We start from the raw sequence: 56,257 nt of genomic DNA on the forward strand, positions 1-56,257 counted from the left end.
ATACCATCGTACCTGACTGACTCTCTATTCGTACAGCATAACACGGTACGGGATGGGTTGTTTTTAAAAATGTGATTGAAAATGGACCAATTTCGAGCGCCTGGTCAGGATTGTAAGCTTCACTGCTCATCTGGTCTTTATAATGAAGCATATCAAAGCCTGATATATCTTCAGTGTGTCCATAAGCTTTTACATGAATGTCTTTATTTTGCAAAAAGTGCTGTATGAGCAGCGCATGATGCAGTACGCCGATATCAGCTGTATGATCCGCATGATAATGTGTGATCAGCATTGCATCAAGTTCTTCTGGTGCAATATAGCGCTGAAGCTGTGCTAGTACACCACTTCCACAATCAAGTAACAGCTTAAAATTATCTTCTTCAATTAAATAACCAGTACTTGCTTCACCTTTAGCGGGGTAGCCTCCCCAAAATCCAACAACGGTCACTTGCATGAAAAAAGCCTCCTCCAGTAGGTTTTCTACCTATTACTATACGTCAAAAAAAATTTCTTTTCACTTATCTTCTTTTTTTCAGAATATTCCTTGACTTTCAATCGTCTGTTATAATACAATACATATAACAACAACTTAGTACTAGTACAAAACATAAAAGAGAGGCTGATGAACATGCTTGAAAACGTAATGGAATTCTTCAGAAACCTGCCGCCTAAGAAATGTGCATCTTGTGGAGAACATATGGAAGAGCAAGCTGAAGCTTACACAACTGTATGTAACAAATGTGCAGGAACGCAATAAAAAAAGCGCCGATTGGCGCTTTTTTTTATTGTTCTATAAAGTTCAGGGCTTTATACGCTGCCGCTTCACCCTGGTCAATACAATCAGGCAGGCCGATCCCATCATAAGATGCACCTGCCAGATATACGCCCGGGTAGCTTTTCTCAAGTTCAGCTCTCACTTCAGCCATTCTGTCTTGGTGGCCAACCGTATACTGAGGCATCGCCTTTTTCCAGCGGGTTACGATTGTAAAGTCCGGCTTGCTATTTACTTGAATAATTTTATTCAAATCATCGAGTACAATTTTTTCGACCTGATCATCTGATAGATCGACAACCGTTTCGTCCCCTGCACGTCCTACATAACATCTGAGCAGCACTTTCCCATCAGGTACGGTATGCGGCCATTTTCTGTGCGTCCACGTACAGGCAGTGATTGTATAATCACTGTTTCTTGAAACAACGAACCCTGTTCCATCCAGAATGTCCTCCACCTGATCCTGATCAAAAGCCATTGCTACAGTTGCAACTGAAGTGGCCGGGATTTCTTCAATTTTATTTAACAGTCCGGATTCCGAGAAAACATCGCCCGCTGTAAAGTGAGGCACAGTAAAAATCACCGAATCTGCTTCAATTTCAGCACCACTGTTTAATGAAAGTGTATACTTTTCTCCCCGGCTGATCGATTCTACTTTTGTTCCTTTAAGAATGTCACAATCTGATAAAAGTGATTCCAGTTTTTCAACAAGTGATTCAAGACCCGTGGACAGTGTCAAAAACATGCTTTGTTTTTTATCACCGGGCTTTCTTTTTGCTGCAGGCGAAGTCTTTTTCATGCCGGCGATCAGACTTCTGTGGTCCTGTTCAAGCTTCCCGTACTGAGGAAATGTCGACTGCAGACTGATCTGGTCAATATCTCCTGCATAAATACCTGAAAGCAGTGGTTCAATCAGATTTTCAACGACCTCATTTCCAAGCCGTCTTCTGAAGAATGTCCCAAGAGACTGATCCTGCTGATGGTCTGATTTAGGCAATACAAAGTCTCCGGCAGCTCTCAGCTTACCAGTCATTGAAATCAGATCCGTGATTAAAAAGGGCTTAATTTGTGTTGGAATGCCCATGATTGCGCCACCAGGCATCGGGTGTAATTTATCATTCACCAGAATAAATGCCTGTCCAGTGGCATTTGGAACCAGCTTATCATCAAGACCAACATCTTTGATCAGCCGCCCCATACTTTTCTTGCGCTCAAGAAACGAGTCAGGTCCCCGCTCAATAACAAATCCATCTTTTACTACAGTCTGGATTTTGCCACCGAGACGATGGTTTGCTTCAATGATGGTAATATCTGCTTCGAGCTGTTCTTTATTTATTTTTTCCTGTGCCCGGTATGCAGCGGCAAGACCAGTGATCCCGCCGCCGACAATGACAATTTTCCGTTTTGACTGTGTCACAGTAATCATCACTTTCTGTAAACTGGATTTTCTTTATAAAAGTTAAAAATTAACCTAATGTCTTCATTACTTTATCGACCATTGCATCAATAAATAATGGCTGTGTGTTCGGCATTTCAGGACGGAAGTAATCAGCGCCGATTTCATCTGTCACAACTTTACACTCATAATCATTATCATAAAGCACTTCTAAGTGGTCAGATACGAATCCTACCGGTGTATAGACAAATGCAGTATAGCCGTGCTCTTCATGAAGGTCCTTTGTCAGATCTTGAACGTCCGGTCCGATCCACGGATCAGGTGTGTTTCCTTCACTCTGCCAGCCGATTTCATAGTTTTTCACGCCAGCCTGCTGTGCAATCAGGTCTGCAGTTTCTTTCAACTGGTCTGGATAAGGATCTCCGCCTGCAAGAATCTTTTCAGGTAAGCTGTGCGCTGACACGATTAATACTGCTTTGTCACGCTGCTCATCTGTCATGCTATCAAATGTGTCTTTTACTTTTTCAGACCAGTACTGGATGAATTTTGGCTCATCGTACCAGCTTTCAATAGAAGTAATAGATGGTCCGCCGATTTCTTCTGCGCGATCCTTTGCACGCTTGTTATATGATTTTACGCTGTATGATGAAAAGTGTGGTGCAAGAACGATTGATACCGCTTCTTCAATGCCATCTTTTTTCATTTCATCAACCGCATCTTCTACAAACGGTTCAATATGTTTCAGACCAAGATACATCACAAATTCAATGTCATCCTGCACTTCATTTAAACGTGCAGTCAGTGCATTTGCCTGTTCTTCTGTAATACGCGCAAGCGGTGAAATACCACCGATTGCATTGTAACGGTCTCTTAAGTCTTCAAGTAGTTCTTCAGAAGGCTTTCTCCCTCTTCTGATATGTGTGTAATAACGTTCAAGATCGTCTTCTGAATATGGCGTACCGTAAGCCATCACTAGCAGTCCCATTTTTTTCTTTGACATCTCTATTCCACCTCATTAGCTAAATTTGTGCTTCTCTATTGTTGTAGCAAACAAACCCTCAGACTTCCATTGATCTGCTTTTTAAATGTGTCAACGGGCAGTATATTCCTGTACAAATGCTGTCAGCTTTTTCAATGTATCAGGCTGCACTTCAGGGAATACACCGTGACCTAAATTGAATATGTGACCCGGATGCTTCATCCCTGCATCAAGAATTGGTTTTACGTGCTTTTCGATCATGTGCCAATCGCAGAGTAACAGTGATGGATCCAGGTTACCCTGTACCGTTTTATTTACACCTTTTTCACGTGCTTCTTCTATTGATAGTCTCCAGTCTAGACCCACTACATCAAGCGGCAGGTCATTCCAGTCCTTAGCCAGATGTCCTGCGCCAACGCCATGCATGATAAGAGGAATATTTAGCTCTTTTAATGCTGCAAAAATCTTCTCCATGTGCGGCTTAATGTATGCGCGGTAGTCCTGAACATTTAACGTCCCTACCCATGAATCAAACAGCTGAATTGTACCCGCTCCTGCTTTCACCTGTGCAGTTGTATAACGGATTGTCATTTCTGCAAGCTTGTCCATCAATGCGTGCCAGGCAGCTGGTTCCTGGTACATAAATGCTTTTGTCTTATGATAATTTTTTGAAGGTCCCCCTTCGATCATGTAACTCGCCAGTGTAAATGGTGCTCCGCCAAAGCCAATAAGCGGCACATTCAATTGTTCAGTTGTCAGTAATTTAATCGTATCAAGTACATAAGAAACGTCTTCTTCCGGCTCAATCATGCCAAGCTTTTCAATATCCTGAACAGATTTAATCGGGTTATGAATGACAGGACCAATGCCTGATTTGATCTCCACATCTACACCGATTGCAGGAAGCGGCGTCATAATGTCTTTATATAGCACCGCTGCATCCACACCGTAGTTTTCTACCGGAAGTCTTGTTACATATGCGCATAGCTCCGGCTGATGGGTAATTTCAAATAAAGAATATTTTTCTTTAATTGCGCGGTATTCAGGCTGGGAACGGCCCGCCTGTCTCATGTACCAGATAGGTGTGTGTGTGACTTCCTGTCCTCTTGCTGCACGTAAAAACGTATCGTTAAATGTACTCATAATGGATATGATCCACCTTTCAAATATACTGTCTTAAAAGCATGATTCCAATCACGGAAATCTGCTGATTTTTCTTCGGTCATGTTATCCGTTTTTAACTATAGTCCTTTTCTATATCAGTGTATACCAGACACCGGTAAATGTCATAAAATCTCCTCTTTTCACCTGATAGAAAAGCGTTTTGAGTGGTTAACAGTATTGAAAGAGGGTATAAATAGTATTGTAGCCAGCGCACTTTAAAATAGAAGATCAATTAAATAAGGATGTCAGAGGAGGAATTGTGATGAAAAAGATTTATATGACTTTTGGAACGCCTGAGTTTTTACATAAGTTCCAGGAGGAGAACCCCGATGAAACGATGGTTCAGATGCTCGGAGAAGATACTGCACTGCTCGTTCACGAAACAGAAAACGAAACGCTTTTTAATCAGCCCAGAAAATACGAAGTCTTTAGTGAGTCAGGACAGCTGACTGAAAACGGCTTTTTTGTATTTAATAATATCCCTGTATCAGATGAAGGCAGACCGGTGTTTGAGCACCGATTCAAAAACCGTGCCGGACTGATTGAAGAAGAGCCCGGCTTCATTGCGATCCGCGTATTAAGACCGGTTGATTCAGATACGTACGTTGTATTAACTCAATGGGACGATGAACAGTCATTTAAAGACTGGCAAAACTCCCAGTCTTATAATAAAGCCCATGAAAAGCGCGGAACATCAGAAGGCATTGATCACCAGAAATCCATGTTCCCACGTTCATCATTTGTAACGAAATATGTTGGGCAGACAGAACAATGATATAGAAAAGCGGAAGGCGCTCGTTCAGCTCCGATAGGCATAAGACGCGGAGCGGCAAACGGGGGCACTTTCCCGTTTGCCGATGCGTGGCTTATGACCCGAGGAGCTAGCGCCTGAAGCTGGACAAAGTAGAAAAGCGGAAGCAGGCGTTCAGGTCCGACAAGCATAAGATGTGATGAGAGAGATGGGTGACCTTTCCCATTTTCTCATCGCAGTTTATGACTCGAGGATCTGCCTGCTGGAGCTGGACAAAAAACCGACAGACAAAAAAGTCTGCCGGTTTTTATTTATGCCTCAACAACCCCTTACGATTCGCATAAATCGCTGCCTGGGTGCGGTCGCTCAATTCGAGCTTACTCAATACATTGCTCACATGCGTCTTTACTGTTTTAATTCCTATGTATAATTCATCTGCAATTTCCTGATTTGTCAGCCCGTCCCCGAGACACTTCAGCACATCCATCTCTCTTTCAGTCAGGTCTTCATGAAGCACACGCTCTTTTGTTCTGAAACGGTTCATGAGCTTGCTTGCAACCTGCTGCTCAATGACTGACTCTCCCCTGGCTGCTTTATAGACAGTATCTAAGATCTGGGAAGCGGAAGAGGTTTTCAGAATATAGCTATGGGCGCCTGCTTCGAGCGCAGGGAATACCTGTTCATCATCATAATAGCTTGTCAGAATGATGATCTTTGTATCAGGCAGAAAAGATAAAATATCCCGCGTTGCATCAATCCCGGTACCTCCTTCCATCAGGAGATCCATCAAAATCACATGGGGCTGTGTTTTTTCAGCGAGCACTGCACCCTCTTTTCCATTCACGGCTTCTCCAACAAATTCGATTCCCGGCTCAGTCAATAAATAGGATTTGATGCCGAGCCTGACCATCTCATGATCATCGACAATCATCACTTTTACTTTCGTCACGTTACTCTCCCCCTTCTATAATCGGAATTCTGATTTTAATATATGTACCTTCACCTGCTTTTGAACGCAATTCAAACTGACCGCCAATTTCCTCACAGCGTTCTTTCATGGTCTGTAATCCATATGACGTCCATTTTTTATCCGTCACGTCAAAACCGTCACCATTGTCCCCAACAAAAAGATAGAAGGAGGTTCCTTTGACTTCTGTTCTGATCGTAATGTCTGTGGCATTCGCATGTCTGAGAATGTTAGACACAGCTTCCTGTACCACTCTGAAAAGATGTTCATCTGCGCTTTCCGGAATCTTTTCCATCTGATCAAGCTGCAATGAAAATGTGATAGGCGTTTTCTGTTCAAGCTCTGATGCCAGCTTCTCTAGTCCAGTTGATAATGATTCCCCTTTCAGGTCAACAGGTCTCAGATGCAACAGTAATGCCCTCATTTCCCCCTGTGCTTTTTCAGCAATTTCCGCAGCCTGACTGACAAGCTTGCCTGCTTCCTCTTGATTCGTATCAAGCATCCTGACTGAAGCTGATGACAGCATATTTAATGCAAACAGCTGCTGGCTGACAGAATCGTGAAGGTCCCTTGCAAGCCGCTGACGTTCTTCAATAATGGCCGCCTGCTGTGCCTGTTTTTCAAGATTGAGCCTTTCACTTGAGATTCTTTGCAATGATTTGGTTTGTTCATTTATATTAACTGACAGCTCATTCAATGCTTCTTCAAGTACAGAGATATCATCAGTTTCAAAAATTTTCATGGTTTCACCTGACTTTCCTGATGAAAGCCTGTCTACAAATGCAGTCATTTCGTGGATGCGCTGCCTCATGAGGTTACCTGAACGGATTCCGATATAGATGGACATTGCAAAAAACACAGCTGTCGTCACCCCGACGACGCCAAGTGATGCAGCAGTATTGAGAAAAGGTGCTGGAGATAGAAAAATATATAATTGCAAAATCGTAAACAGTAGAATAGCACCGTATAATGTGAATCTGAGATATTGCAAAATGAACCAGTGATTAAGACTCGCTACTCTGATCATGGCTCCTCCTTAAATCCTGTCTATTCTAACAGATCCGACATTAACATCCAGAATGATCTTTACCTTCTTAGGTGCTGTATCATAATCATCAGATCTGTATCTGAGTGTTCTTGCATGGGCTCCGTCAGTCCGGTCGTCAAACAGCACATTTTCACCGACCGCTACATTTGAAGTAATCTCAACGCTCAGTTCCTCAGGGACAGTCATTTTGATATTGCCAATTCTGACGGATACATCAAGCATGGTTTCCCCTTCAGAAATATACGCCTTTTTCAGATTAAATACATAGTTTCCGACAGACTTATTCAGCTTCATATTTTCAAGTGCCCAGTTTTCTGATGTGAATGCTTCATTGCCGATACTCATCGCATGCTTGATCTGTGCTTTATGTTCATAGCCATACGTTTTTTCATGACGATTTCTATTCTGACCAACTTCTTTTCTTCCGCTCATTCTTGATTCACCATAGCTGAATTGAATCGAACTTCTTTTTGTAATCAGTGAAATGGCAAATCCGATGAGTAAAAGCGGCCATAGACGCCAAATGTCACCATAGCCGAATGAAATATCTTCTGAAAAGAACGCTGCCGTTAGAAGTCCGCCGTATACAGAAAAAATTAAACCGCTTAATATCCCTTTACTTCTCGTAAAGAACTTAATCAGCTGCGCAATCCCGATGATACACAAAATGACAGGGAGGATCAGTCCGGCAGCTGAACCTTCAAGCTGTAGTAAACCCAGATTAATCATTAATAGCAGCAGTCCGACCACAAGCAGAAAACTGGCGCACCCCCACTGCTTTTTATTAACTCCTTCCATTCCATCTCAACCTTTCTGTCAGGCACTTTTTTATTATTTTAAAGATCCTGCCTGCTCTGATGAAGCATCAGAGGAAGGAGCTTTCCTCAGTCCTCAGACGGATGTCCGCCTCTTCATTAAATATTCATAGACAAACAGACAAAGAATGGCGTACGTATAACCTAGCAGCCAGCCCCCGATCACATCTGTAAAATAATGTGCATCGTCCGGCAGTCTGCTGAGTCCTGCTAGTATAGAAATCAGAATACCTACTGCAAACATCAGCGCCTGTCCGGCAGCATCCCCTGACTTTTCTGTAATCAGGTAAATAATGACGATGGCTGCAATCATGCTGACCATCGCGTGGCCGCTAGGAAAACTGAATCCTTCGTCCAATCCATCAGGACGCGGACGTTCAGTTAATGTTTTGATCAGCTTATTCAGGTAGTTACCGCCCCCTACCGCCAGCAGAACGATCAGCATCCCGAGGTAATGATTACGTCTGAACCATAGATATAGCACAGCGGCAATACTGAGGGTTGCCAAAAACCATTCCCCTCCGAGAAACCCAAAAAATAATAAAAAGTCCAGTCTGCTAAAGAATTCGGAACCGATTTGATCAATACCGCTCAGCTCATTATCCAGATTAATCACTAATAGAACGACTGCTGCAAACGTCACAGCTGCAAGTGGATAAAACCATTTTTTCACGCCATTTCCCTCCTTTCTTTCTGCTTACATTATATAGCATGGGACCATTCGTCAAAAGAGTGAAAAAATTCGGGTCCCGTGATATACTGAGTCATCATTAAATGGTTTTATTATGAAAGGAGCATACATATGAATGAAAAACTTTTTTCACTATTAGATTCCTATTACGACGATATGGTTGCCCTGCGCCGCCACCTTCATCAGCACCCTGAGCTTTCTTTTGAAGAAAAAGAAACGCCTGCATTGATTGAGGCCTTTTACAAAGACCTTGGGGTTGAGGTGAAAACAGGTGTTGGAGGAAATGGTGTAACAGCCGTGATTCAAGGTGGAAAGCCGGGTAAAACGGTCGCTTTACGCGCTGATTTTGACGCACTGCCAATCGAGGATGAAAAAGATGTTCCTTATAAGTCTAAAATTTCAGGTAAGATGCACGCCTGTGGACATGATGGACATACAGCGACTTTACTTCATTTAGCAAAGGCACTCCACCAGATAAAAGATGAGCTGCCAGGTACGTATGTGATGATCCATCAGCATGCGGAAGAATATGCACCAGGCGGGGCAATCAGTATGATTGAAGACGGCTGTCTCGATGGCGTGGATGCTGTGTTTGGTACACACCTCTGGGTGACCGGTGAGCTTGGCGATATTGAATACCGTACAGGTCCGATTATGGCTGCTGCAGACCGTTTTGAAATTAAGATCCAGGGCGCGGGCGGTCATGGTGCACAGCCACATAAAACAAAAGATGCGGTAGTTGCCGGGTCACAGCTCGTTACATCACTTCAGCAGATTGCATCAAGACGCGTGAACCCTGTGGAATCAGCTGTCGTTTCAGTCGGATCCTTTGTTGCTGAAAATGCATTTAATGTCATTGCAGATTCCGCAAAGCTGATTGGAACAGCAAGAACATTTGCACCGGAAATCCGTGATCTTGTTGAAAAAGAAATTGGCAGAATTACAGAAGGTACATGCATTTCAACTGACTGCTCATATGAATATAATTACATCAGAGGATATCCGGCGGTTGTAAATCACGAGAAGGAAACAGACTTTCTTGTCCGGGTTGTAAATGACCTGCCGGACGTTAAAGCTGTCGAAAGTGAGATGCAAATGGGCGGTGAAGATTTCGCTTATTACCTTGAACACAGACCAGGTACATTCTTCTTTACAGGTGCGAAGCCTGAAGGTGTGGATGTTCCCTACCCACACCACCATCCAAAGTTTGATTTGAACGAAAAAGCCATGCTTGTCGCAGCGAAGACGCTTGGCAGCGCAGCGATTCAGTATCATGACGAAAATTAACGTATTAAAAAGCTGCTCCTGAAAATTCGGGAGCAGCTTTTTCTATCTAATATGGTGTTTTTTTATCTGAGCGGGTACATACATGGACACAAATAAAATGACAAATGCAAGTGAAGCAGCTGCAGTTATACCTGCGCTGTATAAATCAAGCTTTACAAGATTAATCACTGTAAAAACCATCGCCTGTACAATCAGAATTCTCATCAGCAGCTTCTTAAAGGACTCATGACGGACAGCTGCATTTACCGGATAAAGATCCGGCCATATTTTCAGCTCATGCTTTTTAAGCAGTGGGATCAGCTGGAATCCGGTCAGGTAAATAAACAGAAGTGCTGTCACCACCTTCAGCCACAGGTTATCCGCACCACCAATAATGACGCCTGCAATAATTGTAAGTCTTATCCACAGTCCAAAATACTCGTCTGAGCGTAAAAACGTTCTTGTATAAAGGTAACTGAATGTACCAGCGGGATTCAGTTCAGGTGTCTTCAGGAATGGATCCATCCATTTTCTACGCTTAGCCTGTCCTTTTAAATGCGGAACATCCGTGAACAGGTTGGCAAACCGGTAAAAGCGGTGTAGCCTCGCATTTTCAAGGTCAATCAGCAGTTCCCACTTTAACGTTTTTTCTCTCGTCAGCATCATAAATGCAGTCAAATAGCCTGCAATGAGCACACCAATCAATATTGAAAGAAAGACCGGTACGTCAGCAAACACAGACCATAAAAAAGCGATATTCAGGATCCCTCTGACGCCAAGGTCAATATAGTGATTAGAAGGCTCCTGATACCTTAACATGATCCATCTCATGATCAGGTTCCATACTTTAAGAGCAAGGATTATACCAAGCAGCCAGACGAAATCCGAAAACTCTGCGCCTGTTGTCTGCACGTACAAAGGCATTGCAGCAGCCAGCAGCACAAGCACAATATAGGACTGAAATAAGAAGCTTGAAACAAGCGCATTGATAAAATATCGCTTCATCTGTCCCTCAAGCGGCGTCAGATACACCTTATCAGGCTCCTGTAAATACGTATAAACTGGACTCATCGTTACGGCAAGCCCGATCACTGAGGCAATCAGAATACTAGAAGGAAATGTTTCATCAAGCGTACTGACCCAGTTGCTGTAAACATAGCCGCCTCCTCCGACTGCAAAGATCAACACAAACATCAAATGCCCATTGAAGATATAGCGCATATACTTCTGCAGTTCTTTTTGATAGTCAGACAGTCTTGAAGCCCACAGATCATGAATGTGTTTCATTTGACTCTTCCTTTGTCAGCTGAATATAGATATCATCGAGTGTCGCATCAGGCATACTGAATTCATGTCTGAGTGTATCGAGTGTTCCGCGCGCACGGATCTCCCCTTCATGCAGGATAATAAATGAGTCACAATAACGCTCAGCAGTGGCAAGAATATGAGTAGACATCAATATACCTGCTCCCCCTGCTTTCATCTCCTCCATTAAGTCAAGAAGTGACTGGATTGCAAGCGGATCAAGTCCGACAAAAGGTTCGTCAATGATATACAGGCTGGGATTAATTAGAAAAGCGCACATAATCATGACCTTCTGTTTCATCCCTTTTGAAAAGTGTGCAGGGAACCACTTCATCTTTCCTTCCATCCGGAATTTTTTGAGCAGATCAGGCACCCTCTGCTCATATTCTTTTTCCGGGATGCCATATGCCATGGCTGTCATTCTCAGATGCTCTTCAAGCGTCAGCTCATCATACAGAATCGGTGCTTCAGGAATGTAGGAAAACTGCTTTCTGTATTCATCGGCATTTTGCTTGAGCTGCAGCCCATTAATTGCAACAGTCCCTTTGTGCGGCTCCATCAGACCAATAATATGTTTGATCGTTGTACTTTTACCGGCTCCGTTCAAACCGATTAACCCGACAATTTTGCCGGGTTCCATTTCAAGGCTGATCTCTTTCAACACCGGTCGCCTTGTATACCCGCCGGTCAGATCCTTTATTTCTAATAATGACATGAATTTCTTCCTTTCCGCTGCTCGGATATTTGCGCACTTAACGAAGGCGTCTGATCTCCGTTCCAGGCGGACGCTTTCCGCGGCCGGGCGGTGAGCCAGCAGGCTTCGCCATAAGCCTCACCTGTCCCTTCCTGCGAGCCGCCGCCTTCCACTGCGATCAACGCTGTGCATAATACTTTGATGTTTTTTATTAGTAAATCATAAGTAGTTGATCGATCTACCATTAACTATATAATGACAGCATTGTAGCATACAACTGTACCTGCTATGGTAAAATAAACTTAATTTACTGATGAAAGGATGAAGAATATGAGCGACTGCATTTTCTGTAAAATCATTGATGGCGAAATTCCATCGGCAAAAGTATATGAGGATGAGCATGTGTATGCTTTTCTTGATATCAGCCAGGTGACAAAAGGTCATACATTAGTCATTCCAAAAACACATAAAAAAGATCTTCATGAGCTGACACCTGAAATTGCTGCCAATCTGTTTTCTGTTGTGCCTAAAATTGCGAACGCAATGAAAGACACTTACGATCTCAAGGGTGTAAATCTGCTGAATAATAATGGTGAATTCGCAGGACAAACCGTATTCCACTATCACCTTCACATTCTCCCGCGTCATGGTGAGCAGGATGGCTTCAAACCGGAATGGCAAGTACATACAGACAATTATTCAAATGAAGAACGCAGCGAGATGGCAGCTGCCATTGCTGCAAAAATTAATTAGTAGGAAATAAGATTCAGCCGTGTTATAATTATGCTAATTTTCGCTGGCAGTCACGAGGACATGTCAGGAAAAAATCAGTTTAGCTTAGGAGAGATGAGTTATGAACACAAGAACACTAGTAGCACTCGCACTTTTTGCAGGGATGGGTACAGCATTACACCTGCTGATTCCAGGGACACTGACAATGAAGCCTGATATGTCATTACTAATGATGTTTCTAGGTATTCTATTATTCCCAGGCGTCAAAAATGTCTTGCTGATTGGTCTTGCAACAGGTATTCTATCAGGTCTAACAACAACATTCCCAGGTGGATTCCTGCCGAATGTCATTGATAAACCGATTACGGCTTTTGCTTTTTACGGCATCATTCTGCTTGCAGGAAAATTTGCACGTAAGCCTGCTGGCGCCGGTGCACTTGCTGCAGTTGGCACATTGATCTCAGGGACAATTTTTCTTGGATCAGCTGCTCTGCTTGTAGGTCTGCCGGGTCCAATTATGGCTCTTGCACTTTCAGCTGTCGTACCTGCAATTGTCGTAAATGGCCTGTTAATGGCTGTTATGTACCCAGTTGCACAGGCAATTATGAAACGATCAAACCTGATTGAATCTGCTGCCTGAATCTGCCAAGCTGCTCCCTTTCTATGAAGGGGAGCAGCTTTTTTGATGCTGACCCCCTAAATGAGCACAAAGCATATATTCAAGCATGTTTATGTCCAGACTAAATAGGTTAAAATACATAATATACTTGTGCTGATGCCTGCTACAAGTACTCTTCGAAGCATGATTCTTCTCGGTGGATATAACGTTCTTTTCAATGCTTTGACGATACATATGATCAATACCACTGAGGAAATCAGCGAACATAAGGTTAGGGTGATCTTCAAATACTCCACGAAAAGATTCCTCCTGTACATGAATACTTTGGACAGTTTATGAATTACTATATACAATAAGAATACAAATACAAAAAGGGATGTGGTTGGGATGAATTTCAAACAATTTTCACTTGGCTTGGTTGCCGGATTCGCGGCGGGAGCAGCAGCATCACTTATATCGGCTCCTCAATCAGGTGAAGAACTGCGTGATACGATCAAAAATACAAAAGATAACTGGCGGGAGCATATGCTTGAACTGCAAATGAACTTGCAAATTGTAAAAGAATCTATTGCAGACGCTTCTAAAGAAAGCAAAGAATCACTCCGTGTGGTGGCAGCAGAACTGAAAGATTCTATTCAGGCCTGGAAACGCGAGGCAGACCCTGCAATTAATAATCTTCAGGAAGAACTTGCGGCCATTCAGGCTACAATGGAAGAACTGGAAAAAACAATTAACCAGGACAACAAAGAACCTCAGACAAGCTCTTAAAAAACAGCCTCCGGGCTGTTTTTCTTTTTCACTGTAACTTTTTTACATACCCATATATTGATTACCTTCCGATTCCACCCTGAAGTAAAGCCATAGCTTCTTTTATTAGAAAATTTAATTTATTCATCTCTTTCATTCTTTTTACTTTATTGCTATAATGTTTGAAACTGAACTAATATTCCTATTACTCTAAAATCTTTTAGGAAAGAAGGTGTAACAATGGATGATAAATTATACTCGATGAAAGAGGCGATGATTTTCAGCCAGCGGATGGCACAGCTGAGCAAAGCGTTGTGGAAAGCAATCGAGAAGGACTGGCAGAACTGGATTAAGCCTTATGACCTGAATATCAATGAACACCATATTCTGTGGATCGCCTACCATTTGAAAGGCGCTTCCATTTCAGATGTTGCTAAATTCGGCGTCATGCATGTATCCACCGCCTTTAACTTTTCCAAAAAGCTTGAGGAAAGAGGCTATCTCGAATTCTCAAAGCGCGAGAATGATAAGCGGAATACTTATATTAAACTGACTGCAGAAGGTGATGCTTTATTGCTTGAGTTAATGGAGAATTATTCGCCTGAAACCCATTCGGTTTTTGAAGGTGCAGCCCCATTAAGAGAAATTTACGGTAAGTTTCCTGAGATGATGGATGTCATGGCGATTGTTAAAAATATCTATGGTGATGATTTTATGAAGATTTTTGAAACCTCATTCAATAATATTGAAACTGAGTTTTCCGAATCGGATGGCAAGATTAAAAAAAGCCGTACTGCTGATCCGGTCAAACAAATCGCATCACAGTGAATGTTAAACCCTGTAAGGAAAAAAAGGATCCTTCGTCCCTTTTTTTCCTTACAGGGTTTTATTTTAGTAAAGAAAACATTAATTTTTTCATTTTCCTATTGCAAGTTTCTGCAGATGAGAGTAAAGTACATCTCGTAGCTTTTTAAAAATATCGTCATGAACGGAGGCGATCATCTTGCATTGCTGGAAATCAATCAATGTAAAAAAACAGTATGGATTTTACCGTATCTTTTTTCTGTCTGCGATACTGGTCCTGACTGTTTTTTCATTTTTACACGTATCTATACAACTCATTTCCGACCAACCAATGTATGATCAGTATTTTTTATGGTTTGCAATCGGATTTCTATTAATATATCCGCTTCATAAAGTGTTCCATACACTTCCGCTAGCGGGGTTCTTAAGTCTGATCCAACTGAAGACCAGATTTCAATTTTTTTGTGTGCCAATCATGTCGGTCAGAGTAAATAAGCCGATTCCAAAATTATTCTTCATACTGGCACTTGTGTCACCTTTTGTATTTATCAATGGGATTCTGCTCTATGGCGCGACAATGTTCCAGGGGTATGCACATTATTTTACAATTCTAATTGCATATCACTCAGGCATTTGTCTCGTAGACTTTTTATACGCCAGATCATTATTCAAATCACCTAAAGGTGCTTATATTGAAGAAGATGATGATGGCTATGAAATTCTCATTCCTGTAAAAGAAACGCAGTATCCCGGCATCTAAAAGCTGATTACTCAGACATATTTAACAGCTGAGTCTGTTATTTATGTCTGTTTTTTGTTATTGTAGTACTTAGAGACGAGGAGGGGGAACATGGTTTCCGTAATTGGATTATTTATCGCATTCACTGTATTTATTATTTACGCCATTAATCGAATGACTAATAGACTTTGTGAGCAGAAGGAAATTCCGAACGAACGGCAGCCAAAAGTCTTCCGTACGATCAATATTCTGATCCTGATTTTACTTCTGTCTTCTTACGTGGAGATTTTGTATACGTAATAATGAACTTAAATATGTAAACTGATAAAGGTGCCTGTGATGGCATCTTTTTTGTTTATTAAAAGAGAGGCTGAAATATGTTGTTTCAGCCCTAGTAATCGTTTCGCTACGCTTCAGGGGGACGCTTTCCGGACGGTGGTTGCTGAGCCTCCTCGCCTTCGCCTGCGGTGTCTCAGCTTCCCACTAATCGTCCCGGAGTCGCCCCCTTCCACTTCGCTACACTAAGATTTCATTAAAAAGATGGGTGATTATTTAAATTCATCTCAGCTTTTCATAATAATACAAACGCCTGCCTACGCTTTTCTTAGAACCATGCGCTGCCGATGATGATGAGGAGGATGAATAATACGACCAGTAGAGCAAATCCTCCGTTGTAACCTTTGTCGTGTCCGTGAGACATATTGATGTCCCCCTTTCTTTTTAAAATTTTTAATACAGCCAGGCTGCGCCTACAATGACAAGGAGGATAAACAGGACGACGATTAACGCGAACCCTCCGCCTTTACCACATGACATGGAGACCCCTCCTTTCTTATGTATGGTATTCAATTACGTTTTCAGTTGGTTGGGCGTGACGCTTATCTTTTTTAAAAATGGAATGATTGTGAAAACAATACTAAGGTTTGGGGAATTATGTTATAGTATGCAGTGGAGATTTTTACACCATAGAGAGATCGTGAGGAGAGGAAGTATATGAAAAAGTGGATTGCAGCAGCTTCATTAACACTGAGTGTTACAGCACTTGCAGCATGCAGTGATGAAGAAGCAAGTGAAGTAGTGGTGTCAACGAATGCCGGTGATATCACAAAAGAAGAGTTATATCAGGAAATGAAGACAACTGTTGGGGAACAGGCGCTTCAAATGATGGTATTAGAACAGATTCTTTCGGATAAATATGAGGTGTCTGAGGAAGAAGTAGACACTGAATTAGAATCGATGAAAGAACAGTATGGCGGGCAGGAACAGTTTGATATGATCTTATCTCAACAGGGTTATACAGAAGATACGTTCCGTGACTCCATTAAATTGAACAAGCTTCAGGAAAAAGCATTAACTGAAGATGTTGAAGTGAGCGAGGAAGAAGTTCAGCAGAAGTATGAGCAGATGCAAAAAGAAGTCAACGCAAGACATATTCTTGTGCAGGATGAAGAAACGGCACTTGATGTAAAGCAGCAGCTTGAAGATGGGGCTGATTTTGCAGAACTTGCAAAGAAAGTTTCTACTGAACCGGCTGCACAGGAAACTGGCGGAGAACTTGGCTTTTTCAGCGCAGGCGCTATGGACCCTGCATTTGAAGAGGCTGCATTCAGCCTTGAACCAAACGTGATCAGCGAACCTGTAGAATCAAGCTTCGGTTGGCACATCATTGAAGTAACTGAGACACGTGAAGCGGATATCGGAAGCTTTGAAGAAATGAAAGATGAAATTGAACAAGACCTGAAACTTGCAAAAGCTGACCAGACGCAGGCAAGTGCAATGATTCAGGAAATGATGAGAGAAGCGGATATCGACATTAAAGATGAAGACCTTTCAACAACTTTTGATGCGTTCCTTTCACAGCCTGAAGAACCGGCTGCTGAAGAAGATAGCGAAGAATAAGTTTGATCATTATTTTAAAAAAGTGGAAGGCAGTTCAATCACTGCCTCCCGCTTTTTTTAATCCTCATATTCAGCTGACAATCGTTTTTTCTTTTCTTTCATCATCCGTTGAATATATGTTTTACCGTGTTCTTCTATAAAATCTTTTTCCTGTTTTCTGTCCTGAACAGCCGTTTTAACAAACATCACTAAGCTGAGTAATGTCCCGCCAATTGCAAGGTCAATCCATATTGGAAACATCTGCACGCCTCCTGCACTGAATTCTTACTTTACTCTATGCGGGCACGTACAAGCTTATGACTAGTCCTGATCGTACATATGAGGACGGTAAAATGATCTATTTTCAAGCGCAAAGACCCTTTCAGTGTACTCTCCTGAAGTGGTTCTGCTGATCACTCTGTCCATCATCACCATTTTTGCATCAATGTTATCAATATAGTGCAGAATTTCAGCTTCCATCAGCATAGGCGGCTTCGGAGAACCCCATTCTGCTTTTCCATGATGAGATAGAATCATATGCTGGAGGAGTAATACTTCTTCCGCTTCAATTTCAAGCTCTTTTGCAGCTTCAGCGATTTCATTTACCATAATTGATATATGTCCAAGCAGGTTTCCTTCAAGTGTATAGGTTGCTGATACAGCACCTGATAACTCTTTTACCTTCCCCATGTCATGAAGAATAATACCCGCATATAACAAATCTTTATTTAATGAAGGATACTGCCCTGCCAAAAACTTTCCGAGTCTCAGCATTGAGACTACGTGAAAAGCCAGACCCGACACAAACTCATGGTGGTTTTTAGTTGCCGCCGGGTATTCCATAAATGACTTTTGATATTTTTTCAGCAGGTGTCTCGTAATTCTCTGGATCACGGGATTCTTCATTTCAAATATATATTGTGTTAATTCCTCTGTCATTTCTTCAACTGAAAGGGGGGCAGTTTCCAAAAAATCACCCATTTTTACATTATCCTGTGCAGAAGCAGGTCTGATCTGTCTCAGTCTTAACTGGTTTTTGCCACGGTAATTATGGATCTCTCCTGCCACCTTTACAATTGTCTGAGGCTGATATTTGCGCTCTTCCTCATCTCCGGCATCCCAGAGCTTTGCTTCAATATCACCGCTTCTGTCCTGAAAAATGAGTGTTAAAAACGGCTTGCCGGCTGTGGTTACGCCTTTTGTCATTTGTTTGATCAGTAAGTACTGATCTACCGGGTCTCCCGGGTTTAAAAAAGTAATGCCTTTCATCTGCAACCTCTCCTTACTTTTGTGTATGTTTTATTGAAATCTGCTTTAATAAATTGGCTGATAGTTTCCGTTACAGGCGGATTTCGCGGCCGGGCGGTAAGCCCGCAGACTTCGCCTAGGCCTCACCTGTCCCTTCCTGCCACAGGAGTCACCGCCCTACGCTCCAATTATCAGCTGTGCAAAAGCAACAATGGGTAGATAATTACAAACAACAAAGAACACTTGTTCTTATATTATATCAAAAATTCCTTTAACATAAATAGAAATAACCGGCAGCACCGGCTATCTCCTAGGTTCATTATGATGATTCTTTTTTAGATAGTTTCACTGCCTGTTTAATATCTTTTATTGATGAGGAGTTTCCGTACATCAATACGCCTCCACGATAAACTTTTGCCCCAAACCATCCTAACACTAAAATCGTGAGAACTGTTAGTAATATGGCGACCATCGGCTCCCAGACAGGAATATTCAGCATTCCGACGCGTGTAAACATCACAAGTGGCGTAAAGAATGGAATATATGATGTAATCGTGATAAAACCTGCTTCCGGTGATGCAAGGCCGTAAAACGCTAACATTGCGCCTCCCACAATCAGAATATTAACCGGCATTAATACCTGCTGGAGGTCTTCAGTTCTGCTGACAAGTGAGCCGAGAAATGCAGCAAGTGTGGCATACAGAAAATAACCGAGAATAAAGAATACAATGCCATAGATGATCGTTCCGACAGAACCGGATGAAAAATCAAATAGTGAATAAATGCCTCCTTCAAGTGTATCACTGCTAAGGTTGACTGAAATAATTCCGACCGTTGCCCAGATAAAAATCTGTGTCAGACCAACGAGTCCGATGCCAAGTATTTTAGCAAATATCTGCTGAATCGGCGATACGCTTGAAATCAGAATTTCCATGACTCTTGATGATTTTTCTGTTGCTACTTCTGTTGCAATCATCATTGAATAGATCAGCACTGACATATAAATGACGAAAATAAGTACGTAGACCAATCCTCTTGCCTGATCAAGTTCCTCTGCTGATTTTGCAGATTCCACATATGCTGACTGAGAGAATGATACAGGCATGTTTAATGTGGCTAATTCATCCGCACTTAAAGAAAGGCGGTTTGCGGCCATATTTGACTGAATTGTCTGCAGCGCTGCCTGGAGATCACCTGAATAAGAATTTGCGGTTAAAGAGGCAGATAAGTATTCAGCCTGTATCCTGCCTACTTCAGTCATACTCACTGAGAGCAGTGCATCAAACTCGCCGTTTTCAAGCTGCGCTTCAAGTTCTTCAAGACTGCTGTCTCCTTTAGTAATCTCAATCGCCGGGTTCAATATTGCAATTTGAGCGGACAGATTATCCGCAACTTCTGTTTCTTCTTCATAGACAACAACCTGCCACTGTTCTGCATCACTTTCCCCATTCCCATCAAACAATGAAGTGATTGATTGAAAATTGGTTGCACCGATGATCACCAGTGTGAAAATAATCGTTGTGATCAGAAATGATTTTGCCTTGATTTTATTCATATATGATTTAGCAAGAATAAGACCGAATCTATTCATAAGAAGCACCTGCCTTTTCAATAAAGATATCGTTCAGCGAAGGTTCTTCAAGTGAGAACTGACGGATAAAACCTTTTGGCTGTAGATAGGAAAGAATGTCCTGAGACACTTCTTCATTTTCAATCTGCAGCTCCGCACCGCCTATCAACTTCTTAACCTTTACGACACCCGGCAATGCTTCAAGCCCGGCAAGGTCAAAATTAGCTTTAATCAGCAGATTCTTCTTACCAAAGTCTCTTTTAATCTCATTTAATTTCCCCTGGACAATCGGTGAGCCTTTATGAATAATGCAAAGACTTTCACAAAGCTCTTCAACGTGCTCCATCCGATGACTTGAAAAAACGATTGTAGTACCCTGGTTTTTTAAATCATCAACCGCTTTTTTCAGCAGCTCTACATTGACAGGATCCAGACCGCTGAACGGCTCATCAAGAATCAGCAGATCAGGCTTATGTATGACTGAAGTGATAAATTGTATTTTTTGCTGATTTCCCTTTGACAGTTCTTCTACTCTTTTATTTTCATATTCAGGAACGTTGAACTTTTTAAGCCAGCCAGTCAATTCTTTTTCAGCAGCTTTCTTTTCCATTCCTCTTAAACGTGCTAAATAGACGACCTGCTCCTTTACTTTCATTTTAGGATAAAGTCCTCTTTCTTCCGGCAGATAACCAATACGGTTACTGGTGTGATAGCCAATCGATTCCCCATTCCAGCTGATGGTGCCTTCAGTGCTATCAATCAATCCGAGTATCATACGGAAAGTAGTTGTTTTCCCTGCTCCATTTGCACCGAGAAAACCAAACATCTCACCTTTTGGGATTGTCAGCGAAAGGTCGTTAACAGCTGTATGTGCGCCAAACCTTTTCGTGACATGATCAATCTTTAACATGACGTTTTCCTCCTTTTCCCTGCTCCTCTATTTTATACGGAAACCAGGCTGAAAAGGTTCACTTTTTTCAGAATTTCTCTACTTCACGTAGTAATGATGCTATGCAATAATAAGATTACGGACAAAAAAGGAGATGATTGGAATGAATATTTACAAAATCACGGCATTCAGTAAAAAAGGGGAACTGCTTTTTGAAGATTCCTTCGAAGCAGAAAATGACAAAGAAGCTAAAACACTTGGAGAAAAGCGCCTTGAAGAAGAAGGCATGCTTGACCATACGCATCGAGTCGTTTCACCCAGAGGAAAATTAGTTGTCTTCCATACATAAAAAGCGGGACGCCTTTACTGAAGGCGCCCCGCTTTTTTATTTCCCTCTGAAAACAGGCTTTCTCTTTTCTGCAAATGCCTGAATGCCTTCCATATGATCATTGGTCTGTCTCATTCTCCACTGCGCTTCCTGTTCCATCTTGAGTATTTCTTCAAGTTGTGATTTTCTGCTGGCTCTCAGAATTGTTTTTGACTCCATCATCGCCTTAACCGGGCTGTGATTGATTGTTTGAACAAATGCTTCCGCTTCTTTTGTAACACTGCCTTCTGCCGTCACTTTATCAATTAATCCGATTGAATAGGCTTCGTGACCATTCAGAATATCACCGCGCCAGATCGTATGCAGCGCCTTTTGCGTACCGAGACGTTCCTGCATAAAGAAATGTCCACCTCCATCCGGCACAAGTCCAATCCCAATAAAGTTCATGGCAAGTTTACTCTGCTCTTCAGCAATAATGACATCTGTCGAGAGAGCCAGGCTGAGTCCAAGACCCGCAGCAGCACCATGAATCGCACTTACCGTAATTTTCGGCATTGTATATAGTGTCACCGACAAGTCATTGATGACCTTCATAAAATGCTGAAAGTCTTCTTCACCATTCATCTGAAGCATTGCCTTAATGTCTCCCCCTGAGCAAAAACCTTTTCCTTCACCTCTTAATACCAGCACCTGCAGATCGGCATCCCGCTTAATTTCATTAAGCGCCTCCTGCAGCTCAGTCATCAGCTGAAGATTTAACGCGTTCAAACTTTCAGGCCTGTTGAATGTCAGCCATACCGTATTCCCCTGTACTTCAACTCTTAACGTCTCAAACTGTTTTTCCATTCAAATCACTCCATCCCCAAAAAATGAATATTCATTCACTTATTCCCTATCCAATCTCTAATATCCTTTTATTTTGAAAAAATAGTTGAATATGATGATCAAATGAATATTTTTCTCCACAAAGTTAAGATATTGTACCTAATTATTATATTTTTATAGTATAATAGATCTATATTACTAAATTTTCAATTTGTTATTAATGATACATTCACTAAAGACGATATTATTTAAAGATGGTACTTTAAGGAGGATTTATTTACATGATGTGGGCACGAACGCGGGAAAAGAAAACTGATTTGGCAGTCATTGCCGAGGAGTATAAAAGTAAGGTCAAGATTGATCTGCCAAAAGAAATCACTACAGCGAAACAGCTGAGTATGATCTCACTTACTACCTACGATCTTCAGATTCTGGCAGCTTTTCAGCCATATGTAACTGAAAACATTGAAGAGATTGTTTCACATTTTTATAAAACAATTGGCCATGAACCACAACTACTTTCTATTATTAATGACCATAGTTCAATTGAACGCCTGAAGAAAACGTTAACGATTCATATTCAGGAGATGTTCAGCGGGAAAGTTGATCAGCAGTTTATTCAGAAAAGAAACCGGATTGCTGAAGTGCACCTGCATATTGGACTTGATCCGAAGTGGTATATCGCCGCTTTTCAGGACCTGTTAAATTCATTTATCAACATGACAGAAACACTGCCATTTAATGAGAAAGATAAATTCAGCCTGATTCGCGCGATCTCCAGAATATTAAACCTTGAGATGCAAATTGTACTTGAAGCATATGAAAATCAGTTCCAGGCAAAGCTGATAGCTGAGCAAAATCGACTTGAAGAGCTGCTTGACACTTTAAAAACCAGTGCTGCAGCGTTATCGGATAACAGCAGCTCAACAAGTGAAAATGTACGCCAAATGAAAGAAGCGCTTGAACAGCTTGCCAGCCGCTCACAAAACGGCTCTAAAGTAGCCACTGACCTGCAAAATAAAACAGGTGAAGAGCAGTCACGTCTTGATAAGACAAAGAAAGAAAGTGAACAGATCTCTAATAAAATGCAGTCTACTGAGCAAAACATCAAAGAATTAAACAACTTAAACAGTCAGATCTCAGAAGTTGCGAATATGGTTACATCCATTGCGGACCAGACTAACCTGCTGGCGCTGAACGCTTCAATCGAAGCTGCGCGTGCCGGTGAGCATGGAAAAGGATTTGCAGTTGTAGCAGATGAAGTGAGAAAGCTTGCAGAAAACACGAAGGAATCAGTCGCACAGGTATATGACCTGCTGAAGGATACAAACGTAAAAACAAAAACAATTGAAGGCTCTATTTTTGAACTGAAAGAATTGTTTAAATCTGAGCGTGACAGCATTATCTCTACCAGCGATTCATTTGAAGGTATTTTGTCAGTGATGAACGAATTAAAGACACAGAATACACAGATTGATGAAGATGTCAGCATCCTGGTAGTCACATTAAATGAAATCTCCGAAAAAGCTGCAGGCGTTGCAGAAGCAGCCGCCTCACTTGAAGAAAGAGCTTAAAAAAAGCCACTCCGGGTTCTTCCGGAGCGGCTTTTTTATTACTGTTCGTTATTTTCCATTGCGCCATAAAGCTCTTCAAGCGGCTTCATGATCACTTTGTTCAGCTCCTGGATTGTCATGCTCATGCGCTGTTCAGCTTCCATCAGCTTTGCAATCAGTTCGTGCTGCTGTACAAGCTGAGCTGTTTTTTGAGCCTGCTCAACTTCTTCCTGAGAAATTTCTTCACCATTCATTTGCTTCTGCTGAAGAGAAAGCTGAATGTTACGGAAGTTCTCAAAGATCCCTTTCGCTGACTCATCGCTGTTTACAGCGTCATACATTTCTTTTAAGTTAGTGAATTCCTCACTTTTACGAATTGCACTTTCTAATTCATTAGCCTGGTCAAATAGATTTACTGCCATTTGTAAAACCTCCTAAGATAATCACTCTTCCATGTTTGCCCTCTAAATTCAGTATTAAACATTATTTTTAGAGACCGGTTAATAACACAAAAAACCCTTGAACAAGTCCAATCAAACCACCAAGCAGCGCACCAAGATAGGTGATCATTTTAAATTCCCTTTTAGAAATGCCGAGCACAAGTTCTTCAAGGCGCGAAACCTCAAAAGAATCAACCTGTTCTCTGACGATTTCCTGCAGCTTCATTTTTGCAAGGATACCTTCGATCCGTTCAATCAGAATATCTTTTGCCTTTGATGAAACTTTTGGAATTAAATCTTCAATCAGCCTGCTCTCTAGCGGCTGAATTACACTACCAAACGGTTTATTCATCCATTCGTTCAGGTTCATCCGTTCTTTTAATAAGCCTTGGAGCCGGATAACGAGATCACGGTCAGTGACAATCGAGAATGCCCGTTCCCACTGCCAATCCTTCACTTTTTCCCACTCTTTGTGCAAAACCTGTTCGAGTATATCATGTGTACCTGGATGTTTCAAAAATTTAATAATTTCAGGCTGAACTTTATCAGCAAGTGACGTATTCCCCATGACCATCTGAACCATACTGCCAAGCGTACCGCGGGTTTTCAGGAAATCATCGATCATCGTCTGTACTTTTTCTTTTCCTTCTTCAGAGGCAAAGTAGTCCTCACCTTTTTCAAGAATGTACGTGCTGACTGTTGTTACTTTTTTGTCGAGTCTCGTCTGCCATTGTTCAGGCAACGTTTCACGAAGCGTTAAGAACATATATTTTTCTTTCAGCTGTTCATATTGACCTTCTATCCAGTCATCCATCGTACGCTCGAGATACGGAACTGGTGACTCGAGGTCAAAACGATGCAGCACCTGCTCGACTGAATCATCAATTGAAAAAACTTTACTGCCTTCTTTCTGGAGCCAGGCTGTTAAAGCTTTTTCTTTTTCTGTATTAAGAAATTTAGCTTTCAGACTTTCAGCAGTTAACAGATGGTTTACAACCATCAGTCCAAGTTGACGGGCAAGCTCTTCCCTTCTTTTCGGAATTAATCCGGGCGTGAACGGCACGCGCCATTTACCTATATATACCGGCTTATACGGCCTGAAAAGCATTTTAATTGCAAGGCTGTTAGTAAACCCACCAATAACCGCTCCGACCGTCATCATGATGAACAATAAAATGACAATATCCATAATCTCACCTTCCACTATACTCTTCCTGTACAGTATAGCAGAATCCGGTACTTCTGGTTTGTTTCACCCCTTTAAACCTTTTGAAAAAGTCAGCACCTCTTGCCTCAGCTTATGTTCAGCTTTCCATTTCATCCATGTTATACTGGGGAAAAACAATGACCGGGGGATAAAGATGATACAGCACTTTCAATATCAGAAATTATATTCAAAAGACCTGCCTGGGTGGCGCTTTTCTTTTACATATATGGGAGAACAGATAAAAGGCATTTATCATAAAAACGGAAAAATCGAATGGCTTTCTGATGCACCCGAAAAAGATCACGATAAGGTGATTCAGCAAATTCATGATTTGATGCTTTTCCACGTGTACGGTGATTAGTTTTGTATATGATCCCCCTGATTCACATATATTATGAATCAGGGGGTGCTTTCGATGAAGCGTCATTTTTCTTTCCTTCCGGATACTTCTTATGAAGGCCGGGATGAGGCTTTGATGGATGTGGACCGTTTTATCAATGAAGGAATGGCAGGAGGTAGTGTGTTCCGTTACGGACACAGAACCAACATCGAGGAAGCAAGAGACTTAGAACCTAAAACCCCGCCGGCTGATTAACGGCCGACAAAACGGCCGTCATGGCCGTTTTGTTGTATAAAGAAAAGAATCATGCTATTTTAAATGCACTTATACATAGAAGCAGGGTGATCTTTTGTCAGTATTCCAATCAATTCTCAACACATTTCCCGATGCGAAACAGCCAAAGCAAGTACCTGAATCAGAGCAGTCTTACTACACCTGGTATCGTGATCCTGATACGGATCAGTTCATCGGATTTTCTAAAAGCACACTGTCAGACAGGGAAAAAGATTTACTTTCAATTATTTTAATCCCATCCTCTCCTCCACCCGCAGGACCTGCCGGTGAGTGGCGCAGATTTCTTACTGAAGAAAATGCGAAATGCCCTTACGAACATGGAAAGGTTTTCAGGATGATTCAATACATAAGCGATTCACCCTTTCAGGCAGAAGGTGAACAGACGCTTCATTTTGTATTTTCAGATGAAGCCATTGTGATTCAGTTTGATGAATACAGCGGACTTGTGATTGAACCGCAGACTGACGATACATTAGCACTGGATGAACTCGCTTCAGCAGCCCAGGCAATAGAAAATGACCTGGAAATGAAGGTGACATTCTTTGCCGGCTCCTTTCACAGCTCCGGACCGAATACAAAGACAATGCTTGAAATGGAAAGAGCCTGGTTTGACCGGTACATTCCATTTGAATCCAAGCATTCAGTGCTGTCCCTTTTTGATGTGATGCCGGTCAATCTCATTAACCGCTTTTCAGATTTGGAGAAGGATACGCTTTTTGCAGCGATTTTTGAACTGTTTGACAATGAGCGTGATTTGCCGAAAATCATTCAGAGCTTTGTAGAAAACCTCTCGAATGTCAGCTCTACTGCTAAGCTGTTATATATGCACCGCAACAGTCTCCAATACAGACTGGATAAGTTCAGTGAAAAAGCAGGCATTGATATTAAGACGTTTAACGGGGGTTTAATCGCTTATTTTGCCTGTCTTGAGTGGAATCAGAGAATCTCAAATAAAGAGGACTGGTCATTGTGACGAATGACCGGTTCTTTTTTTGTGCAATCTGTCCATTGGAAAGGCTTACATTGAAAGTTACAATGAGACTACATCAAACGTACACCGCGTACATAATGGAGGAATTAACATGGCAGAGTTAAAAATGCAGAATATCTACAAAATTTATGATAAAGACGTAACAGCAGTATCAGACTTCAATCTACACATTAAAGATAAAGAATTTATCGTATTCGTTGGTCCATCTGGTTGCGGTAAGTCAACGACACTTCGTATGGTGGCAGGACTTGAGGAAATTTCAAAAGGTGACTTCTACATTGACGAAGAGCGTGTAAACGATAAAGCACCAAAAGATCGTGACATCGCGATGGTATTCCAGAACTACGCACTATACCCTCACATGAGCGTATATGACAACATGGCATTCGGACTTAAGCTTCGTAAATTTGATAAAGCTGAAATTGATAAGCGTGTTAAAAATGCAGCTAAGATCCTTGGACTTGAAGCACTTCTTGACCGTAAGCCTAAAGCACTTTCAGGTGGTCAGCGTCAGCGTGTTGCACTTGGCCGCGCAATCGTCCGTGATGCAAAAGTATTCTTAATGGATGAGCCGCTTTCAAACCTTGATGCAAAGCTTCGTGTTCAGATGCGTGCTGAAATCGCTAAGCTTCACCAGCGTCTTCAAACAACAACAATTTACGTAACACACGATCAGACTGAAGCAATGACAATGGCAACACGTATCGTTGTTATGAAGGATGGCGTCATTCAGCAGGTTGGTTCTCCTAAAGAAGTATATGACAACCCTGAAAACGTATTTGTTGGCGGATTCATCGGTTCTCCTGCAATGAACTTCTTCAGCGGTAAGCTGACAGATGCAGGATTTGAAGTAAAAGGACAGACACTTCAGGTTCCGGAAGGTAAAATGAAGGTCCTTCGTAATCAGAACTATGTAGGAAAAGATATTATCCTGGGTGTACGCCCTGAAGATATTCACGATGAGCCTGTGTTCATCGAATCAGCTGCAGGATCTAAATTCCTTGCTGACATTGAAGTTTCTGAGCTTACAGGTGCTGAACTGATGCTTTACTCTAAGCTTGGCGATCAGGACTTTGTAGCACGCGTTGATTCACGTTCAGATATTAAAGCAGGACAGAAAGTTGAGCTTGCATTCAACCTGAACAAGTGCCACTTCTTTGATGTGGAAACTGAGCAGCGCATCCGATAAGTTGGTTACCCCCTTTAACCATATAGCAAAAGGCCCGCTCAAAGCTTGAGTGGGCCTTTTCTAGTGATTAACGGTCGATATTCACCATGTTAAGCGGCTGAATCCATTCATCATACTGCTCTTCTGTCAGATAACCCGTCTTCACTGCAGCTTCTTTTAATGTTGATTCATCCTTAAAAGCAAGCTTTGCGATTTCAGCAGCTTTTTCATAGCCGATATGAGGGTTCAATGCAGTTACAAGCATCAGAGAATTTTCAACGTGCTTTGAAATGATTTCAAGATTCGCTTCAATTCCAACAGCACACTTATCGTTAAATGTGTTCATTCCATCAGCAAGCAATGTGATCGACTGAAGGAAGTTATAAATAATTACAGGCTTGAAGACATTCAGTTCAAAATTCCCCTGGCTCGCAGCAAATCCGATCGTTGCGTCATTCCCCATAATCTGAGTCGTGATCATCGTCAGCGCTTCACTCTGCGTTGGATTGACTTTCCCAGGCATAATCGAACTGCCCGGCTCATTGGCAGGGATGGTAATTTCACCAATTCCACTTCTCGGACCACTTGCAAGCCATCTGATATCATTGGCAATCTTCATCAAATCAGCTGAAAGACCTTTTAAGGCACCGTGCAGATAAACAATTTCATCATGACTCGTCAGCGCATGAAATTTGTTGTCTGAAGAATAGAAAGGAAAACCTGTCTGCAGGACGAGCTGCTTTGCTACACGCTCACCAAACTCTTCATGTGCATTAATTCCTGTTCCTACTGCAGTGCCGCCAATCGCAAGAGAAAGGATATGCTTATTGGCTTCCTGAATCATTGTATTAGAACGCTCAAGCATCGCACGCCATCCGCTGATTTCCTGACCAAGCGTTAATGGTGTAGCATCCTGAAGGTGTGTTCTTCCAATTTTAATGACTTCATAAAATTCTTTTTCCTTCTGATAAAACGTATCAGTCAGATTATTCAAAGCCGGAATCAGCTTACTGCAGACTGCACGGTAAGCTGCAATATGCATCGCTGTCGGAAATGTGTCATTTGAGCTCTGAGACATATTCACATCATCATTCGGGTGAACTTTTTCATCCACTCCCTGCTCTGACAGCAATTGATTAGCTCTAAATGAAATGACTTCATTGGCATTCATATTAGACTGTGTACCACTTCCGGTCTGCCAGACAGACAGCGGAAAATGCTCATCAAGCTCCCCGTTTAAAATTTCCTCACAAGCTTTAACAATTGCATTCTTCTTATGTAATGACAGTTTTTCAAGATCATAGTTCGCAACAGCTGTCGCCTTTTTCAACTCGGCAAAACCGTAAGTAACTTCAAGCGGCATTTTCTCAATGCCAATCGGGAAGTTTTCAAGACTGCGCTGCGTTTGTGCTCCCCAGTGTTTATCTGCTGGTACCTGTACCTCACCTAATGTATCTCTTTCAGTACGAAAATCCATGTACAAATCCCCTTTCCAAATGATTGTATGAATATTGTAACATTTCCCTAAACATACCTCACTTACACTAACTTAATCAATAATCTTTCCGAAAGAACTGAAGTAAGCTACACTAATTAAAACGGATTCAGACAGGAGGTTAAATAATGAAAATTGCATTATTCGGTTCGACAGGCAGAGTCGGCAGCGTCATACTTGAACGGGCTCTAGAAGACGGACATCATGTACAGGCACTGGTTCGTGACGCTGAACTTCAGAGTCATCACCCAAATCTGACGTACATACAGGGTGACGCTTCAGTGAAAGAAGATGTGGACCACACGATCTCAGGAGCAGATGCAGTCATGAGTGCACTCGGGACAGATAAAAATGATGCACTGACTAAATCAATGATTCATATCCTGCCTGCAATGAGAAAGCATCATATCAATCGTATTATCACCATTGGAACTGCCGGTATTCTTGATTCAAAAAGAGAACCAGGCAAATTCCGTTTTCATTCATCTGAGTCAAACAGGCGCTTGAGTACGGCTGCTGAGGATCACTGCAGGGCTTATCTAATGCTGAAAGAAGCCGGGCTTGACTGGACTGTTGTCTGTCCGACTTACCTGCCGGACGGCGAACGTGTTGGTACGTACCGGACAGAAATCAATACTCTGCCGGATGAGCCATCGAGCATTTCGATGTATGACACCGGTGATTTTGCTTATTCTCTACTATTAAATAATGAGCATGTCAGGGAGAGAGTCGGGATTACTTATTAAGTTTGGTAGTAGATTGTAATCGCTGACCTGCGCGCCAGGCGGACGCTTTCCGCAGGGCCGGCGGTGAGCCTCCTCGGCTTCGCCTGCGGGGTCTCACCTGTCCGACTTCTCCTGCTGGAGTCGCCGCCTTCTGCTCCGGTCAGCTAAGATGGCTAAACTATATAAACTCTTACTTTATTAGAATTCCAATAAATAGTTTTTTATTAAATTAATAATATTTAATATTATTAACTCAGCGCAGCGGAACGATTAAAAAGATCGGGACAATTTTTGTCCTGATCTTTTTGACATCCCACAGCATTCACAAGCATTACCCAGCCTGCTGTTTTCCCTGCTGCAGTTCATACATTTGATAATATTTACCCCGATTTGCCATCAGCTCATCATGTGTGCCGCGTTCAACGATATGTCCACGGTCTAATACAAGAATCTGGTCAGCATTACGGATCGTTGACAGGCGGTGTGCGATGATAAATGTGGTTCTGCCTGTTTTTAACGTATCCATTGCATGCTGAATCACTGATTCTGTTTCAGTGTCCACACTCGACGTTGCTTCATCAAGTACAAGAACCGCCGGATCAAAGGCGAGCGCTCTTGCAAAAGAAATCAGCTGCCTTTGACCTGAAGATAACGTACTTCCTTTTTCAATAACAGGTTCATCGATGCCCTGCTCCAGGTTTGTCAGCACCTGGTCTGCTCCGACAGCCTTTAATGATTCCTCTATTTTTTCTCTTGATATTCGAGGATCATTGAGGCTGACATTGGATGCAATTGTACCTGTAAAGAGATATGGATCCTGGAGTACAATCCCCATGTGATCACGAATGGTCTGTCGAGGTAATTCCTTGATGTTTTGTCCATCAATGAGAATCTCCCCTTTTTGACAGTCATAGAAGCGGAACAGCAGGTTCATAATTGATGACTTGCCGGAGCCGGTATGTCCGACAAGCCCGATTGTCTGACCCGGCTTCGCTTCAAATGACAGGTTTTTTAATACATAATCTTCTTTTTTATATGCAAATGATACATCGTTAAATACAACATGCCCTTTAAGGCGTTCAATCCGTTCGTCTCTGACTTCTTCCCCATCTTCATCCATCAGTTCAAATACTCTTTTACCTGCAACAAGTGCAAGCTCAAGGTTTGCAAGCTGATTCACAATTCCTGTAACCGGCTGGAACAGTCTTGTCAGATAATCTACAAATGCATATAACACACCAACTGTTACAACGGATTCAGCTGTCAGTGCTGCACCACCGAAATACCAGATGAATGCGACAAATGTCAGGTTACGCAAAATGTTAACCAGGTTGTGTGACATGAGTGCATTCAGGTTCAGCAGCTTATTCTGGAATTGAAAGTGCGTTGTATTCTTTTCTTCAAATTCATCTTGAATCCGGCCTTCTCTTCTGAAAGCCTGGATAATATTCATTCCCTGAATCGCTTCATTAATAGAAGCATTGATTTCACTTACCTTGGATCTGACTGTCTGATTATATTCTGATGCATATTTTCGATACAGCAGCATCCACACATATAAGATCGGCAGCAGGACCAGACAGATCGCTGCCAGGTTCGGATCAAGGATAAACAGTGCAATATAGATACCTGTAATATAGACGCCGCTATGGAAAAACTGACCGAGCACCTGCACATACAGTTCTCTGATTGCTTCTGTATCATTTGTGATCCTTGCCACAACTTTACCAGCTGGCAGATTATCGAAATAATTGATCGGCAGACGCTGAATGTGATTGAACACCTGCGTACGCATCTTCTGAATAATTCTGTTTGCCGAACGCTGCAGCTGAAACTCCTGACCAAAGTGAAAAATTGCAGCTAGTACAGTTAAGCCGAAGTAAAGCGCGACAAGCCAGAGCATTCTTGGGATTTCAGGTGTGTAAAAAGCAAACACCTCTCCTCTCGTCAGCTCTTGAGCAGGATAAGCTGTTGCAGCATCTCCTGATCCGAATATCAGCTGACCGTCCTGATAGCTTCTTTCACCTTCAGCTTCAACCGGCTCATCTACAAAATAGAAGTTCAGGCCGATCTGGAAAATGTGAGCCTGACTTCCACCCTGCTCACCATCATTTAAATACGCTTCTCTTTTATAAAATGTGCCATCATATGACACTGCATCATCTGTATTTCCTGTTTCTACCCATGTCTCTTCAATACCAAGAATATGATCATCAATCATTTTCTTCGCGATAAAAGGACCTGCCAGTTCTGCTGCAACTGAAATCGTCAGCATCACAAGCGCAATCAGGATCGTTTTTTTATACATCAAACCATATTGCCAGAGGCGTTTCCCTACACTCATGACTGCACCTCCTCTAACAGTGACTCTTCAACCTGCTGGCGTTCATACTGTTCGAAATACCAGCCTTTCTTTTTCAACAGGTCACAGTGGACACCTTCTTCAACAATCTCACCGTTATCCATTACAACGATCCAGTCTGCATGTTCAACTGCAGACAGTCTGTGAGTTGTGATGATTGTTGTTTTTTCATTTCTCTCATTCTTAATGTTCTCTAAGATCGCTGCTTCTGTCTTTGCATCAACTGCTGATAGGGAATCATCAAGAATTAGCAGTGCCGGATCTTTTATTAATGCACGCGCAATTGAGATCCGCTGCTTTTGACCACCTGATAAGGCAACCCCTTTTTCACCCACCATGGTATCCAGACCGTCTGGGAGCATTTCGAGGTCCTTTTCAAAATGAGCCATTTTTACGGCTTTCATCAGTTCTGCCTCTGATGCATCTTCTGCTCCGAATAAGATATTGTCCCGGACAGATTTTGAAAACAGCACATGCTCCTGAGGAACGTAACCGATCCAGGATAATAATTGTTCCTTTTTCAAATCTTTCAAGCCCGTACCGCTGACTGAAATTTCACCATTACCAGCCGGGTATTCTTTTAGCAGTTGTTTGACAATCGTCGTTTTTCCGCTTCCCGTTCTTCCGACAATCCCAAGTGTCTGCCCCTGCATCAGCCTGATGTTCAGGTTTTTCAGGTTCCGCACATTTGAAGAAGGATATTGGAATACAGTATCACGGAATTCAATGCTCTCCATTGAAGTGACAGCTGCTGATGATGCAGGCTCTGCTACATCCGGCGAACTGCTCAATGTTTCATTCACGCGATCCATTGAAGCGTTTCCACGCTGCATAATATTAATCAATTCTCCAATCGCAAACATCGGCCAGATCAGCATCCCGAGGTACACGTTAAACGAGACAAGCTGACCGAGTGTGATTGCCTGGTTAAATACAAGATACGCACCATACCCGAGACCAATCATATAACTGATCCCTGTCAGCACTTTTGTCAGCGGGTTAAAAAGCGAATCAATAAATGACACTCGGATATTCTTCTGATATACATCTTCTGTGTGCTGATGAAACAGTTCTTCATCCCTTCTCTCCTGCACATAAGCTCTGATTACACGGACACCGGCAACCGACTCAAGCACGCGGTCATTCAAGTCACCAAATGCATCCTGTGCAGTCATATAACGCTCATGAATTTTTTTACCTAGTATTTTCATGACAAAAGCAAGAATCGGCAGCGGCAACACTGCAGCAATCGTTAATTCCCATGAGATTAAAAAACCCATCGTCAGAAGAATCGTCAGCATATAAGCAGTAGAATCAATGAGTGTTAATACACCAAAACCCGCTGTGACGGATACTGCTTTCAAATCATTCGTCGCTCTTGCCATCAGATCACCAGTGCGGTTTCTCTCGTAAAAACCCGGTGTCATTTGAAGCAGCTTCCCCATAAACATTGATCTCAGCCGGCGCTCAATCTGGTGCGCTCCGCCAAAAAGTAAATACTGCCACACGTAATTCATGATATAAGTCACAACGCCAATTCCTGCCAGAATCAATAGATACTGTACTAAAAGATCCTGCGTCAGCTCTCCCATGAAAATATCATCAATCGCCATCCCCACAAGAAATGGTGGAACGACTTCAAATAAATTCGCAATTAACAATAATCCTATTGCCACTGTATACCGCTTCCAGTGCTCTTTAAAAAACCAGCCAAGCTTTATAAAAATATCAAACATCTGCGGACACCTCCTTTATTCCGATACAACTCAGGCTACCCACTATCCAGAGCCGCCTTGAAACCTGCCTTAATCATGATTGTGTAGATTCTTTTCATCTTCATCATTCCTCCTGAAAAAGTTTTTATGAAAACAGATAACCTGTTATCAACTAAAAATTGGCATCAAAAAAGCATACTCCGCCTGTAAAAAAGCAGAGTATGCTTTAAAAAAAGGCGCTGACTGCATACGCAGACAACACCTTTACCAGTCAACCAATCATTCAGATCGTCAGAAAAAAGTTCGCTGCGTGATATTCAGTTTTACGGAATATTTTTTACGTTTAATGATGATCATGACACACAGCTCCTTTCTGTACGATTTTTTGTCCATTCTTTGAACATCATTAGAATAAACTACCAGCTGAATGATGTCAATATATTTTTCAGAAATCATTGAAGATTTGTTTAACACACTGCTTAAACTTTTTATTTGCAAAAACGACTTAACCTGGTTTGCAGGGTCCTCCTATGGGTATCTTACTATTAAACACATAGTTATAGCATGTTTCAAAGAATGATCGAGCTGAGGATTGTAGTGGAGAACGGAGACTCCTGCGTTATAGGAGCGACAGGTGAGACCCCGCAGGCAAAGCCGAGGAGGCTCACCGCGCGGACGCGGAAAGCGCAGTCCTCCACTGAAATCATCAGCGGTTATAAAGAATCTATTATGCTAAGGAGGCGTTACCATGTTACGTACAATTCTAATGATCATTGGTGCAATCGTTGTGATCTTCTTCTTAATTAATCTGATTGGATAATCAGGAGGGAACTTAAAATGGCAGATGAACGCAGAGTCGAGGTTCAAAAGGAACAAAAAACCGACAGAGGACTCGTCGGTGCTACATTTATTAAATATGCTGCTTACATCATTATTTTTATCGGTATCTTATGGTTCTTAATCAATTATATTCTTCCGATGTTCTAAGTAGCGCTTAACGGAACCCTGAGAAATCAGGGTTCTTTTTAGTGTATTTAATATTGAAAACCGCTTCATTTCCCACTTGTCCCCTATTTTCCGATATACTGATTACAGGACGATCTTAAAGGATGAGTGCGTATGGCGCGACAACGAAAAATGAACATCACAGAACTGATGGAAGCAACAGAAAGTCTGCTTTTAGAAAAAGGCTATGAAGGATTTCACTTTAAAGCCCTTTCAGAGCGCCTTGATGTTGCCAGAAGTACAATTTATGAGTATTACAAAAATAAAGATGAACTCATCGCTGATTATATGACTTCTTTAATGGATCAGGTGATGCAAAAAATTGACCAGCTCAGCCAGCAGCCGGACGCTTTTTTGACACTCAAGGACCTGCTTTACTTATTCATGGAATATTCCCAGGTATATGACATGATTAAAATGAGACCCTCACTTGATAAAAGCGCTTCTCCTGAAGTGAAAAAGCAGCTTGAACAGCTGGATGCACAATCAGGACGGCTGTTTCAATTACTGATGACACTGATTGAAAAAGCAAAAAATGAAGGGTCAATCAGAGCAGGACTCCCATCCTCTCTTATAGCCGGCGTGTTTTTTCAATCTGTTTTAATTCAGAACAGCGAGGGAATACCAAAAGAAGAATGGGCAAAGATGCTATTTGATATGATCGAAAACGGGATCACTCCCTGATAAAGGAGCGGTATCATGACTTCAATTGTATGGATCAGAAAAGACCTGCGTCTTCACGACAACCCGGGTCTCTATCACGCTGCAGAAGCCGGCAAGGTATTGCCGGTTTATATTTTTGATGAAGATGAAAAGATTGGTTCAGCACAAAAATGGTTTCTCCATCATGCGCTTGGCTCTTTTCAAAAAAGGCTGGAATCAGCTGGAGGAAAGCTTTATATCGCAAAAGGAAAGCCGGAGAAAATACTGAAAGAACTGATCAGTCAGTACGATATCTCAGCTATACACTGGAACCGTCAGTATGAACCTTCAGTCTTTAACCGGGACCGTGAAATCGGCGAAACGCTTCACAACAAGGGACTGGATGTAAACACTTATGAAGGAAGACTTCTTCTTCCACCATGGGATGTGAAAAAGAAAGACGGTGAACCTTATAAGGTGTTCACACCATTTTATAAGGCGATGCAAAAACATGAAATCCCTCAGGCGCTTCCATCTGTAAAAAAGGTGGAACCCGTTTCATTTAACAAAGAGGATTCTCTGTCTATCGACGACCTCGACCTGCTGCCTGAAATAAACTGGACAGGTGGTATGGGAAAACGGTGGACCCCTTCAGAAGAAGCAGCAGTCAGAAGATTCCATGCCTTTACAGATAAAAGGCTGAAAGTTTATAAAGACAAGCGTGATTTTCCTGCTGAAGAAGCAAGTTCAGCATTATCTCCTTATTTTGCACTCGGCCTGCTATCAGTCAGAAGTGTCTATCACTCGGTTAAAAAGAATGCTGAAGCGGCCGGAGAACCATTTCTGAGACAGCTCGTGTGGCGGGATTTCGCCTACTCACTGATTACGCACTTCCCAGAAACTGAAACTGATCCAATGAATGATCAGTTCAAAAAGTTTAAGTGGATGGATGAAAAGGATCAGTTTGAAGCCTGGAAAAAAGGTAAAACCGGTTTTCCAATCGTAGACGCCGGTATGAGAGAACTCTGGTCTACCGGTTATATGCATAACCGCGTCAGAATGATTGTAGGATCATTCCTGACAAAAGACTTATTGATCCACTGGAGAGATGGCGCTGACTGGTTTGACGATACACTCGTTGATGCTGATGTGGCAAACAACGTGATGGGCTGGCAATGGGTTGCCGGATCAGGAGCAGATGCTTCTCCGTTCTTCAGAATCTTTAATCCGACAACTCAATCAGAAAAATTTGATCCTGATGGTGAATACATTAAAGAATGGATCCCTGAGCTGAAAAAAATGCCTGCAAAATATATTCACGATCCATCCGGCGCACCGGATGATGTACTTGAAGAAGCCGGTGTAGAAATCGGCAATGATTACCCTGAGCCGATTGTTGATCACAAAGCAGCAAGACAGCGTGCGCTTGACCGTTATGATGATGTGAAGAAGTAATTTTTCAGGCGGCACCCTGGGGTCGGAGTTCAGTGGTTCGTTATTGTAATGATTCTAAAACTGACACACTCAACTCCGACCCCGCTGCGCCGCCTAATAAATTCGAAAAACGTAAAGGCGCTCGTCCAGCTCTGACAGGCATATGACGCGGAGAGCTAGCGCCAGAAGCTAGACAAATTTAAAAAACCGCCCCAAATCACTTTTGGGACGGTTTTTTTGGCTCCTCATCTTTCATAACTGAGTTCATGCCTTTTTTAAATTCATAAAGTGTTTTGCCTGCTGTTTTGCCAAGCTCCGGCAGTTTTGACGGACCAAACACAAGAAGTGCGACAAATAAAATGATGAGTATTTCACCAAATCCGAGGTTCATTGTACTCTACCCCTTCTTTTCTTCTTGCTCTCAGTATAACGCTTTTTTGTAAAATTGCGAGTGGAGATATTGTGAATTAAGCTTCTCCACGCTGCTCTTTTATTTTTCTTTTCTTTTCAGATTCTGATACAAACAGTGCAACTGCCGCATCTCCTGAAATGTTGATCGCTGTTCGTGTCATATCGAGTATTCTGTCTATCCCTATAATTAATCCAATACCGGCTACCGGAAGACCGACAGATGTTAATACCATTGCCAGGAGAATCATTCCCACTCCCGGCACACCCGCAGTACCAATGCTGGCAAGTACTGCAGTCAATACAACGGTGAGCAGTTCAACAAATGTCAGGTCCACTGCATATACCTGAGCAATGAAGATTGTCGCAACACCCTGCATGATGGCTGTACCATCCATATTAATTGTAGCACCAAGAGGCTGTACAAAAGAACTTGCAGGTTTTGACACCTTCAGCTCTTTTTGTGCAGTTTCCATTGAGATCGGCAGTGTAGCGTTACTGGATGATGTACTGAAGCCGACTGTCATGGCAGGGAAAAAGTTTTTATAGAACCAGATTGGGCTCTTTTTAGCCAGAAACATAATGATCGATCCATAGGTAATGACCGCATGAATGAGAAGTGCAAGCAATACAACAAGAACATACATTAGAATACTCTGTAGTGAATCAAGCCCTGCTTCGCCAAGTGCAGAAGCGATCAGACCAAACGTTCCATACGGAGCAAACTTCATAACGATCCCAACGAGAAACATCATGATTTCATTTCCCTGTTCAAATAATTGATAGACACCTTTTGTCTTTTCGCCCAGCACAGTTATTGCAAATCCAATAAAAATTGCAAAAGCGATAATTTGCAGCATATTTCCTTCAGCCATTGCCATGACCGGATTATCAGGAATAATATTCAGAAGTGTTTCACCTACAGAAGGCGCTTCACTTTCTTCAAATTCAGCTGCATCTCTCTCTTCCTGTGTAAACAGTGATTCATTTCCCGGCTGAATCACTGTTGCCAGTGACAATCCGATTGTGATCGCTATTGCAGTCGTTGTAAGGAAGGTTAAGATTGTTTTTACGCCCATTCTGCCAAGTTTTTTCGTATCACCAAGGCCGGCTACGCCAAGCACGAGTGAGAAGAAAACAATTGGCACAACGAGCATATTGATTAACCCGAGAAAAATTTCACCCAGCGGATTAAATAAATATGTATCCAGCGTACTAAACAGGTCGGAAGCGAATATGTTTAATATAAGGCCGACAATAATACCGAGTACAAGTCCGATAATTATTTTAGCTGTCAGATTCAGTTTCATACATTGTCCTCCAATCACATAATTTGTAATCTGCTTTTTAGACTATACCCCCATCAATTTACCTGCTAACCAGTCAGAAATCAAATAATGCGCGGCAAAACAGGTCTATACGCATATATTTTTAAAAAGATGGGTATAGTGAATTATGAAACAAATATTGAAAGGAGCTGTTCCTATGGCCGATCGATTGATTTACTTTATATCAGCAAACCATGAACGCAGCTCAATCGCTGAAGGATGGGCTTCCCGCCTTTTTATTCCTGGTACAGTTTTTAAGAGTGCCGGATGGACAGACGCCAAAAAGAACCCTTTCACTTTACAGGCAATGCAAGAAATCAGTATAGATATAGCATCGATTACTCCGTATCGCATAAGTGAAAGCGACCTCAGGAAAGCGGATGTAATTGTCATCATACAGGATCCGGAAAAAGATGAAGCGATTAGTATTCACCCATCTTTTTCAGACAAAGTGATAAATTGGAACATTGTAAACCCCGCTAAGCGCGCAGATGATCCGTTTGCAAAATGGGCAATGTTTCAGGAAATTTGCGACGAAATTGCACTTAAGATCCGCGAGCTTGAAAAAGATCTCTCAGCGTCAGCTGTGTAACCCTCTGCCTCGTGGGCCGAGGGTATTTTTTTACTCTGAAATCAGCACTGCACGGACCGGACTGCCATCCCCTCCACTGATTTTCAGCGGCATCGCAATCAGCTGATAACGCCCTTCCTCTACTTCATCAAGTACAATTCCTTCTAAAATATTAATATCCTGCTGATACAGTGCATGATGAATCGGAAGCGTTTTACTTTCAAGGTGATCGACAGATGGCAGGTCTACGCCAATTAAGTTCACTCCTTTACTCTTTAAGTATTTCGGCACTTCTTCATTCATCACCGGAATTTCCCCGGGGAATTCAGTCCTGTTTTTCCAGTCTCCTGTTTTAAATAAGACGGCTGTTACTTGCTGATCATTCAGTTCGATTTGTTCGGCAGTAATTTCACTCATGCCGGAACAATCGATCACAGCTGCTTTTGCAAAATAGCGCTTTAAATCCAGTTCATCCGTTTTTTGACCGTTGTCATCATAGTGAAATGGTGCATCAATATGTGTTCCGATATGTGTACTTGCTTCAATTTTCCCTACATTAACAGAACCGCTTTCTTCCATCGGCCATGTCACCTCATAGTGAAATGGCGTATCTCCCGGCCAGTTCGGGGTACTGCTGCTCAGTGTCATTGAAATATCAATCAGTTTCATTAAGACAACTCCTTATGCAATCACATTTCGTTCATTTGAATACGTTTTATACGTTTCTTCTTGCATGATCTGTTTGATCAGCTGCATGGCCTGATAAAGGTCCTGATAACTGGTATAAAAAGCAGCAGGTGCAAGTCTGATAATATCCGGTGCTCTGAAGTCAGGAATAATCCCCTCTGCTTTCATCGCTTTACAGATCCCGGCTGCATATGGGTGCTGCAATGCAATATGCCCCCCTCTTTCTGCATCAGCTGAAGGGGTTACTTTCTTTATTCCAAACTGCTTCAGTTCTTTTTCCACAAACGCGGCAATATAGCCGGTCTGATGCAGAGATTTTTGACGCAGTCTTTCAATACCCGCTTCTTCAAAAAGCGCAAGACTGCCGATAAGCGGTGCTGTTGACAATATATTCGGCGTGCCGATCTGATACGCCCCCGCTCCTTCTGCTTTTGTAAAAGTATGGGCCATATCAAACTGTCTTTCTTTATCAGAGCCGAACCAGCCTTTTAATCCCGGAAGACGGTCGTGATGTCTTTCATGAATGTAAAGCCCTCCAGTTCCACCGGGTCCATTGTTCATATATTTATAATTACACCACACTGCAAAGTCAACGCCCCAGTCGTGCAGCTGGTGGGGCACGGCTCCGATCGAATGGGCAAGGTCAAAACCGACCAGTATACCTTTTTCATGCGCGCGTTTTGTAATCTCTTTAATAGGAAGAAGCTGACCGCTGCGATATAACACAGACGGCAGTAACAAAACGGCTACTTCTTCTGACAAGACACGATCTATCTCTTCAACTGTTAGCGTTACATCATCTGCAGAACCGGCTTTTATCAGTTGTTCTTCCGGCTTCAGTCCTTTTAATTCAATCTGACTTTGTAGCGCATAAATATCAGATGGAAAATTCAGCTCATCTGCAGCAATTTTAGTACGCTTCCCTTCCGGCTGATAAAATGTTGATAGCATTTGATGAAGGTTCACTGTTATGGATCCTGTTACGATGACTTCCGAAGGCTTTGCACCAATTAAAGGAGCTGTTTTCTCCCCAAGTGATTCTGATAACGTAAACCATGGGTGCTCCCCTTCCATCCATCCTTCGATCCCGTAGTCCTTCCAGCTCGAAAGTAAATCCAGGACCGCCTGTTCTGCTTTTTTAGAAAGCAGACCGAGTGAATTCCCGTCCAGATAATACTGGCCTTCTTTTATGTAAAATTCGTCCCGGAACGCTGCTATTTCATCCTGGCTGTCAAACTGCTGTGCTTCATTCAGATCAAATATAAAACTCATTGTGTAAGCCCCCTATTGTACATACTGATTGAACTTGTATGATATTATCATACAGGAAAGAATCTTGTTTTGCGAAGGCGGGAGGAAGAGGTCAGGTGTACAAAGTGAGAATCGGATTTGTGGTTTTTTTCATACCTCTTCTGGTCATGGTACCGGCTATATCTGCGGCAGTGTTATACATACTTCCACTGGTCATTTTACTATCAATGAATGCTGCACTTTCAAGTAACCGCATTCAAATGCTGAATATGTCTATCTATATATCATGTTTGTACTTGATCGGTGTGACTGCTGAAGTATATCTGGTCAGGCTGATCGCAATTATTTTGATTCTCTTTTCGCTGCGCACCATCACATATGAAAACGGAGGTTAATGTTATGCAAAGAATACAACTCGCTTCAGATTTATCTATCTCTAAAACGGTTCATGGCATGATGCACTTATCAGGCTGGAATCTTTCAAAGGAAGAGCGACTTACTCTCATTAAAGAGGTTATGGAAACAGGTATCACAACGTTTGATCATGCTGATATTTATGGAAGCTACCAGTGCGAATCACTTTTTGGTGAAGCATTGGCGCTTGAGCCTTCACTGCGCGAAAAAATGGAGATCGTGACGAAGTGCGGTATTGTACTGGAATCTCCTAACCGCCCTGCTCACAGAAGTCATCATTATGATACAAGTAAGGCACATATACTTTCTTCAGTGGAGCGCTCGTTAAAGAACCTTTCAGTTGAATCCATTGACCTGCTGTTAATTCACAGACCTGATCCATTCATGAACCCTGAGGAAACGGCAGCTGCTTTTGATGAGTTACACCGGTCAGGGAAAGTGAAGCATTTTGGCGTATCAAACTTTAAAAGAAGTCAGCTTAATATGCTTGAATCTTATATTGATCAGCCATTACTGACCAACCAGATTGAACTGAGCCCTTATTATCTTGAAAACTTTGAAGACGGGACACTTGATCTGTCTCTTGAAAAGAAGATGCCACCGATGGCCTGGTCACCGCTTGCAGGAGGAAACATTTTAACCGGTAAAGATGAGAAAGCAGGCAGAATCCGTGCAGCACTTCAGGAGGTTGGCAGTGAGATTGGGACAGATCAACTGGATGAAGTGATTTATGCATGGCTGTATTCACACCCAGCTAATATTTCTGTAATTGCCGGATCAGGTAAATTAGAACGAATTCAATCAGCGGTTCGTGCACAGGAATACAAGATGGATCCACACCAGTGGTTTACGATTTATCAGGCTGTATTAGGACATGATGTACCTTAAATGAAATCAGGTGGTAAAAAATTTGCTGATTGTGGTAGAATATAGGCAATTAAGATGAGAATGGAGGAAATCTGATGGGGTTATGAACGTGAACTGTATACATGTCCAACTTGCCAAAAGCGAAAAGGCACAGAGCCTGTCCCTGATGAGGACCTTCATTCTGACGGAATGATCTCTGATGCCATTACACTAACATTCACAGGAGGTGGAAGAGAGCTTTCCGCTTAAGGGAATGCTCTCGCATCATTGGAGATAGACAATTTAATTTTGGTCGTTGTTTTACTTGCTTGTACTGCATTCTTTGTCGTTTCTGAATTCTCGATTGTAAAGGTACGGTCTACGCGTATTGACCAGCTGCTTGAAGAAGGACACCCGAAGGCGGCTAATGCAAAAAAAGTGACAGATAACCTTGATGAGTATTTATCTGCTTGCCAGCTTGGCATCACTGTTTCTGCATTAGCACTTGGCTGGATCGGCGGTCCAACAATTGCTTATATGCTGGCACCTTTATTTTCAGGACTCGATCTGTCATGGACACCGGTTTTATCTTTTATACTCGCGTTTTCACTCATTACATTTTTACATGTGGTGGTTGGAGAGCTGTCTCCTAAGATTATCGCAATCCAGCAGGCTGAGAAAATTACACTGATGTTTGCAGCACCGTTAATCTGGTTTTACCGTATTCTCTACCCATTTATCAGGTTTTTGAATGGGTCTGCCCGACTTCTCACAGGAATGTTTGGCTTAAAGCATTCTTCTGCTAATGATGCGGCGCACTCAGAAGAAGAACTACGCATGATCCTTTCAGAGAGTTTAAAAAGTGGCGAGATAAACCAGTCTGAATACAAATTCGTAAATAAAATATTCGAATTTGATGAGCGGGTTGCAAAGGAAATCATGGTTCCAAGAACAGAAATTGCAAGTGTGGACAGCGGCCTTACGCTGCTTGAAGTATTCGAAGTGATGAAAGAAGAGCAGTATACCCGTTATCCGGTCACTGAAGATGGAGACCGCGATAATATTATCGGAATGATTAATATGAAAGAATTAATGACATCATTTATTGAAAATCAGGAAAATGGAAAGCGCCCGATCTCGGAGTTCAAACATCCGATCATCCAGGTCATTGACAGCATTCCGATTCATGAGCTGCTTCATAAATTCCAAAGAGACAGGATGCATATGGGGATCCTGCTTGATGAATATGGTGGTACGTCCGGTCTTGTGACGATGGAAGATATTATCGAAGAGATTGTCGGAGAAATTCAGGATGAGTTTGATGCCGATGAAATTCCGGATGTTCAGCAAATACATGAAAATCATTATATTCTTGATTCTAAAGTGCTTGTTCAGAGTGTGAATGAACTGCTTGACATTGATATTGACGAAGAAGATGTCGATACCATTGGCGGATGGTTTATGACACGGAACTTTAACGCTGAAGTCGGCGATGAGATCTATGAGCAGGGATACGTATTCAGAGTCAATGATGTAGAAGGTTATCATATTCTTTATCTTGAAGTCTGGAAGCTTTCTGAGGAGAAAGTGTCGGAAGTTGAAACAGCCCCTTCCCCTACTGTCAGAACAACTGAAGCACTGTAACATCTTAGCCTGGCACAATAATGTGTCAGGCTTTAATCATTTCGCTGCGCTTCAGGCGGATTATAAATTAAATTTCGATCGTCTCATCACCCCTCCCTCCTTCTATTTTAAAATTAGCAGCTGAAATAATGATTGCTTAAACAGCCTGTAGAAGGTAAAATAAACAGGTATAAATAAACAGACATTTTAACGCTTTGCATTGCAGTCAATGAGTTATTGCAGTCAAAGCATTTTATTTGATTGTTAGTGCAAGCGATTGCATAAAATATGGAGGTGCCAGTAGATGAAGAAAATATGGTGGAAAGAAGCTGTCGGTTATCAAATATATCCGCGAAGCTTTCAGGATTCTAATGGTGATGGAATCGGTGATTTACAGGGAATTGTACAAAGACTTGATTATGTAAAAGAGCTTGGAATTGATGTCATCTGGATCTGCCCAATGTATCAGTCACCAAATGATGATAACGGCTACGATATTTCAGATTATCAGGCAATTATGGATGATTTCGGTACAATGGAAGATTTCGATACTTTACTGAGTGAAGTACACAAGCGTGACATGAAGCTGATCATTGACTTTGTTCCAAACCACACTAGTGATGAGCACCAGTGGTTTATTGAATCACGCGAATCAAAAGACAGCCCGAAGCGTGACTGGTATATCTGGCGTGATGGTAAAAAAGACAAATCAGGCAAGACAATCGCTGAGCCAAATAACTGGGAAAGTATTTTCGGCGGTTCTGCGTGGGAGTATGATAAAAAAACAGATCAGTATTACCTTCACGTCTTCTCTACTAAGCAGCCCGACGTGAACTGGGAAAATCCTGAAGCGAGACAGGCGATTTATGATCAGGTGAATTATTGGCTTGATAAAGGGATTGACGGCTTCAGAATTGATGCAGTCAGCCATATTAAAAAGCGTAAGAAGTTTCCTGATATGCCAAACCCTAAGAAGAAAAAGTACGTCTCTTCTTTCGATATGCATATGAACCAAAAAGGCATCCAGCCTCTATTAAAAGAGTTTAAAGAAAAAACGTACGGTCAGTACGACGTGATGACAGTCGGTGAAGCAAACGGCGTATCGATTGATGAAGCTGATCTGTGGGTTGGTGAGAAAAAAGGGAAAATGGATATGATCTTCCAGTTCGAGCACCTTGGACTATGGGATGCTGAAACGAACCTCCAGCTTGATATTGTTGAACTGAAAAAAGTTCTGACAAGATGGCAAAAAGGACTTGAGGACAACGGCTGGAATGCATTGTTCATTGAAAATCACGATAAGCCGCGCGTCGTTTCAACGTGGGGTAATGATGATGAATACTGGTATGAAAGTGCAACATCTATGGCAGCAATGTATTTCCTGATGCAGGGTACACCATTCATTTATCAGGGCCAGGAAATCGGCATGACAAACGTACAGTTTGATTCCATCAATGACTATGACGATGTATCAGCTAAAAACCTTTACCGCATCCGTCGTGAAGAGGGCGTCCCACATGATGACATTATGCGGATTCTTTGGGCTTCTTCCCGTGATAACAGCAGAACGCCAATGCAGTGGTCAAGTGAGAACCAGGGAGGTTTTACAACCGGTTCCCCGTGGATGAAAGTAAATCCGAACTACAAGGATATTAACGTTGAAGATCAGCTGAAGGATGAAGATTCGGTTCTGTCATTCTATAAACGGATGATTCAAATGAAGAAAAATCATGAAGTGTTCACTTACGGCATTTATGACCTTCTCCTGCCTGAACATCATCAGATCTATGCATATACAAGAACACTTGGAGATGAGCAGGTTGTGATTTTCACAAACCTGTCTACGAAAGATGCAATCTGTGACGACCTGGATTTCACATTAAGTTTTGATAACCTGATGCTGAATAACCTGCCTGTTACAACACATGATGATACGTCAACGATTGTTCTTAAACCATACGAAGCAAGAGTCTATAAATTATCTTAATGTTAGGCCCTGTTAAGCTTGGCTGATGATCTCCGCTTCAGGGGGACTCTTTCCGCGACCGGGCGGTGAGTCAGCAGGCTTCACCATGCTCTGTCTCACCTGCCCCTTCCTGCCACAGGAGTCGCCCCCTTACGCTCCGATCATCAGCTGTGCATAAATAACAATGGTTTTTAACAAATCATCATATGAAAGGCTGTCCTGGGGGCAGTCTTTTTTATTTACCTTTGTTATATGTACTTTTATTCAATAATAATTACTTATGACAAATTTATTAAACTTCATAGTATTTTTACGATAATCATAGTATTTTCAAGCATTATATTTATTAATGCGCTTTCATGTTGTTTTTTCATTTCTTCCAAACGTGCTATAATTTTTCTCGTTATAAACGGACCTGACTTTTCTGAGAGTGAAAAGTCGCAAAAATAGAATTAAAGGAGAGATTTTTAAATTGGATTTAACTAAATATAAACAGGAATGGTTCGGAAACGTGCGCGGGGACATCATGTCCGGTATTTTAGTGGCCCTTGCACTAATTCCGGAAGCCATTGCCTTTTCAATCATTGCAGGTGTTGACCCGATGGTTGGACTTTATGCTGCTTTTTGTATTGCTGTTGTGATTGCATTTATCGGGGGACGCCCGGGTATGATATCCGGTGCTACTGGCGCAATGGCACTTCTTATGACAACTCTTGTTGCTGAGCACGGCTTGCAGTATTTATTTGCTGCTACAATTTTGACCGGATTTATTCAGCTGATTATGGGTGTTTTAAAGCTTGGTAAGCTGATGCGATTTATTCCGAATTCAGTGATGATTGGTTTTGTGAACGCACTTGCGATTTTAATTTTCATGGCACAACTGGATCAGTTTGAAGGAGCCGGCTGGATTATGTACGCATTGGTTGCTGTTTCACTTGCCATTATCTACCTGGTTCCAAGATTTTTCAAAGCAATCCCATCGCCACTGATTGCGATTATTGTGGTAACTGGTTTTGTTATGGCTACAGGTATTGGCACTAAAACAGTTGGAGACATGGGAACAATTTCTCAGACCCTTCCTTCATTTTTAATTCCGAATGTACCGTTTACGTTTGAAACACTGATGATTATTCTTCCTTATTCAATTTCACTTGCAGTTGTCGGATTACTTGAGTCGTTACTGACAGCACAAATCGTGGATGATATGACGGATACACCAAGTGATAAGAATCAGGAAGCGCGTGGTCAGGGTATTGCCAATATGATTACTGGATGCTTTGGTGGTATGGCCGGCTGTGCAATGATCGGACAGGCAGTGATTAATGTGAAAGCAGGCGGACGCGGCAGATTGTCGTCATTCACTGCAGGCGCTGTTTTACTTGGATTGATTATGATTTTGACGGATGTTGTTGTTCAGATTCCGATGGCAGTACTTGTCGGCGTTATGATCATGGTATCGATCGGTACGTTTGACTGGGGATCCATAACCCGCCTTCACAAAGTCCCAAGATCAGATGCTGCCGTCATGATTGTGACGGTTGCTACTGTTGTCATTACACATGACCTTTCAATTGGTGTACTTGCTGGAGTTCTTTTAAGCGCAATTTTCTTTGCCGCTAAGATTTCTAAAGTTCACATCGAAAAAGAAATCGATGAGGCTGCGTCAAGCATCACTTATCGTGTTGAAGGTCAAATATTCTTTGCTTCGGTGACTGATTTCGTTTCTGAAATTGATTTTGATCCACACGGTATGGATACAGTGGTCATTGATTTTACTAAAGCTCATCTATGGGATGATTCAGCCATCAATGCTGTTGATAAGGTTGCGATTAAAATTCAGCAGAATGGTGCGAAAGTAAGACTGACCGGATTAAATAAAGAAAGCAATGAACTGGTCGATCAGCTTTCAGTATATGATCAGCCTGATGCGAAAGTGTCAGGACATTAACTCTCTATCCGGATGTGAATGCATCCGGATTTTTTTGCTTTCTCGAATTATTTTAAAATTCAATTTATTTATTGAAAGCGCTTTCTTTTATGTTTATAATATATGTACCGTTAAATGAATGGAGTCGATCTTTATGAAAATGGATCAATTGCTTCAGCGTTTAGAAGAGGTTTCGTCACGTGAGGAAAAGCCCGGCGGTATTCAGAACTATTTTATATTGGGAATTGGTATTGGAGCAGTCATGTTACATATGCTTTTATAAATCGAAAAGCGGAAGGCGCTCGCTCAGCTCCGATAGGCTTAAGACGCGTAGCGGAAAAGGGGTGGTTTCCCCGTTTACTGTTGTGTGGCTTATGATCCGCGGAGCTGGCGCCTGGAGCTGGACATCATTAAGAAGGCTTTCCACATTATTGCGGAAAGCCTTCTTTGTTCTTCATATTATCGTGCAACAATTGCGTTTAAATCTTTTGCAGCTTCAACTACACGTTTAAATCCTTCTTCTTTAATTTCTTCAGAACGGTCAACATACTGGTTATGACCTTCAATGATCACATCAGTCTGACGCTGGATACCAAAGAAGTTCAATGCGTTTTTAATAAAGTTTACGCTCATTTCAGCTCCCTGCATTGCTGGTGCTGAATAGTCTCCGCCTCTAGCGTTCAGCAGAACCGCACGTTTGTCACCCATTAGCCCTTCGGGACCTTCAGCTGTATAACGGAATGTTTCTCCTGCACGGAACAGGTAATCCATATACGTGTGCAGCACTGCCGGTACAGTGAAGTTCCATAACGGGAATGCAAATACAACAATATCCGCATGCTTGAAACGGTCAAGATGGCTGTTGGCAATTGTAAGCACTTTGCTTTCTGCATCTGTTAATGGCGCACTTTCTGCTGACTTAAACTGTGCAGCCAGGAAGTCCTGTCCGATATATGGAAGCTCTTCGTTATATAAGTCGACCTGGTCGATTGTGATCTCTTCATTATTTTTAATTTCTTGCAGGAATAAATCATGCATTTTCGCAGAAACTGACTGATCTGATGGACGATTGTTTGCTTTAACAACTAGTACTCTCATGATGTAAAAAACTCCTTTACTGAAAAATTATTACTGTTTATAAAAAGTCATATTATTAATTATCTCGAATACAGGACAATTATAAATAAAAAAACAGATCAAATCAAGTGATCTGCTTAAGTTGTATATTCAACCTGTTTTTTATATACGCCGCGCCCACTGCATGTAAACAAAAATGTTTTCTGATTCAATATTGTCTCAAAATGAACTGTTCTTCCCCACAGCTGATAAATGTAGTGAAGGACCTTTTCAAGGTATTGAACATCGAGCTCAGTTCCTTCAAATGCGTGCCTGATATAAAGTTCCCCGTTTTTCATATAATCTCCGTCTTCTACATACAGACACGGGAATCCACCGTTGACCCTGGACTGAACAAGCTCATCTCTGACGGCTTCATAATCTTTACCAGTTATTTTATAATCCTTTCCGAACTGCTGAAATAAATAGAGATCTTCCTGTCTTGAAAATTCTTTTGTAAAGTAGTTTCTGATGAAAGACTGGTCTGATTCGAGCTCACGTATTTCAAACAATTTTTTCATTGCATCCTTTTGATTGTCTTCTTTACTTTCAATATGCTGCAGCAGCTTCAGACCCAGGTAATATGGATTAATTGACGTTTTAGACGGCTGAATGACACTTGCGTTTAACTTGGCATATTCAATCGTCTCTTCCTCGGTCAATGGAAGCTCGCGCATAATTTTCTGATGCCAGTACGTTGCCCACCCTTCATTTAAAATCTTCGTCTCAAGCTGTGGCCAGAAATACAGCATTTCTTCACGCACCATTGTCATGATATCCCGCTGCCATTCTTCAAGTTCTTTACTGTGGGACTGAATAAACAGCATTAAATCTTTTTCAGGATGCTCCGGGAATTTTTTCTTTTGAACAGGCTCACATTGCTTCACTTCTTCATCCCATAAATCACTGTAAGGTTCTTTATGTTTCACTTCTTTTTTCTCTTCTGCCGGCTTTTCTGATTTAAACAGCAGCGGATCTATATGCTCTTCAATCGCTAACACAGCATTTAAAAAATCCTCCACTTTTTCTACACCGTACTGTTTTTCATATGCTTTGATCCGTTCTGAAGTCGAGCTCATCTGCTGAATCATATCCCTGTTTGTTTTACTGAAGCGTATATTGTTTTTAAAAAAGTCACTGTGTGCAAGCACGTGGGCAATAATCAGCTTATTCTGAATCAGCGTGTTTGTGTCAAGCAGAAATGCATAGCATGGATTTGTATTAACAACGAGTTCATAAATTTTACTTAAACCAAGATCATACTGCATCTTCATTTTGTGATACTGCTTTCCGAAACTCCAGTGTGAAAAGCGCGCTGGCATGCCATACGCACCGAATGTATAGATGACTGATGCAGGACAGATCTCATAGCGCATCGGATAAAAATCGAGACCAAACCCTTTTGCAATTTCAGTTACTTCACTGATTGTTCTCGCTAATTCTCTGGATTCCACTCAGGTCGCCTCCTTCCTGCATCGTATGCCGGTTAAGCACCAATTATGCATTCTGACAAAGTAAAAAACCGCAAGCTACAATCACTCACGGTTTTGGATCTCAAATTTCTGCAACAATCTTACCTTTCACTTTTCTCGTCTCTAGCTGTTCAAGTCCTTTTGGTACTTCTTCAAGAGAGATCACCTGTTCGACCAGACTGTTGATTTCACCTTTTTCAAGCAATTCAACCAGGTGGTCACCAATTACTTTTAGTGTAGCTTCTTCTTCATGATTACCCGACTGAAATACGCTGCCAAGTGCTACGTGGTGAAATGAAACCGGATGTGTAAACGAAATGGAGTCATTCATTTCCGGCTGTCCCGCTATAAATGCGATCTGTCCGTTATACGCAAGTGCTTCAAGTGATTGTGTTGCATTTTCCCTGCCGACTGTATCTAGAACATAATTAACACCAAGGTCATTTGTGAATTCTTTCGTTTTCTGGACAAAGTCTTCTTTATTGTAGTCAATTGCCAAGTCTGCACCCAGCTGTTTTACGTGCTCATGATTCTCCTCTGAAGCAGTGGTAATGACTGTGAGTCCTGCATATTTCGCAAGCTGAATTGCAAATCCCCCAACACCACCAGCTCCTGCATGGATCAGAATCGACTTGTTCTTTTGAATATGAAGTTTGTAAAATAAAGCCTGATACGCTGTATAAGCAGCAACCGGTAATGCAGCTGCATCATTAAAAGAGACGCTATCCGGAAGCTTTGATACTGTATGGGCTTTCGCAACTGCAAATTCAGCGAATGCCCCTTTCTTCATCATGTCAGCCAGAAATACAACACGGTCTCCTTTTTCAAACCCTGTCACATCAGATCCCATTTCAACCACCTCACCGGCAGCATCCAGCCCTAAGATGTGTGGATAATGCCACGCAGGTGATCCATTTTGACCGGTTTTGTAATCTACCGGATTCAAACCTGCTGCTTTTACGTTCACCAGAATTTCATCAGCACCCGGTAACGGTCTTTCTATTTCCTCAACTTTCATGTCACGCCATTGTCCTTTATCTCTTAACAGTAATGCTTTCACGTTACATTCCTCCTTGTATCTTTCTTTGATGTTACCCATTATATATAGCAGCTAATCAGATGATTGATTTTATTCGTATTAACAAGACGTTAAAAAACCGTGCGGATGCACGGTTTCTAGTATCTCCTTTCAGGCGAAGCCAGGCCGTGCTTTACTGCATAAAGTGCTGCTTGTGTGCGGTCTGACACTTCAAGCTTGGAGAAGAGGTTTGAAATATGTGTTTTAACTGTCTTTTCAGTAATAAATAATGAAGAAGCAATTTCTTTGTTGCTTTTCCCTTTTGCAAGCTCCAGCAGCACATCTTTTTCTCTTCTGGTCAGCTGATGAACTTCATGAGGAGATGGTTCATCTTTATTTACGCGGGTCATCAGATGACTCGTCGCTTTTGGATGCAGCGTGTTTTCTCCGTTTACAAGCTTTCGGATCGAATCCGCCAGCTCATCCGGTTCAATATCTTTTAACTGATACCCTGCTGCACCGGCTTCAATTGCAGGTACAACGTGATCCTGATCTGAAAAGCTTGTGAGCATCATAATTTCTGTGGAAGGAAGTGCGCGTTTAATTTCCCGCGTCGCTTCAATACCATCCATTTCAGGCATAACCAGATCCATCAGTACAACATCCGGCTGGAACTTTTTCACCATTGCGACAGCTTCTACACCATTTTTGGCCTCTCCTACGATTTCTATATCCTTCTGTGTCTTTAAAAAGAACACAAGTCCTCTTCTGACAACATGATGATCATCTGCAATCAGTAATTTTATCGACATCAAAGCACCTCCTAATAAGGCAGTATAATCTTTATCTGTGTACCTTCAGAAGGGTGACTTACCAGTGAAAAGTCGCCCTTTAATAATCTTGTTCTCTCTTTCATACTTGAGATTCCAACCGATGGAAGTTTTTCCACGTGGTCAGGATAAAACCCCCGTCCAAAATCCCGGATGGTCATTTCAATTTTATCAGGTTTCGCTTCAATCCAGATATAGATCTCCTCTGCATCGGCGTGCCTTTTACAATTAGTAATCGCTTCCTGACCAATTCTAAAAATCGTCTCTTCAACTTTTGCAGGAAGGTTCAGCACCCCTTCAATCTTAACCGTGGCTTTAAGTCCAAGCATTTCAGCGAAACCATTCAGCGCTTCCGTCAGTCCGCCTTCCATTCCTTTCGGACGAAGCTGCCAGATCAGCGCTCTCATTTCTGTCAGTGCTTCCTGGGCGAGTGACTGAAGGCCATGGAACGTATCCTTCACGTCAGGGTCTTCTGACATTTCAGCTCCGCCTCTCGCTGTGAGCGTCATAGAAAACAACAGCTGATTTACTGAATCATGCAGATCTCTCGCAAGCCGGTTACGCTCCTGCATGAGTGCTACTTCCTGCTCTTTTTTCGTCAGTTGAATCCGCTTAATCGCAGACCCGATCTGAAAAGCAACCGATTCAAGCAGAGCCAGTTCGTGAGATTCAAATTCTCTTCTGCCCGGTGTTGCGACATTCAGTAAACCAAAACGTTCATTTCCCGACTGAAGCGGGACAGTTGCATGATGCGTAATTCCTTCAGGATTTTCTTTACTGCGGTCAATTGCTTCTGTGATCCGTTTACATTCTATGATGTTGGAGGCTTTTCTCAGTCTCCCCTGTCTAAAACGGTTCACACACCAGCAGCCTCCTGTTTTCATATAAAAGCAATCCTGTTCAGTCAGAATATCAGGAAGATTTTCGTGTGCAATTAAAGCATGCTTTCCGTTCTCTTCTATGAAAAAGACCCATCCTGTGTGAAAATCTGTTCCTTCAAGGAACTTTTCCAGCGCTCCCTGAAGCATTGATTCCATTTCAGTTTCTTCATTCAAAAGCTCAGCAATTTCTTTCAGGATGGTTACATGTGATGGATCATTCATTGTATCACCGCCTGTACCTGTTGTTTTAATTATAAGACATACACACTGAGGGTACTAACGTTTCTTGTTCGGTCTAAAGGCTGAAAAGAAACGCGGAAGGCGCTCGACAAAAAGAGGCTGAGACAGTATAGTCTCAACCTCAAAGTAACCTAACCGGCTCACTGCGCTTCAGGCGAACGCTTTCCGGACGGAGGTTGCGGGGTCTCAGCTTCCCTCTATTCGTCCCGGAGTCGTCGCCTTACGCTCCGCTCACCTCAAATTTCTTTTAAAATGATAATTTTAATCTTCTATTTTAATGGTTTCAGTTCAACTCAGCCTTAATCTTCTCCATAAAGGATTGTTTAATACTGTCCAGTTTTTCTTCGCTGTCTTCTAGTGATGATCCGGTTACGCTGAAATAGAATTTGATTTTCGGTTCTGTGCCGCTCGGTCTCACACATACCCATGAGCCGTCTTCAAGGAAGTACTTCAGAACGTTGGAAGCTGGCAGATTGATTTTATATTCTGCCCCTTCTTTAGAATGATGGCGTATAGATGTTAAGTAATCTTCCTGCGCTTCCACCTGTAAGCCTGCAACTTCCTGAAGCGGTGTTGCACGAAGGGATGATAGCAGTGACTGGATCTTTTCGGCGCCATCTTTCCCTTTCATCGTGATCGACTCAAGGTCTTCCTTGTAATAGCCATGCTGCTCATAAATTGCAAGAAGCACTTCATACAGCGTTTTACCTTCTGCTTTATGATAAGCTGCCGCTTCTGTTGCAAGTAATGCAGCCTGGATTGCGTCTTTGTCACGGGCAAAGTCTTTTACAAGATAGCCGTAGCTTTCTTCATAACCAAACAGGAACTCGTATTCACCTGAAGCCTGATAGGTTTTGATTTTTTCACCGATGAATTTAAATCCGGTCAGCACGTCTTCAACAGATGCCCCATAATGCTCAGCTACTTTTCTGCCGATCTCTGATGTGACAATCGTTTTGAAGACGCGGCCGTTTTCAGGCAGGTGTCCTTTTTCTTTCTTACGTGCAAGCAGATAATCAAGCAGGATCGCGCCTGTCTGGTTACCGGTTAACAACGTATACTCTCCATTTGGTCCCTGCACTGCAAGACCAAGTCTGTCGCCATCCGGATCAGCGGTAATCAGGAGGTCAGCATTCACCTTTTTACCGTCTCTGATCGCTAGCTCAAATGCACCCGGCTCTTCGGGATTTGGAGATTTGAGTGTTGGGAATTCAGAATCAGGCTGCTCCTGTTCTGTGACCACATGAACGTCATAGCCAAGCGCTTTCAGTCCACGCTGTACCATCACGTTAGAAGCGCCATGTAAAGGAGAAAATACAACTTTCAGATCTGTCTCTTTTGACATCTGAGGCTTTTCAGATACAGTAATCAGATGCTCAGCATATGCATCATCCACTTCAGCGCCGACGATCTCGATCAGACCTGCAGACTTCAGCTCTTCTACAGGCTTCACCTGAATATCGAGTTCATTCTCAATCAGATTGATTTCATCAATCACATCATCTGCATCTTTCAGGTTGAGCTGTGCGCCATCAGCACCATACACTTTAAATCCGTTATACTCTGGAGGGTTGTGGCTTGCTGTTGTCATTCCACCCATAAACGTTCCCAGGTGACGTACGGCAAATGAAAGCTCTGGCGTTGATCTGAGTGATTCAAACACATATGTCTTGATGCCATGTGAAGCAAGTGTGCGGGCAATTTCCATAGAAAATTCAGGAGACTTTCTGCGGCAGTCATATGCCAGCACGACTCCTTTATTTTTCGCTTCTTCACCGTTTTTTTCTATGTATTTCGCCAGTCCTTCTGCAGCTTTACGTACTGTATATATGTTCATCTTGTTTGTACCGGCACCAATTTCGCCGCGCATACCACCTGTACCGAATTCAAGGTTCTTATAAAATGCATCTTCAATTGCTTTATCGTTGCCTTTCATTGCTGCAAGTTCAGCATGAAGCTCCTGATCCAACCCTTCGAAAGTTACCCATTTATTATATACGTTTTGTACGCTCACAAAATCCCCTCCGTTTTTACTTTTTATTATTGTAGCACGGTCTCAGACTGTTGAATATTGAAAAATC

The 56,257-nt window shown here is 42.1% G+C and carries 59 protein-coding genes (1 of these 59 cut by a window edge); 27 read left to right on the plus strand and 32 right to left on the minus strand.

What is annotated here, in order from left to right; translation table 11 throughout:
• On the minus strand, window positions 1-454 hold the 5' portion of the coding sequence (locus ACH6CZ_RS05545; RefSeq protein WP_374096410.1) for an MBL fold metallo-hydrolase. Its footprint begins 311 nt before the window's first position; 454 of the gene's 765 nt are visible here — the first part of the coding sequence; it begins with the start codon at window positions 452-454; the stop codon falls past the left edge of the window.
• 174 nt (window positions 455-628) lie between these two features.
• On the opposite strand from ACH6CZ_RS05545, the gene yhfH reads away from it, so the two are divergent.
• Entirely contained in the window at window positions 629-757 is a 129-nt protein-coding gene (yhfH, locus tag ACH6CZ_RS05550; protein ID WP_322422112.1) for a protein YhfH, read from the plus strand.
• A gap of 25 nt (window positions 758-782) precedes the next feature.
• Here the strand turns inward: yhfH and hemY are convergent, their stop codons facing one another.
• The 3 genes from hemY to hemE form a co-directional block, all read right to left on the minus strand.
• A complete protein-coding gene (gene hemY / locus ACH6CZ_RS05555) occupies window positions 783-2,189 on the minus strand; it encodes a protoporphyrinogen oxidase (RefSeq protein WP_374096411.1) in 1,407 nt (468 codons plus the stop codon).
• 49 nt (window positions 2,190-2,238) lie between these two features.
• Complete coding sequence (gene hemH, locus ACH6CZ_RS05560) at window positions 2,239-3,168, minus strand: ferrochelatase (RefSeq protein ID WP_374096412.1); 930 nt, start codon at window positions 3,166-3,168, stop codon at window positions 2,239-2,241.
• A 90-nt stretch (window positions 3,169-3,258) separates the two neighbouring features.
• Complete coding sequence (hemE, locus tag ACH6CZ_RS05565; RefSeq protein WP_374096413.1) at window positions 3,259-4,290, minus strand: uroporphyrinogen decarboxylase; 1,032 nt, start codon at window positions 4,288-4,290, stop codon at window positions 3,259-3,261.
• Between the two features lie 283 nt (window positions 4,291-4,573).
• Here hemE and ACH6CZ_RS05570 point away from each other — a divergent pair, with 283 nt between their 5' ends.
• Window positions 4,574-5,086, plus strand: coding sequence for an antibiotic biosynthesis monooxygenase family protein (locus ACH6CZ_RS05570; protein WP_374096414.1), 513 nt, complete (start codon window positions 4,574-4,576; stop codon window positions 5,084-5,086).
• A gap of 283 nt (window positions 5,087-5,369) precedes the next feature.
• On the opposite strand, the gene ACH6CZ_RS05575 is transcribed toward ACH6CZ_RS05570, so the two are convergent.
• From ACH6CZ_RS05575 to ACH6CZ_RS05590, 4 genes are all read right to left on the minus strand, one after another.
• Window positions 5,370-5,993 (minus strand): response regulator, encoded by a 624-nt coding sequence (locus tag ACH6CZ_RS05575; protein WP_374096521.1) that lies wholly within the window; start codon window positions 5,991-5,993, stop codon window positions 5,370-5,372.
• A gap of 19 nt (window positions 5,994-6,012) precedes the next feature.
• The gene (locus ACH6CZ_RS05580) at window positions 6,013-7,056 is read right to left on the minus strand and encodes a sensor histidine kinase (RefSeq protein WP_374096415.1); all 1,044 of its coding nucleotides are present in this window, start codon (window positions 7,054-7,056) and stop codon (window positions 6,013-6,015) included.
• 9 nt (window positions 7,057-7,065) lie between these two features.
• Window positions 7,066-7,875, minus strand: a complete 810-nt coding sequence (gene liaF / locus ACH6CZ_RS05585) for a cell wall-active antibiotics response protein LiaF (protein WP_374096416.1) — start codon at window positions 7,873-7,875, stop codon at window positions 7,066-7,068.
• A 93-nt stretch (window positions 7,876-7,968) separates the two neighbouring features.
• Window positions 7,969-8,565 carry a phosphatase PAP2 family protein gene (locus ACH6CZ_RS05590; RefSeq protein WP_374096417.1) on the minus strand — a complete coding sequence of 199 codons (597 nt, stop codon included), beginning with the start codon at window positions 8,563-8,565 and terminating at the stop codon, window positions 7,969-7,971.
• A 129-nt stretch (window positions 8,566-8,694) separates the two neighbouring features.
• On the opposite strand from ACH6CZ_RS05590, the gene ACH6CZ_RS05595 reads away from it, so the two are divergent.
• Window positions 8,695-9,870: a M20 family metallopeptidase gene (locus ACH6CZ_RS05595; RefSeq protein WP_374096418.1), complete on the plus strand. Its 1,176-nt coding sequence runs from the start codon at window positions 8,695-8,697 to the stop codon at window positions 9,868-9,870.
• A gap of 42 nt (window positions 9,871-9,912) precedes the next feature.
• Here the strand turns inward: ACH6CZ_RS05595 and ACH6CZ_RS05600 are convergent, their stop codons facing one another.
• Window positions 9,913-11,136, minus strand: coding sequence for an ABC transporter permease (locus ACH6CZ_RS05600; RefSeq protein ID WP_374096419.1), 1,224 nt, complete (start codon window positions 11,134-11,136; stop codon window positions 9,913-9,915).
• Window positions 11,120-11,869, minus strand: coding sequence for an ABC transporter ATP-binding protein (locus tag ACH6CZ_RS05605; RefSeq protein WP_374096420.1), 750 nt, complete (start codon window positions 11,867-11,869; stop codon window positions 11,120-11,122). The genes ACH6CZ_RS05600 and ACH6CZ_RS05605 overlap by 17 nt, the downstream gene beginning before the upstream one ends.
• Before the next feature lie 309 nt (window positions 11,870-12,178).
• On the opposite strand from ACH6CZ_RS05605, the gene ACH6CZ_RS05610 reads away from it, so the two are divergent.
• The 6 genes from ACH6CZ_RS05610 to ACH6CZ_RS05635 all read left to right on the plus strand — a co-directional run bounded on the left by ACH6CZ_RS05610 (window position 12,179) and on the right by ACH6CZ_RS05635 (window position 15,789).
• A complete protein-coding gene (locus ACH6CZ_RS05610) occupies window positions 12,179-12,601 on the plus strand; it encodes an HIT family protein (protein ID WP_374096421.1) in 423 nt (140 codons plus the stop codon).
• A gap of 100 nt (window positions 12,602-12,701) precedes the next feature.
• On the plus strand, window positions 12,702-13,220 hold the full coding sequence (locus tag ACH6CZ_RS05615; RefSeq protein ID WP_374096422.1) for a tryptophan transporter: 519 nt from the start codon (window positions 12,702-12,704) through the stop codon (window positions 13,218-13,220).
• A gap of 366 nt (window positions 13,221-13,586) precedes the next feature.
• A complete protein-coding gene (locus ACH6CZ_RS05620) occupies window positions 13,587-13,967 on the plus strand; it encodes a YtxH domain-containing protein (protein ID WP_374096423.1) in 381 nt (126 codons plus the stop codon).
• A gap of 219 nt (window positions 13,968-14,186) precedes the next feature.
• Window positions 14,187-14,774, plus strand: a complete 588-nt coding sequence (locus ACH6CZ_RS05625; RefSeq protein WP_374096424.1) for an HTH-type transcriptional regulator Hpr — start codon at window positions 14,187-14,189, stop codon at window positions 14,772-14,774.
• 175 nt (window positions 14,775-14,949) lie between these two features.
• Window positions 14,950-15,510, plus strand: a complete 561-nt coding sequence (locus tag ACH6CZ_RS05630; protein WP_374096425.1) for a DUF3267 domain-containing protein — start codon at window positions 14,950-14,952, stop codon at window positions 15,508-15,510.
• Between the two features lie 90 nt (window positions 15,511-15,600).
• Window positions 15,601-15,789, plus strand: a complete 189-nt coding sequence (locus tag ACH6CZ_RS05635) for a hypothetical protein (protein ID WP_039808300.1) — start codon at window positions 15,601-15,603, stop codon at window positions 15,787-15,789.
• A gap of 304 nt (window positions 15,790-16,093) precedes the next feature.
• On the opposite strand, the gene ACH6CZ_RS05640 is transcribed toward ACH6CZ_RS05635, so the two are convergent.
• Window positions 16,094-16,189 (minus strand): YjcZ family sporulation protein, encoded by a 96-nt coding sequence (locus tag ACH6CZ_RS05640; protein WP_134382549.1) that lies wholly within the window; start codon window positions 16,187-16,189, stop codon window positions 16,094-16,096.
• 29 nt (window positions 16,190-16,218) lie between these two features.
• Window positions 16,219-16,305, minus strand: coding sequence for a YjcZ family sporulation protein (locus tag ACH6CZ_RS05645; protein WP_039808298.1), 87 nt, complete (start codon window positions 16,303-16,305; stop codon window positions 16,219-16,221).
• Window positions 16,306-16,482: 177 nt separating this feature from the next.
• Between ACH6CZ_RS05645 and ACH6CZ_RS05650 the strand changes: the two genes are divergently transcribed.
• Window positions 16,483-17,388, plus strand: a complete 906-nt coding sequence (locus ACH6CZ_RS05650) for a peptidylprolyl isomerase (RefSeq protein ID WP_374096426.1) — start codon at window positions 16,483-16,485, stop codon at window positions 17,386-17,388.
• Window positions 17,389-17,445: 57 nt separating this feature from the next.
• On the opposite strand, the gene ACH6CZ_RS05655 is transcribed toward ACH6CZ_RS05650, so the two are convergent.
• The 4 genes from ACH6CZ_RS05655 to ACH6CZ_RS05670 form a co-directional block, all read right to left on the minus strand.
• The gene (locus ACH6CZ_RS05655; RefSeq protein WP_374096427.1) at window positions 17,446-17,628 is read right to left on the minus strand and encodes a sporulation YhaL family protein; all 183 of its coding nucleotides are present in this window, start codon (window positions 17,626-17,628) and stop codon (window positions 17,446-17,448) included.
• 60 nt (window positions 17,629-17,688) lie between these two features.
• On the minus strand, window positions 17,689-18,636 hold the full coding sequence (gene yhaM, locus ACH6CZ_RS05660; protein ID WP_374096428.1) for a 3'-5' exoribonuclease YhaM: 948 nt from the start codon (window positions 18,634-18,636) through the stop codon (window positions 17,689-17,691).
• A 298-nt stretch (window positions 18,637-18,934) separates the two neighbouring features.
• On the minus strand, window positions 18,935-20,206 hold the full coding sequence (locus ACH6CZ_RS05665) for an ABC transporter permease (RefSeq protein ID WP_374096429.1): 1,272 nt from the start codon (window positions 20,204-20,206) through the stop codon (window positions 18,935-18,937).
• The gene (locus ACH6CZ_RS05670; RefSeq protein ID WP_374096430.1) at window positions 20,199-21,095 is read right to left on the minus strand and encodes an ABC transporter ATP-binding protein; all 897 of its coding nucleotides are present in this window, start codon (window positions 21,093-21,095) and stop codon (window positions 20,199-20,201) included. Before ACH6CZ_RS05670 ends, ACH6CZ_RS05665 begins: the two co-directional genes overlap by 8 nt.
• A 142-nt stretch (window positions 21,096-21,237) precedes the next feature.
• On the opposite strand from ACH6CZ_RS05670, the gene ACH6CZ_RS05675 reads away from it, so the two are divergent.
• Window positions 21,238-21,423 carry a YhzD family protein gene (locus ACH6CZ_RS05675; RefSeq protein WP_374096431.1) on the plus strand — a complete coding sequence of 62 codons (186 nt, stop codon included), beginning with the start codon at window positions 21,238-21,240 and terminating at the stop codon, window positions 21,421-21,423.
• Between the two features lie 36 nt (window positions 21,424-21,459).
• Here ACH6CZ_RS05675 and ACH6CZ_RS05680 read toward each other — a convergent pair whose 3' ends face one another.
• Complete coding sequence (locus ACH6CZ_RS05680) at window positions 21,460-22,248, minus strand: enoyl-CoA hydratase (RefSeq protein WP_374096432.1); 789 nt, start codon at window positions 22,246-22,248, stop codon at window positions 21,460-21,462.
• 260 nt (window positions 22,249-22,508) lie between these two features.
• Here ACH6CZ_RS05680 and ACH6CZ_RS05685 point away from each other — a divergent pair, with 260 nt between their 5' ends.
• Window positions 22,509-23,801, plus strand: a complete 1,293-nt coding sequence (locus ACH6CZ_RS05685) for a protoglobin domain-containing protein (protein ID WP_374096433.1) — start codon at window positions 22,509-22,511, stop codon at window positions 23,799-23,801.
• 38 nt (window positions 23,802-23,839) lie between these two features.
• Here the strand turns inward: ACH6CZ_RS05685 and ACH6CZ_RS05690 are convergent, their stop codons facing one another.
• Window positions 23,840-24,202 (minus strand): YlbF/YmcA family competence regulator, encoded by a 363-nt coding sequence (locus ACH6CZ_RS05690; protein ID WP_374096434.1) that lies wholly within the window; start codon window positions 24,200-24,202, stop codon window positions 23,840-23,842.
• Between the two features lie 67 nt (window positions 24,203-24,269).
• Window positions 24,270-25,409 (minus strand): DUF445 domain-containing protein, encoded by a 1,140-nt coding sequence (locus ACH6CZ_RS05695; RefSeq protein ID WP_374096435.1) that lies wholly within the window; start codon window positions 25,407-25,409, stop codon window positions 24,270-24,272.
• Between the two features lie 172 nt (window positions 25,410-25,581).
• Between ACH6CZ_RS05695 and ACH6CZ_RS05700 the strand changes: the two genes are divergently transcribed.
• The 4 genes from ACH6CZ_RS05700 (at window position 25,582) to ACH6CZ_RS05715 (ending at window position 28,241) form a co-directional block, all read left to right on the plus strand.
• Window positions 25,582-25,788 carry a DUF5342 family protein gene (locus ACH6CZ_RS05700; protein ID WP_374096436.1) on the plus strand — a complete coding sequence of 69 codons (207 nt, stop codon included), beginning with the start codon at window positions 25,582-25,584 and terminating at the stop codon, window positions 25,786-25,788.
• A 54-nt stretch (window positions 25,789-25,842) separates the two neighbouring features.
• Window positions 25,843-26,022, plus strand: a complete 180-nt coding sequence (locus tag ACH6CZ_RS05705; RefSeq protein WP_374096437.1) for a hypothetical protein — start codon at window positions 25,843-25,845, stop codon at window positions 26,020-26,022.
• Window positions 26,023-26,116: 94 nt separating this feature from the next.
• Complete coding sequence (locus tag ACH6CZ_RS05710; protein WP_374096438.1) at window positions 26,117-27,034, plus strand: helix-turn-helix domain-containing protein; 918 nt, start codon at window positions 26,117-26,119, stop codon at window positions 27,032-27,034.
• A 109-nt stretch (window positions 27,035-27,143) separates the two neighbouring features.
• Window positions 27,144-28,241, plus strand: a complete 1,098-nt coding sequence (locus ACH6CZ_RS05715; protein WP_374096439.1) for an ABC transporter ATP-binding protein — start codon at window positions 27,144-27,146, stop codon at window positions 28,239-28,241.
• Between the two features lie 67 nt (window positions 28,242-28,308).
• On the opposite strand, the gene fumC is transcribed toward ACH6CZ_RS05715, so the two are convergent.
• Entirely contained in the window at window positions 28,309-29,697 is a 1,389-nt protein-coding gene (fumC, locus tag ACH6CZ_RS05720; RefSeq protein WP_374096440.1) for a class II fumarate hydratase, read from the minus strand.
• 146 nt (window positions 29,698-29,843) lie between these two features.
• Here fumC and ACH6CZ_RS05725 point away from each other — a divergent pair, with 146 nt between their 5' ends.
• Complete coding sequence (locus ACH6CZ_RS05725; protein WP_374096441.1) at window positions 29,844-30,461, plus strand: NAD(P)-dependent oxidoreductase; 618 nt, start codon at window positions 29,844-29,846, stop codon at window positions 30,459-30,461.
• 310 nt (window positions 30,462-30,771) lie between these two features.
• Here ACH6CZ_RS05725 and ACH6CZ_RS05730 read toward each other — a convergent pair whose 3' ends face one another.
• Complete coding sequence (locus ACH6CZ_RS05730) at window positions 30,772-32,784, minus strand: ABC transporter ATP-binding protein (RefSeq protein WP_374096442.1); 2,013 nt, start codon at window positions 32,782-32,784, stop codon at window positions 30,772-30,774.
• Window positions 32,781-34,538, minus strand: coding sequence for an ABC transporter ATP-binding protein (locus ACH6CZ_RS05735; protein WP_374096443.1), 1,758 nt, complete (start codon window positions 34,536-34,538; stop codon window positions 32,781-32,783). The genes ACH6CZ_RS05730 and ACH6CZ_RS05735 overlap by 4 nt, the downstream gene beginning before the upstream one ends.
• 816 nt (window positions 34,539-35,354) lie before the next feature.
• Here ACH6CZ_RS05735 and ACH6CZ_RS05740 point away from each other — a divergent pair.
• The 3 genes from ACH6CZ_RS05740 (at window position 35,355) to ACH6CZ_RS05750 (ending at window position 37,619) form a co-directional block, all read left to right on the plus strand.
• Window positions 35,355-35,504 (plus strand): hypothetical protein, encoded by a 150-nt coding sequence (locus tag ACH6CZ_RS05740; protein WP_173425079.1) that lies wholly within the window; start codon window positions 35,355-35,357, stop codon window positions 35,502-35,504.
• Window positions 35,505-35,636: 132 nt separating this feature from the next.
• On the plus strand, window positions 35,637-36,206 hold the full coding sequence (locus ACH6CZ_RS05745; RefSeq protein ID WP_374096444.1) for a TetR/AcrR family transcriptional regulator: 570 nt from the start codon (window positions 35,637-35,639) through the stop codon (window positions 36,204-36,206).
• A 15-nt stretch (window positions 36,207-36,221) separates the two neighbouring features.
• Window positions 36,222-37,619, plus strand: a complete 1,398-nt coding sequence (locus tag ACH6CZ_RS05750) for a cryptochrome/photolyase family protein (RefSeq protein WP_374096445.1) — start codon at window positions 36,222-36,224, stop codon at window positions 37,617-37,619.
• Window positions 37,620-37,815: 196 nt separating this feature from the next.
• Here ACH6CZ_RS05750 and ACH6CZ_RS05755 read toward each other — a convergent pair whose 3' ends face one another.
• Together ACH6CZ_RS05755 and ACH6CZ_RS05760 are read right to left on the minus strand one after the other, a co-directional pair.
• Window positions 37,816-37,989, minus strand: coding sequence for a twin-arginine translocase TatA/TatE family subunit (locus tag ACH6CZ_RS05755; RefSeq protein WP_374096446.1), 174 nt, complete (start codon window positions 37,987-37,989; stop codon window positions 37,816-37,818).
• A 76-nt stretch (window positions 37,990-38,065) separates the two neighbouring features.
• Window positions 38,066-39,316 (minus strand): dicarboxylate/amino acid:cation symporter, encoded by a 1,251-nt coding sequence (locus ACH6CZ_RS05760; RefSeq protein WP_374096447.1) that lies wholly within the window; start codon window positions 39,314-39,316, stop codon window positions 38,066-38,068.
• A 175-nt stretch (window positions 39,317-39,491) separates the two neighbouring features.
• Between ACH6CZ_RS05760 and ACH6CZ_RS05765 the strand changes: the two genes are divergently transcribed.
• A complete protein-coding gene (locus ACH6CZ_RS05765) occupies window positions 39,492-39,926 on the plus strand; it encodes an arsenate-mycothiol transferase ArsC (RefSeq protein ID WP_374096448.1) in 435 nt (144 codons plus the stop codon).
• A gap of 30 nt (window positions 39,927-39,956) precedes the next feature.
• Here ACH6CZ_RS05765 and kynB read toward each other — a convergent pair whose 3' ends face one another.
• Complete coding sequence (gene kynB / locus ACH6CZ_RS05770; RefSeq protein WP_374096449.1) at window positions 39,957-40,574, minus strand: arylformamidase; 618 nt, start codon at window positions 40,572-40,574, stop codon at window positions 39,957-39,959.
• A gap of 12 nt (window positions 40,575-40,586) precedes the next feature.
• Window positions 40,587-41,864, minus strand: a complete 1,278-nt coding sequence (gene kynU, locus ACH6CZ_RS05775) for a kynureninase (RefSeq protein WP_374096450.1) — start codon at window positions 41,862-41,864, stop codon at window positions 40,587-40,589.
• Window positions 41,865-41,959: 95 nt separating this feature from the next.
• Here kynU and ACH6CZ_RS05780 point away from each other — a divergent pair, with 95 nt between their 5' ends.
• The 6 genes from ACH6CZ_RS05780 to ACH6CZ_RS05805 all read left to right on the plus strand — a co-directional run bounded on the left by ACH6CZ_RS05780 (window position 41,960) and on the right by ACH6CZ_RS05805 (window position 48,902).
• A complete protein-coding gene (locus ACH6CZ_RS05780; protein ID WP_374096451.1) occupies window positions 41,960-42,238 on the plus strand; it encodes a hypothetical protein in 279 nt (92 codons plus the stop codon).
• Between the two features lie 4 nt (window positions 42,239-42,242).
• Complete coding sequence (locus ACH6CZ_RS05785; RefSeq protein ID WP_374096452.1) at window positions 42,243-43,145, plus strand: aldo/keto reductase; 903 nt, start codon at window positions 42,243-42,245, stop codon at window positions 43,143-43,145.
• Window positions 43,146-43,391: 246 nt separating this feature from the next.
• Window positions 43,392-44,747: a hemolysin family protein gene (locus ACH6CZ_RS05790; RefSeq protein WP_374096453.1), complete on the plus strand. Its 1,356-nt coding sequence runs from the start codon at window positions 43,392-43,394 to the stop codon at window positions 44,745-44,747.
• A 283-nt stretch (window positions 44,748-45,030) separates the two neighbouring features.
• Window positions 45,031-46,713, plus strand: coding sequence for a glycoside hydrolase family 13 protein (locus ACH6CZ_RS05795; protein ID WP_374096454.1), 1,683 nt, complete (start codon window positions 45,031-45,033; stop codon window positions 46,711-46,713).
• Between the two features lie 451 nt (window positions 46,714-47,164).
• Window positions 47,165-48,640 carry a SulP family inorganic anion transporter gene (locus tag ACH6CZ_RS05800; RefSeq protein ID WP_374096455.1) on the plus strand — a complete coding sequence of 492 codons (1,476 nt, stop codon included), beginning with the start codon at window positions 47,165-47,167 and terminating at the stop codon, window positions 48,638-48,640.
• Between the two features lie 133 nt (window positions 48,641-48,773).
• Complete coding sequence (locus ACH6CZ_RS05805; protein ID WP_374096456.1) at window positions 48,774-48,902, plus strand: hypothetical protein; 129 nt, start codon at window positions 48,774-48,776, stop codon at window positions 48,900-48,902.
• 176 nt (window positions 48,903-49,078) lie between these two features.
• Here ACH6CZ_RS05805 and ACH6CZ_RS05810 read toward each other — a convergent pair whose 3' ends face one another.
• The 6 genes from ACH6CZ_RS05810 to ACH6CZ_RS05835 form a co-directional block, all read right to left on the minus strand.
• Entirely contained in the window at window positions 49,079-49,717 is a 639-nt protein-coding gene (locus ACH6CZ_RS05810; RefSeq protein ID WP_374096457.1) for an FMN-dependent NADH-azoreductase, read from the minus strand.
• A 116-nt stretch (window positions 49,718-49,833) separates the two neighbouring features.
• Window positions 49,834-51,189 (minus strand): SpoVR family protein, encoded by a 1,356-nt coding sequence (locus ACH6CZ_RS05815; RefSeq protein WP_374096458.1) that lies wholly within the window; start codon window positions 51,187-51,189, stop codon window positions 49,834-49,836.
• Between the two features lie 100 nt (window positions 51,190-51,289).
• On the minus strand, window positions 51,290-52,267 hold the full coding sequence (locus ACH6CZ_RS05820) for a zinc-binding dehydrogenase (protein WP_374096459.1): 978 nt from the start codon (window positions 52,265-52,267) through the stop codon (window positions 51,290-51,292).
• Between the two features lie 116 nt (window positions 52,268-52,383).
• Window positions 52,384-53,037: a response regulator gene (locus tag ACH6CZ_RS05825; RefSeq protein ID WP_374096460.1), complete on the minus strand. Its 654-nt coding sequence runs from the start codon at window positions 53,035-53,037 to the stop codon at window positions 52,384-52,386.
• A gap of 11 nt (window positions 53,038-53,048) precedes the next feature.
• Window positions 53,049-54,158 carry a GAF domain-containing sensor histidine kinase gene (locus ACH6CZ_RS05830; protein ID WP_374096461.1) on the minus strand — a complete coding sequence of 370 codons (1,110 nt, stop codon included), beginning with the start codon at window positions 54,156-54,158 and terminating at the stop codon, window positions 53,049-53,051.
• 301 nt (window positions 54,159-54,459) lie between these two features.
• Window positions 54,460-56,190 (minus strand): phospho-sugar mutase, encoded by a 1,731-nt coding sequence (locus ACH6CZ_RS05835; protein ID WP_374096462.1) that lies wholly within the window; start codon window positions 56,188-56,190, stop codon window positions 54,460-54,462.
• Window positions 56,191-56,257: the final 67 nt, after the last annotated feature.

It is taken from the genome of Jeotgalibacillus sp. JSM ZJ347 (assembly GCF_044383825.1).
Lineage (GTDB): Bacteria > Bacillota > Bacilli > Bacillales > Jeotgalibacillaceae > Jeotgalibacillus.

What these genes read in the sequence shown, in the direction of transcription:
- ACH6CZ_RS05810 (WP_374096457.1), bottom strand. Translation starts at nt 49,717, where the DNA reads ATGAGAGTACTAGTTGTTAAAGCAAACAATCGTCCATCAGATCAGTCA.
- ACH6CZ_RS05755 (WP_374096446.1), bottom strand. Translation starts at nt 37,989, where the DNA reads ATGAACCTCGGATTTGGTGAAATACTCATCATTTTATTTGTCGCACTT.
- yhaM (WP_374096428.1), bottom strand. Translation starts at nt 18,636, where the DNA reads ATGAAAGGCATTACTTTTTTAAACCCGGGAGACCCGGTAGATCAGTAC.
- ACH6CZ_RS05745 (WP_374096444.1), top strand. Translation starts at nt 35,637, where the DNA reads ATGGCGCGACAACGAAAAATGAACATCACAGAACTGATGGAAGCAACA.
- ACH6CZ_RS05665 (WP_374096429.1), bottom strand. Translation starts at nt 20,206, where the DNA reads ATGAATAGATTCGGTCTTATTCTTGCTAAATCATATATGAATAAAATC.
- ACH6CZ_RS05580 (WP_374096415.1), bottom strand. Translation starts at nt 7,056, where the DNA reads ATGATCAGAGTAGCGAGTCTTAATCACTGGTTCATTTTGCAATATCTC.
- ACH6CZ_RS05570 (WP_374096414.1), top strand. Translation starts at nt 4,574, where the DNA reads ATGAAAAAGATTTATATGACTTTTGGAACGCCTGAGTTTTTACATAAG.
- ACH6CZ_RS05765 (WP_374096448.1), top strand. Translation starts at nt 39,492, where the DNA reads ATGGCCGATCGATTGATTTACTTTATATCAGCAAACCATGAACGCAGC.
- ACH6CZ_RS05825 (WP_374096460.1), bottom strand. Translation starts at nt 53,037, where the DNA reads ATGTCGATAAAATTACTGATTGCAGATGATCATCATGTTGTCAGAAGA.
- ACH6CZ_RS05750 (WP_374096445.1), top strand. Translation starts at nt 36,222, where the DNA reads ATGACTTCAATTGTATGGATCAGAAAAGACCTGCGTCTTCACGACAAC.
- ACH6CZ_RS05675 (WP_374096431.1), top strand. Translation starts at nt 21,238, where the DNA reads ATGAATATTTACAAAATCACGGCATTCAGTAAAAAAGGGGAACTGCTT.
- ACH6CZ_RS05670 (WP_374096430.1), bottom strand. Translation starts at nt 21,095, where the DNA reads ATGTTAAAGATTGATCATGTCACGAAAAGGTTTGGCGCACATACAGCT.
- liaF (WP_374096416.1), bottom strand. Translation starts at nt 7,875, where the DNA reads ATGGAAGGAGTTAATAAAAAGCAGTGGGGGTGCGCCAGTTTTCTGCTT.
- ACH6CZ_RS05640 (WP_134382549.1), bottom strand. Translation starts at nt 16,189, where the DNA reads ATGTCTCACGGACACGACAAAGGTTACAACGGAGGATTTGCTCTACTG.
- hemH (WP_374096412.1), bottom strand. Translation starts at nt 3,168, where the DNA reads ATGTCAAAGAAAAAAATGGGACTGCTAGTGATGGCTTACGGTACGCCA.
- yhfH (WP_322422112.1), top strand. Translation starts at nt 629, where the DNA reads ATGCTTGAAAACGTAATGGAATTCTTCAGAAACCTGCCGCCTAAGAAA.
- ACH6CZ_RS05760 (WP_374096447.1), bottom strand. Translation starts at nt 39,316, where the DNA reads ATGAAACTGAATCTGACAGCTAAAATAATTATCGGACTTGTACTCGGT.
- ACH6CZ_RS05795 (WP_374096454.1), top strand. Translation starts at nt 45,031, where the DNA reads ATGAAGAAAATATGGTGGAAAGAAGCTGTCGGTTATCAAATATATCCG.
- ACH6CZ_RS05735 (WP_374096443.1), bottom strand. Translation starts at nt 34,538, where the DNA reads ATGTTTGATATTTTTATAAAGCTTGGCTGGTTTTTTAAAGAGCACTGG.
- kynB (WP_374096449.1), bottom strand. Translation starts at nt 40,574, where the DNA reads ATGAAACTGATTGATATTTCAATGACACTGAGCAGCAGTACCCCGAAC.
- ACH6CZ_RS05635 (WP_039808300.1), top strand. Translation starts at nt 15,601, where the DNA reads ATGGTTTCCGTAATTGGATTATTTATCGCATTCACTGTATTTATTATT.
- ACH6CZ_RS05730 (WP_374096442.1), bottom strand. Translation starts at nt 32,784, where the DNA reads ATGAGTGTAGGGAAACGCCTCTGGCAATATGGTTTGATGTATAAAAAA.
- ACH6CZ_RS05690 (WP_374096434.1), bottom strand. Translation starts at nt 24,202, where the DNA reads ATGGCAGTAAATCTATTTGACCAGGCTAATGAATTAGAAAGTGCAATT.
- ACH6CZ_RS05695 (WP_374096435.1), bottom strand. Translation starts at nt 25,409, where the DNA reads ATGGATATTGTCATTTTATTGTTCATCATGATGACGGTCGGAGCGGTT.
- ACH6CZ_RS05805 (WP_374096456.1), top strand. Translation starts at nt 48,774, where the DNA reads ATGAAAATGGATCAATTGCTTCAGCGTTTAGAAGAGGTTTCGTCACGT.
- ACH6CZ_RS05650 (WP_374096426.1), top strand. Translation starts at nt 16,483, where the DNA reads ATGAAAAAGTGGATTGCAGCAGCTTCATTAACACTGAGTGTTACAGCA.
- ACH6CZ_RS05575 (WP_374096521.1), bottom strand. Translation starts at nt 5,993, where the DNA reads ATGATTGTCGATGATCATGAGATGGTCAGGCTCGGCATCAAATCCTAT.
- ACH6CZ_RS05625 (WP_374096424.1), top strand. Translation starts at nt 14,187, where the DNA reads ATGGATGATAAATTATACTCGATGAAAGAGGCGATGATTTTCAGCCAG.
- ACH6CZ_RS05610 (WP_374096421.1), top strand. Translation starts at nt 12,179, where the DNA reads ATGAGCGACTGCATTTTCTGTAAAATCATTGATGGCGAAATTCCATCG.
- ACH6CZ_RS05620 (WP_374096423.1), top strand. Translation starts at nt 13,587, where the DNA reads ATGAATTTCAAACAATTTTCACTTGGCTTGGTTGCCGGATTCGCGGCG.
- ACH6CZ_RS05830 (WP_374096461.1), bottom strand. Translation starts at nt 54,158, where the DNA reads ATGAATGATCCATCACATGTAACCATCCTGAAAGAAATTGCTGAGCTT.
- ACH6CZ_RS05655 (WP_374096427.1), bottom strand. Translation starts at nt 17,628, where the DNA reads ATGTTTCCAATATGGATTGACCTTGCAATTGGCGGGACATTACTCAGC.
- kynU (WP_374096450.1), bottom strand. Translation starts at nt 41,864, where the DNA reads ATGAGTTTTATATTTGATCTGAATGAAGCACAGCAGTTTGACAGCCAG.
- fumC (WP_374096440.1), bottom strand. Translation starts at nt 29,697, where the DNA reads ATGGATTTTCGTACTGAAAGAGATACATTAGGTGAGGTACAGGTACCA.
- ACH6CZ_RS05645 (WP_039808298.1), bottom strand. Translation starts at nt 16,305, where the DNA reads ATGTCATGTGGTAAAGGCGGAGGGTTCGCGTTAATCGTCGTCCTGTTT.
- ACH6CZ_RS05705 (WP_374096437.1), top strand. Translation starts at nt 25,843, where the DNA reads ATGAAGCGTCATTTTTCTTTCCTTCCGGATACTTCTTATGAAGGCCGG.
- ACH6CZ_RS05715 (WP_374096439.1), top strand. Translation starts at nt 27,144, where the DNA reads ATGGCAGAGTTAAAAATGCAGAATATCTACAAAATTTATGATAAAGAC.
- ACH6CZ_RS05785 (WP_374096452.1), top strand. Translation starts at nt 42,243, where the DNA reads ATGCAAAGAATACAACTCGCTTCAGATTTATCTATCTCTAAAACGGTT.
- ACH6CZ_RS05605 (WP_374096420.1), bottom strand. Translation starts at nt 11,869, where the DNA reads ATGTCATTATTAGAAATAAAGGATCTGACCGGCGGGTATACAAGGCGA.
- ACH6CZ_RS05595 (WP_374096418.1), top strand. Translation starts at nt 8,695, where the DNA reads ATGAATGAAAAACTTTTTTCACTATTAGATTCCTATTACGACGATATG.
- ACH6CZ_RS05725 (WP_374096441.1), top strand. Translation starts at nt 29,844, where the DNA reads ATGAAAATTGCATTATTCGGTTCGACAGGCAGAGTCGGCAGCGTCATA.
- ACH6CZ_RS05685 (WP_374096433.1), top strand. Translation starts at nt 22,509, where the DNA reads ATGATGTGGGCACGAACGCGGGAAAAGAAAACTGATTTGGCAGTCATT.
- ACH6CZ_RS05740 (WP_173425079.1), top strand. Translation starts at nt 35,355, where the DNA reads ATGGCAGATGAACGCAGAGTCGAGGTTCAAAAGGAACAAAAAACCGAC.
- ACH6CZ_RS05680 (WP_374096432.1), bottom strand. Translation starts at nt 22,248, where the DNA reads ATGGAAAAACAGTTTGAGACGTTAAGAGTTGAAGTACAGGGGAATACG.
- ACH6CZ_RS05700 (WP_374096436.1), top strand. Translation starts at nt 25,582, where the DNA reads ATGATACAGCACTTTCAATATCAGAAATTATATTCAAAAGACCTGCCT.
- ACH6CZ_RS05600 (WP_374096419.1), bottom strand. Translation starts at nt 11,136, where the DNA reads ATGAAACACATTCATGATCTGTGGGCTTCAAGACTGTCTGACTATCAA.
- ACH6CZ_RS05615 (WP_374096422.1), top strand. Translation starts at nt 12,702, where the DNA reads ATGAACACAAGAACACTAGTAGCACTCGCACTTTTTGCAGGGATGGGT.
- hemE (WP_374096413.1), bottom strand. Translation starts at nt 4,290, where the DNA reads ATGAGTACATTTAACGATACGTTTTTACGTGCAGCAAGAGGACAGGAA.